The 56,167-nt window shown below is 73.0% G+C and carries 52 protein-coding genes (1 of these 52 cut by a window edge); 28 read left to right on the top strand and 24 right to left on the bottom strand.

Going from position 1 to position 56,167, the window contains the following annotated elements; all coding sequences use genetic code 11:
• Positions 1-831: 831 nt before the first annotated feature.
• From ACFV1W_RS22030 to ACFV1W_RS22050, 5 genes are all read left to right on the top strand, one after another.
• A complete protein-coding gene (locus ACFV1W_RS22030; protein ID WP_380418901.1) occupies positions 832-2,388 on the top strand; it encodes an MFS transporter in 1,557 nt (518 codons plus the stop codon).
• Between the two features lie 137 nt (positions 2,389-2,525).
• Complete coding sequence (locus tag ACFV1W_RS22035; RefSeq protein ID WP_380418902.1) at positions 2,526-3,158, top strand: methyltransferase domain-containing protein; 633 nt, start codon at positions 2,526-2,528, stop codon at positions 3,156-3,158.
• A gap of 130 nt (positions 3,159-3,288) precedes the next feature.
• Positions 3,289-3,858, top strand: coding sequence for a methyltransferase family protein (locus tag ACFV1W_RS22040; RefSeq protein ID WP_380418903.1), 570 nt, complete (start codon positions 3,289-3,291; stop codon positions 3,856-3,858).
• 196 nt (positions 3,859-4,054) lie between these two features.
• Positions 4,055-4,336 carry a Sec-independent protein translocase subunit TatA gene (tatA, locus tag ACFV1W_RS22045; protein WP_380418904.1) on the top strand — a complete coding sequence of 94 codons (282 nt, stop codon included), beginning with the start codon at positions 4,055-4,057 and terminating at the stop codon, positions 4,334-4,336.
• 159 nt (positions 4,337-4,495) lie between these two features.
• On the top strand, positions 4,496-5,020 hold the full coding sequence (locus tag ACFV1W_RS22050) for a potassium channel family protein (RefSeq protein WP_380418905.1): 525 nt from the start codon (positions 4,496-4,498) through the stop codon (positions 5,018-5,020).
• 207 nt (positions 5,021-5,227) lie between these two features.
• Here ACFV1W_RS22050 and ACFV1W_RS22055 read toward each other — a convergent pair whose 3' ends face one another.
• Complete coding sequence (locus tag ACFV1W_RS22055; protein WP_380418906.1) at positions 5,228-6,847, bottom strand: protein kinase; 1,620 nt, start codon at positions 6,845-6,847, stop codon at positions 5,228-5,230.
• A 408-nt stretch (positions 6,848-7,255) separates the two neighbouring features.
• Here ACFV1W_RS22055 and ACFV1W_RS22060 point away from each other — a divergent pair, with 408 nt between their 5' ends.
• Entirely contained in the window at positions 7,256-8,119 is an 864-nt protein-coding gene (locus ACFV1W_RS22060; RefSeq protein ID WP_380418907.1) for an Fpg/Nei family DNA glycosylase, read from the top strand.
• Between the two features lie 31 nt (positions 8,120-8,150).
• Here ACFV1W_RS22060 and ACFV1W_RS22065 read toward each other — a convergent pair whose 3' ends face one another.
• A complete protein-coding gene (locus ACFV1W_RS22065) occupies positions 8,151-9,008 on the bottom strand; it encodes an SAM-dependent methyltransferase (RefSeq protein WP_380418908.1) in 858 nt (285 codons plus the stop codon).
• 215 nt (positions 9,009-9,223) lie between these two features.
• On the opposite strand from ACFV1W_RS22065, the gene ACFV1W_RS22070 reads away from it, so the two are divergent.
• From ACFV1W_RS22070 to ACFV1W_RS22085, 4 genes are all read left to right on the top strand, one after another.
• Entirely contained in the window at positions 9,224-10,102 is an 879-nt protein-coding gene (locus ACFV1W_RS22070; RefSeq protein WP_380418909.1) for a polysaccharide deacetylase family protein, read from the top strand.
• A gap of 179 nt (positions 10,103-10,281) precedes the next feature.
• Positions 10,282-10,608: a hypothetical protein gene (locus ACFV1W_RS22075; protein ID WP_380418910.1), complete on the top strand. Its 327-nt coding sequence runs from the start codon at positions 10,282-10,284 to the stop codon at positions 10,606-10,608.
• A 149-nt stretch (positions 10,609-10,757) separates the two neighbouring features.
• Complete coding sequence (locus tag ACFV1W_RS22080; RefSeq protein ID WP_380418911.1) at positions 10,758-11,630, top strand: sulfurtransferase; 873 nt, start codon at positions 10,758-10,760, stop codon at positions 11,628-11,630.
• Between the two features lie 161 nt (positions 11,631-11,791).
• A complete protein-coding gene (locus ACFV1W_RS22085) occupies positions 11,792-13,330 on the top strand; it encodes a M1 family metallopeptidase (protein WP_380418912.1) in 1,539 nt (512 codons plus the stop codon).
• 90 nt (positions 13,331-13,420) lie between these two features.
• On the opposite strand, the gene ACFV1W_RS22090 is transcribed toward ACFV1W_RS22085, so the two are convergent.
• The 5 genes from ACFV1W_RS22090 to ACFV1W_RS22110 form a co-directional block, all read right to left on the bottom strand.
• Positions 13,421-14,230: an aminoglycoside N(3)-acetyltransferase gene (locus ACFV1W_RS22090; protein ID WP_380418913.1), complete on the bottom strand. Its 810-nt coding sequence runs from the start codon at positions 14,228-14,230 to the stop codon at positions 13,421-13,423.
• 176 nt (positions 14,231-14,406) lie between these two features.
• Entirely contained in the window at positions 14,407-14,943 is a 537-nt protein-coding gene (locus ACFV1W_RS22095; protein WP_380418914.1) for a GNAT family N-acetyltransferase, read from the bottom strand.
• On the bottom strand, positions 14,940-15,905 hold the full coding sequence (locus tag ACFV1W_RS22100; protein ID WP_380418915.1) for an NAD-dependent epimerase/dehydratase family protein: 966 nt from the start codon (positions 15,903-15,905) through the stop codon (positions 14,940-14,942). The genes ACFV1W_RS22095 and ACFV1W_RS22100 overlap by 4 nt, the downstream gene beginning before the upstream one ends.
• A 37-nt stretch (positions 15,906-15,942) precedes the next feature.
• The gene (locus tag ACFV1W_RS22105; RefSeq protein WP_380418916.1) at positions 15,943-17,055 is read right to left on the bottom strand and encodes an alkene reductase; all 1,113 of its coding nucleotides are present in this window, start codon (positions 17,053-17,055) and stop codon (positions 15,943-15,945) included.
• Between the two features lie 34 nt (positions 17,056-17,089).
• Entirely contained in the window at positions 17,090-17,419 is a 330-nt protein-coding gene (locus ACFV1W_RS22110; RefSeq protein ID WP_380418917.1) for a hypothetical protein, read from the bottom strand.
• Positions 17,420-17,470: 51 nt separating this feature from the next.
• On the opposite strand from ACFV1W_RS22110, the gene ACFV1W_RS22115 reads away from it, so the two are divergent.
• Positions 17,471-18,784, top strand: a complete 1,314-nt coding sequence (locus ACFV1W_RS22115) for an MFS transporter (protein ID WP_380418918.1) — start codon at positions 17,471-17,473, stop codon at positions 18,782-18,784.
• A 197-nt stretch (positions 18,785-18,981) separates the two neighbouring features.
• Here the strand turns inward: ACFV1W_RS22115 and ACFV1W_RS22120 are convergent, their stop codons facing one another.
• Positions 18,982-19,857: a hypothetical protein gene (locus tag ACFV1W_RS22120; protein WP_380418919.1), complete on the bottom strand. Its 876-nt coding sequence runs from the start codon at positions 19,855-19,857 to the stop codon at positions 18,982-18,984.
• A 10-nt stretch (positions 19,858-19,867) separates the two neighbouring features.
• Positions 19,868-20,431 (bottom strand): papain-like cysteine protease family protein, encoded by a 564-nt coding sequence (locus ACFV1W_RS22125; protein WP_380418920.1) that lies wholly within the window; start codon positions 20,429-20,431, stop codon positions 19,868-19,870.
• A 1,138-nt stretch (positions 20,432-21,569) separates the two neighbouring features.
• Between ACFV1W_RS22125 and ACFV1W_RS22130 the strand changes: the two genes are divergently transcribed.
• The gene (locus ACFV1W_RS22130; protein WP_380418921.1) at positions 21,570-21,965 is read left to right on the top strand and encodes a transglycosylase SLT domain-containing protein; all 396 of its coding nucleotides are present in this window, start codon (positions 21,570-21,572) and stop codon (positions 21,963-21,965) included.
• A gap of 223 nt (positions 21,966-22,188) precedes the next feature.
• On the opposite strand, the gene ACFV1W_RS22135 is transcribed toward ACFV1W_RS22130, so the two are convergent.
• Complete coding sequence (locus ACFV1W_RS22135; protein ID WP_380418922.1) at positions 22,189-22,995, bottom strand: C39 family peptidase; 807 nt, start codon at positions 22,993-22,995, stop codon at positions 22,189-22,191.
• Between the two features lie 417 nt (positions 22,996-23,412).
• On the opposite strand from ACFV1W_RS22135, the gene ACFV1W_RS22140 reads away from it, so the two are divergent.
• Both ACFV1W_RS22140 and ACFV1W_RS22145 read left to right on the top strand, forming a co-directional pair.
• Positions 23,413-23,739 (top strand): condensation domain-containing protein, encoded by a 327-nt coding sequence (locus tag ACFV1W_RS22140; protein ID WP_380418923.1) that lies wholly within the window; start codon positions 23,413-23,415, stop codon positions 23,737-23,739.
• An 82-nt stretch (positions 23,740-23,821) separates the two neighbouring features.
• Complete coding sequence (locus ACFV1W_RS22145) at positions 23,822-23,974, top strand: hypothetical protein (protein ID WP_380418924.1); 153 nt, start codon at positions 23,822-23,824, stop codon at positions 23,972-23,974.
• 90 nt (positions 23,975-24,064) lie between these two features.
• Here ACFV1W_RS22145 and ACFV1W_RS22150 read toward each other — a convergent pair whose 3' ends face one another.
• On the bottom strand, positions 24,065-24,322 hold the full coding sequence (locus tag ACFV1W_RS22150; RefSeq protein WP_380418925.1) for a hypothetical protein: 258 nt from the start codon (positions 24,320-24,322) through the stop codon (positions 24,065-24,067).
• Positions 24,323-24,575: 253 nt separating this feature from the next.
• Positions 24,576-25,391, bottom strand: a complete 816-nt coding sequence (locus tag ACFV1W_RS22155) for a class I SAM-dependent methyltransferase (protein WP_380418926.1) — start codon at positions 25,389-25,391, stop codon at positions 24,576-24,578.
• Between the two features lie 219 nt (positions 25,392-25,610).
• On the opposite strand from ACFV1W_RS22155, the gene ACFV1W_RS22160 reads away from it, so the two are divergent.
• Complete coding sequence (locus tag ACFV1W_RS22160; RefSeq protein WP_380418927.1) at positions 25,611-26,120, top strand: DinB family protein; 510 nt, start codon at positions 25,611-25,613, stop codon at positions 26,118-26,120.
• A gap of 31 nt (positions 26,121-26,151) precedes the next feature.
• Here the strand turns inward: ACFV1W_RS22160 and ACFV1W_RS22165 are convergent, their stop codons facing one another.
• Together ACFV1W_RS22165 and ACFV1W_RS22170 are read right to left on the bottom strand one after the other, a co-directional pair.
• Positions 26,152-26,640 (bottom strand): hypothetical protein, encoded by a 489-nt coding sequence (locus tag ACFV1W_RS22165; RefSeq protein WP_380418928.1) that lies wholly within the window; start codon positions 26,638-26,640, stop codon positions 26,152-26,154.
• A 217-nt stretch (positions 26,641-26,857) separates the two neighbouring features.
• The gene (locus ACFV1W_RS22170; protein WP_380418929.1) at positions 26,858-28,495 is read right to left on the bottom strand and encodes a CehA/McbA family metallohydrolase; all 1,638 of its coding nucleotides are present in this window, start codon (positions 28,493-28,495) and stop codon (positions 26,858-26,860) included.
• 402 nt (positions 28,496-28,897) lie between these two features.
• Here ACFV1W_RS22170 and ACFV1W_RS22175 point away from each other — a divergent pair, with 402 nt between their 5' ends.
• Entirely contained in the window at positions 28,898-29,674 is a 777-nt protein-coding gene (locus ACFV1W_RS22175; RefSeq protein WP_380418930.1) for a polysaccharide deacetylase family protein, read from the top strand.
• 37 nt (positions 29,675-29,711) lie between these two features.
• On the opposite strand, the gene ACFV1W_RS22180 is transcribed toward ACFV1W_RS22175, so the two are convergent.
• The 3 genes from ACFV1W_RS22180 to ACFV1W_RS22190 form a co-directional block, all read right to left on the bottom strand.
• Entirely contained in the window at positions 29,712-30,095 is a 384-nt protein-coding gene (locus ACFV1W_RS22180; protein ID WP_380418931.1) for a barstar family protein, read from the bottom strand.
• A 117-nt stretch (positions 30,096-30,212) separates the two neighbouring features.
• Complete coding sequence (locus ACFV1W_RS22185) at positions 30,213-30,866, bottom strand: 4'-phosphopantetheinyl transferase (RefSeq protein WP_380418932.1); 654 nt, start codon at positions 30,864-30,866, stop codon at positions 30,213-30,215.
• A gap of 171 nt (positions 30,867-31,037) precedes the next feature.
• Entirely contained in the window at positions 31,038-31,250 is a 213-nt protein-coding gene (locus ACFV1W_RS22190; RefSeq protein WP_380418933.1) for a hypothetical protein, read from the bottom strand.
• Between the two features lie 281 nt (positions 31,251-31,531).
• Here ACFV1W_RS22190 and ACFV1W_RS22195 point away from each other — a divergent pair, with 281 nt between their 5' ends.
• Complete coding sequence (locus ACFV1W_RS22195; protein WP_380418934.1) at positions 31,532-32,017, top strand: cysteine/serine endopeptidase inhibitor; 486 nt, start codon at positions 31,532-31,534, stop codon at positions 32,015-32,017.
• Positions 32,018-32,078: 61 nt separating this feature from the next.
• On the opposite strand, the gene ACFV1W_RS22200 is transcribed toward ACFV1W_RS22195, so the two are convergent.
• Positions 32,079-32,996, bottom strand: coding sequence for a LysR family transcriptional regulator (locus ACFV1W_RS22200; RefSeq protein WP_380418935.1), 918 nt, complete (start codon positions 32,994-32,996; stop codon positions 32,079-32,081).
• Between the two features lie 173 nt (positions 32,997-33,169).
• On the opposite strand from ACFV1W_RS22200, the gene ACFV1W_RS22205 reads away from it, so the two are divergent.
• From ACFV1W_RS22205 to ACFV1W_RS22230, 6 genes are all read left to right on the top strand, one after another.
• Complete coding sequence (locus tag ACFV1W_RS22205; protein WP_380418936.1) at positions 33,170-34,129, top strand: FAD-dependent oxidoreductase; 960 nt, start codon at positions 33,170-33,172, stop codon at positions 34,127-34,129.
• A 110-nt stretch (positions 34,130-34,239) separates the two neighbouring features.
• Entirely contained in the window at positions 34,240-34,737 is a 498-nt protein-coding gene (locus ACFV1W_RS22210; protein ID WP_380418937.1) for a flavoprotein, read from the top strand.
• An 88-nt stretch (positions 34,738-34,825) separates the two neighbouring features.
• Positions 34,826-36,235, top strand: coding sequence for an NAD(P)/FAD-dependent oxidoreductase (locus tag ACFV1W_RS22215; protein ID WP_380418938.1), 1,410 nt, complete (start codon positions 34,826-34,828; stop codon positions 36,233-36,235).
• 469 nt (positions 36,236-36,704) lie between these two features.
• Positions 36,705-37,016: a hypothetical protein gene (locus tag ACFV1W_RS22220; RefSeq protein ID WP_380418939.1), complete on the top strand. Its 312-nt coding sequence runs from the start codon at positions 36,705-36,707 to the stop codon at positions 37,014-37,016.
• Positions 37,013-37,588, top strand: a complete 576-nt coding sequence (locus ACFV1W_RS22225; protein ID WP_380418940.1) for an acyl-CoA thioesterase — start codon at positions 37,013-37,015, stop codon at positions 37,586-37,588. Before ACFV1W_RS22220 ends, ACFV1W_RS22225 begins: the two co-directional genes overlap by 4 nt.
• 335 nt (positions 37,589-37,923) lie before the next feature.
• Positions 37,924-38,319 carry a DUF2267 domain-containing protein gene (locus tag ACFV1W_RS22230; RefSeq protein WP_380418941.1) on the top strand — a complete coding sequence of 132 codons (396 nt, stop codon included), beginning with the start codon at positions 37,924-37,926 and terminating at the stop codon, positions 38,317-38,319.
• Positions 38,320-38,488: 169 nt separating this feature from the next.
• Here ACFV1W_RS22230 and ACFV1W_RS22235 read toward each other — a convergent pair whose 3' ends face one another.
• The 6 genes from ACFV1W_RS22235 to ACFV1W_RS22260 all read right to left on the bottom strand — a co-directional run bounded on the left by ACFV1W_RS22235 (position 38,489) and on the right by ACFV1W_RS22260 (position 47,145).
• The gene (locus tag ACFV1W_RS22235) at positions 38,489-39,421 is read right to left on the bottom strand and encodes an ROK family protein (protein WP_380418942.1); all 933 of its coding nucleotides are present in this window, start codon (positions 39,419-39,421) and stop codon (positions 38,489-38,491) included.
• Positions 39,422-39,494: 73 nt separating this feature from the next.
• Positions 39,495-42,536: an alpha-mannosidase gene (locus ACFV1W_RS22240; RefSeq protein ID WP_380418943.1), complete on the bottom strand. Its 3,042-nt coding sequence runs from the start codon at positions 42,534-42,536 to the stop codon at positions 39,495-39,497.
• Between the two features lie 38 nt (positions 42,537-42,574).
• Complete coding sequence (locus tag ACFV1W_RS22245; protein ID WP_380418944.1) at positions 42,575-43,885, bottom strand: glycosyl hydrolase; 1,311 nt, start codon at positions 43,883-43,885, stop codon at positions 42,575-42,577.
• On the bottom strand, positions 43,882-44,781 hold the full coding sequence (locus ACFV1W_RS22250; protein ID WP_380418945.1) for a carbohydrate ABC transporter permease: 900 nt from the start codon (positions 44,779-44,781) through the stop codon (positions 43,882-43,884). Before ACFV1W_RS22250 ends, ACFV1W_RS22245 begins: the two co-directional genes overlap by 4 nt.
• 3 nt (positions 44,782-44,784) lie before the next feature.
• Positions 44,785-45,657 (bottom strand): carbohydrate ABC transporter permease, encoded by an 873-nt coding sequence (locus ACFV1W_RS22255; RefSeq protein ID WP_380418946.1) that lies wholly within the window; start codon positions 45,655-45,657, stop codon positions 44,785-44,787.
• 198 nt (positions 45,658-45,855) lie between these two features.
• Positions 45,856-47,145: an ABC transporter substrate-binding protein gene (locus ACFV1W_RS22260; RefSeq protein ID WP_380418947.1), complete on the bottom strand. Its 1,290-nt coding sequence runs from the start codon at positions 47,143-47,145 to the stop codon at positions 45,856-45,858.
• Between the two features lie 166 nt (positions 47,146-47,311).
• On the opposite strand from ACFV1W_RS22260, the gene ACFV1W_RS22265 reads away from it, so the two are divergent.
• The 5 genes from ACFV1W_RS22265 to ACFV1W_RS22285 all read left to right on the top strand — a co-directional run.
• A complete protein-coding gene (locus tag ACFV1W_RS22265) occupies positions 47,312-48,379 on the top strand; it encodes a LacI family DNA-binding transcriptional regulator (RefSeq protein ID WP_380418948.1) in 1,068 nt (355 codons plus the stop codon).
• Positions 48,380-48,530: 151 nt separating this feature from the next.
• A complete protein-coding gene (locus tag ACFV1W_RS22270) occupies positions 48,531-51,011 on the top strand; it encodes a discoidin domain-containing protein (protein WP_380418949.1) in 2,481 nt (826 codons plus the stop codon).
• A 57-nt stretch (positions 51,012-51,068) separates the two neighbouring features.
• The gene (locus ACFV1W_RS22275) at positions 51,069-55,295 is read left to right on the top strand and encodes an NEW3 domain-containing protein (RefSeq protein WP_380418950.1); all 4,227 of its coding nucleotides are present in this window, start codon (positions 51,069-51,071) and stop codon (positions 55,293-55,295) included.
• 83 nt (positions 55,296-55,378) lie between these two features.
• Entirely contained in the window at positions 55,379-55,807 is a 429-nt protein-coding gene (locus ACFV1W_RS22280) for a VOC family protein (protein WP_380418951.1), read from the top strand.
• A gap of 255 nt (positions 55,808-56,062) precedes the next feature.
• Positions 56,063-56,167, top strand: the 5' end (the start) of a protein-coding gene (locus tag ACFV1W_RS22285) for a cysteine hydrolase family protein (RefSeq protein ID WP_380418952.1). Its footprint extends 480 nt past the window's final position; the window shows 105 of its 585 coding nt (coding positions 1-105); the start codon lies at positions 56,063-56,065; its stop codon lies beyond the right edge, outside the window.

Below are 56,167 nucleotides of genomic sequence, written 5' to 3' on the forward strand. Positions count from 1 at the left end.
CTCCCACCGGACGTCACCCCTGTGGATACGGTCGTACAGGGCATGGAAGCGCCACTCCGGAGACTGCTTGGCCGCAGCCCACAGCGCGCGTTGAACTTTTCGCACCTTCAAGACGGACGCACGTCCGTCCACTACGACGGGACTTCCCCCGCCGGGGTGGTCGACCGGACTCCCTCCGGCCGTGCCCTCGCGCTTACCTCCGCCACGAGCGTGATCAAAGTCGGGGCCCTTCCCTCCCGGCGCGTTGTGTTGCACGCCGATCAGCGGTACTACAACCCCATCGGACCCCCGCTGCCCTCCGGACGACTTCACCATCGGCCTATACGTCCGGTCCCTTGCCCGACGCCAGGCGTGGTCGTGGGCCCCTCCTGCCCGATGGCGGGCAAGGAGGAAGGGTCTCTCCTGTTCCGGCCCGGACTGTGCACACGTGCCGCCCTCCGTACCCCGGGAGAACCCCGAGGGCTGACCCCGGAACAGGGCCCCCAGGACATGGCCTTCGCCCCGACATGACGGGCTCGGCTTCTCCGCTATAGATCTGACGAGGCTGCAAGGTTCGCCTGATGCTACGGCCCGCGTGCTTGCTCCCCCCGAAGAGGCTCTTGACATCCCGCTCAGCCCGCCGCGTCTCCACGACGAACCGGGACCTGCTACCGGGCACTCCGGTGTCTACCCGGACGGGACTCCCACCCGTAAGCCTGGACCAGCTTTCAGGACGCAACATGCCCCCGATCCTACGGAAGGGCTGCACAGATGTCTTGCACGAATGTCTAGGACTTTCGTTTTACACGCATGTACTAGACATGTGTCTGACACACCCGTACCGTCTTCTCCATGACCGCAACCACCGGCCGCGCAGGCCGTCGCGAATGGATCGGCCTGGCCGTCCTCCTGCTCCCGACGCTCGTCCTGTCCATGGACATGGGCGTGCTGTTCTTCGCCGTCCCGTACATCTCCACCGAGCTGGCGCCCAGCGGCACCCAGCAGCTGTGGATCATGGACATGTACTCGTTCCTGCTGGCCGGGCTGCTCATCACGATGGGCGCGCTGGGCGACCGGATCGGCCGCCGCCGGCTGCTGATGATCGGCGCCGCGGGCTTCGCCGCAGCCTCCCTGCTGGCCGCCTGGTCCGGCAGCGCCGAACAGCTGATCGCCGCCCGTGCCCTGCTCGGCGCCGCCGGGGCCACCGTGATGCCCTCGACCCTCGCGCTGATCCGCAACACCTTCCACGACGCCAAGCAGCGGCAGATCGCGCTCGGCGCCTGGGGCGGCGTGCTCACCGCCGGGGCCACCCTCGGCCCGGTCGCCGGCGGACTGCTGCTCGACCACTACTGGTGGGGCTCGGCCTTCCTGGTGGCCGTCCCGGTGATGGTCCTGGTGCTGCTGACCGCACCCGTCCTGCTCCCCGAGTACCGCGCCACCGCCCCCACCGGACGCTTCGACCTGCCCGGCGCCGCGTTGTCGCTCGCAGCGGTCCTGCCGCTGGTCTACGGCGTCAAGACGCTCGCCGTGGACGGCTGGAGCCCGTTGCCCGCCCTCGCCGCCGCGGCCGGACTGCTGCTGGCCGGCGCCTTCGTACGGCGCCAGCGCACCGCGGCGAACCCGCTGATCGACCTGGGCCTGTTCCGGATCCGCACCTTCAGCGGGGCGATCAGCGTCAACACCCTCGCGATGTTCGCGATGATGGGCTTCGCCCTCTTCACCTCCCAGTACCTGCAGCTGGTCAAGGGCATGAGCCCGTTCACCGCCTCGCTCTGGTCGCTGGTGCCGAGCGTCGGCGTCGGCGCCGCGATCGGGATCAGCTCGGCGCTGGCCGGCAAGGTCCGCCCGGCGGCCCTGATGGGCGGCGGCTTCGTGGTCGGCGCGGCCGGCTTCGCGATGATGACCCAGGTCGGCCCCCACTCGCCACTGGCCCTCATCCTCACCGCGGCGGGCGTGCTGGCCGCGGGCACCGTCGGCACCATGACGATGACCGCCGAGATGGTCGTCACCGCCGCTCCGGCCGAGCAGGCCGGCGCCGCCTCCGCCACCTCCGAGACCGCCGTCGAACTCGGCAGCTCCCTCGGCATCGCCCTGCTGGGCGCGGCGGGCGCCGCGGTCTACCGCCACCAGCTGGACGGCGCCCTCCCGGCGGGCGTCGACGGCGCGGCCGCCGGCACCGCCCGGGACACCCTCGGCGGCGCGGTCTCCGTCGCCGCCCACCTGCCCGGACGGCTCGGCCCGGACCTGCTGGAGACCGCCCGCGGCGCCTTCACCGACGGCCTGCACGTCGCCGCCGCGGTGGGCCTGGTCTTCGCGCTCGGTGCTGCCCTGCTGACCCACCGCCTCCTGCGCCACCTCCCCGCCGCCGCCCCGGCCGCGACCCCGGAGCAGGAGCCCGTCGCCGCCTGATCCGCCCCGGCCCGATCCCCGCGAGTCATCGAGAGCCCCCGCCCACCGGGCGGGGGCTCTCCGCTGTCCGCCGCGAGCCCGGACCGGCCTTCGGAAGGGCCCGGCGCGCGGGCGGCGGGGCGTGCCAGGGTGGCGGCATGGTGAACGATCACGGGCGGGTGCGCGCGAGTTACGACACGGTGGCGGAGGAGTACCTGGGGCGAATCGGGGGTGAGCTGGCGCACAAGGTGGTGGACCGGGCGCTGCTGGGGGCCGTCGTGGAGGAGGCGGCCGGCGGGGTGGTGGCGGACCTGGGCTGCGGGCCGGGGCACGTGGCCGGGTGGATGGCCGGACTGGGCGCGCAGGTGGTCGGGATCGACCTCTCGTCACGGATGGTCGAACTGGCCGCCCGCGAGCACCCCGGGGCCGCGTTCCGCACCGGCGACCTGCTGGCGCTGCCCGCGGCCGACGGGGAGTTCGCGGCCGCCGTGGCGCTGTACTCGGTGATCCACCTGGCACCGGACGAGCTGCTGCCCGCGTTCACCGAGATGCGGCGGGTCCTGCGACCCGGCGGGGTGCTGCTGGTCTCCTTCCACCTGGGCGCGGAGGTGCGGCAGCTGGACGAGTGGTGGGGACACCGGGTCGACGTGGACTTCCACTTCCTGGAGACCGGCGCCGTCGCCGCCCGCCTCACCGAGGCCGGATTCGCCGTCGAGGTGCGGCTGGAGCGGGAGGGCCTGCCCGAGGAGGCCGACACCCGGCGCGGCTACCTGCTGGCGCGGCGGCCGTAGGGCGGGTCTGACGCGGCCCGGGCGCCGTCCACCCGGGGGTGGACGGCGGAGCGTCCACCCCCGGGTGCGTGTCGCGGCGGCCCGGGCGCAGGACTGTGGAGGGGCGACCACGACCGTCAGGAGCCAGTCGATGTCCCTGCCGTCCCTCCTCTCCCTGCTCGGGGTCCTCTGCTGGATCGCCTACGAGCTGCTGCTGCGCCGCCGTGAGGACAGCGCGGCCGGCACCTGGCACGCGGACGGCCGCGACCGCGGCTCGACCCGGCTGCTGCTCTCCTGCTACGTCGCGTCCGTGCTGGCCGTGGTGCTGTTCGACCGCGCCTCGATCGGCGAACCACCGGCCTGGGCCCGCTGGTTCGGGGTCGCGATGGTGGTCGCCGGGCTGGCCCTGCGGGCCTGGGGCATGCGGACCCTGGGCCGTTACTACACCCGTACCCTGCGCACCGTGGACACCCAGCAGGTGGTCCGCTCCGGCCCGTACCGGCTGATCCGCCACCCCGGCTACGCCGGCAGCCTGCTGGTCTGGATCGGCTACGCCCTCGGCTCCGGCGGCTGGGCCGCGGCCCTGGCGGTCGCCACGCTGCTGCTCGGCGCCTACGGCTGGCGGATCGCCGCCGAGGAGCGGCTGCTGCTGGCGTCCGTCGGCCCGGCGTACGCGGAGTACCGGAAGGAGTCCGAGCGCCTGGTGCCGTTCGTCTACTGATCGCGTCGGCGCACTGCGGGTGCTCCCGGGCGCCCCGGTGGGGCCGGCTCGCCCACGATCCGCTCGAACGGCACCTGCTTTTCGGCCAGCGTTTCCCGGCCGGTGTATCCGTTCGCCGTCAGGTCCAGGCATACTGGCGAGCATGGGCGCTCGCGCCCACCCGTGACTCTAGACAAGAAGGGACCGGTGGCCAGGGATGCTGCGGAACGGTCTTGAGCCCTGGCACATCTTGGTGGTGCTGGCGGTCGTAGTCCTGCTGTTCGGATCGAAGAAGCTGCCGGAGATGGCCCGCGGTCTGGGCAAGTCGATGCGCATCCTGAAGGCGGAGACCAAGGCGATGCGCGAGGAGGACACCCCGGCGGACGCCGGCACCGCGCAGAGCACGGCCGCCCCCCAGCAGGGCGCCGACCGCCCGGCCGTCACGCCGACCAACGTGACCAAGGCCGCCGAGACCAAGCACACCGAGACGAGCGCCTGAGTCGTCCGGACTCCCGTCGAGCCCCTGGTGGATCCTCCACCAGGGGCTCGACGCCGTTCCGGGGGCCCGGAGACACGGACGGGGGTGGCTCCGAGGGCGGATCGGCCGAACAGCCGATCAGGGCGGGCGGGAGCCGTGCCGGCGGGGAAGGCTGAGCGGATGTCCGAGAATCCTCCTTCCCCGCCCCTCGACTTCCGGTCCGGGGCGTGGCTGCTGAGCGCGTTCACGCTGCTGATGGTCGGGTACTTCACGCTGCCTCTGGAGTGGTTCGGCGACCGTCGGCCGGTGCTGAGCTGGCTGGTCTTCACAGCGGCTCTCGCCGGGATGACGTGCCTGATGGTGGCCAAGATCATCGGGGTGCTGCGGGGGACGGCGAAGCGGCCGGTGGTCTGGCTGGCCTTCCTGATCTTCCTGGCGATGACCGTCTTCTCGGCGGGGTACTACGCGATGGGTAGGCACAAGGCCGAGTTCGTGGGGCTGGAGACGCGACTGGACGCGCTGTACTTCACGGTCGTGACGATGGCGACGGTGGGGTACGGGGACATCACTCCGGCCGGCCAGACGGCGCGGCTCGTGGTGGTGCTGCAGATCGGGTACAACTTCGTGTTCCTCGCGACAGCCGCCGGGACGGCGTCCCGGACGGTCCGGAACGGTCTCGAACAGCGGGTGCGGCGCGAGGAGTGAATCCGGCCCGGCGACCCACGCACCCGAGCCGCCGCACGGCCTGTCGGCCTGTCAGCGGATCTTCCCGGGCGGACCCGCGCCACCGCACGGGGTTGTCCACAGGCTGTGGATCCCCTCATCGGGCGCGGGCGGGTACGACGCAGCGGCTTGTCGGGGCTCCCGGGGCGACGGTACCGATCGCCTGCCCGGGCACGTTCGGGCGCGGCGTCAGTCGTCCTGGTTGTCGGCCGTCGCGTGGAGCGTGGTGAAGAGCGCTCCGAGGCGGGCGTTCCAGTTGGCGTAGGTGAGGGGGTCGATGGCGTGCTTCTTGCCCAGGTCCTTGACCGTCTTCTGGGCGGCCTTGAGTTCCTGGGCGGCGTCACCGGGGTCGCCCTCGTTGAGCCGGGCGGCGGTGTCGTCGAGGATCCGCAGCAGCTCCGCCTGCTTGTCGCGTTCCTTGCCGATCGGGGCCTGGGCGACGGCCTGACGGAAGGACTGGAGCTGGAGGGCCGCGGGCTGGTTGCGCGGGACGGCCTGGGTGGGTGCGGGGAGCGCCGTCGGGGCGCTGGGGGCGGCGGAGGTGCCGGCCGGGGCGGGGGCGCCTGCCGTCGGGGTCGCGGCCGGGGCGGTGGGGGCCGCCGCGGAGGCGGCGGCCGCGGGTGCCTTGGGGGCGGCGGCGTTGCCGGCCGACTCGTCGAAGGCGGTCAGGAGCAGGGCGGTGACCCCGGCCAGGCCCGCTATGCCCAGGGCGCCGAGGACGAGGGGCTTGTTGCGGCGGCTCCGGGTGGGTGTGGGCCGTGCGAGGTGGGTGGGCTGCGCCGGGTGGGGCGCGGTGGGGTGGGACGGGGCGGGTGGCATGGCCTGGACCGGGGCCATCACGGAGGTCGCGGCGGGAACGGGGGGCTGCGGCGCCTGGGACGGGAGCAGGGTGGTGTGCTGCTGGTCCGGGTGGACCGGGGCCACCGGCGGCAGCAGCTGGGTGGCCGCCGAGGTGGTGGCGAGCAGTTCGGCGGTCGGGTCGCCGACGGCCAGGCCCGGGACGGTGGAGAGCAGCTCGGCCCGCGCCGCGGTGGCGTCGGCCGGGCGGTGGGCCGGGTCCTTGGCCAGCAGGCGCAGCACCACGGCGTCCAGGGCCGGTGGCAGGCCGGGACGCCGGGCGGACGGCGGCTGGGGCTGCTCGCTGACGTGCTTGAAGGCGATCGCCACCGGGGACTCGGCCGTGAACGGGGTCTCGCCGGTGAGCATCTCGGTCAGCACGCAGCCGACGGCGTAGAGGTCGGTGCGGCCGTCCAGGGCGGAGGCGGTGGCCTGCTCGGGCGAGAGGTAGGCGGCCGTACCGAGCACGCTCGCGGTCTGGGTCAGGTTGCTGGAGGAGCCCGCCCGGGCGATGCCGAAGTCCACCACCTTCACGCCGCCGTCGTCGGTGATCATGATGTTCCCGGGCTTGATGTCCCGGTGCACCAGCCCGGCTCCGTGAGCGACCGCCAGCGCCTCGCACACCGCCGCCGCGATGCCGACCGCGCGCTCCACCGGCAGGTTCGGCTGCTGGACCAGGACGGCGGCCAGCGAACGGCCCTGGACCAGCTCCATGACGATGAACGGGGTGTCCTGGTCCACGCCCGAGTCGAAGACCATGACGATCCTCGGGTGCACCAGCATGGCGGCGTGCTGCGCCTCGCGGCTGAAGCGCTCGGCGAAGCGGGGGTCGTCGGCGAGGCCCCCGTTGAGGACCTTGACGGCCACCTGACGGCCCAGCACTCGGTCGATGCCGCGCCAGACGGTGGCCATGCCGCCGACGCCGAGCATCTCGACGAGTTCGTAACGCCCGTTCAGCGCCCGTCCGATCACCTGGGACTCCCCTCACGTGCGGCGCCCGGGGTTCCGGGGATGCCTTGTGCACTCGTGCACGATAGCCGCCTTGGGTTGAGGGACGGCTGGGGGCTGTGGGGGGTTCTGTTGGGGGGCAAGCTCTCGGGAGGGTGGGTGCCGGGGCGGTTCCGGGAGTGGCCGCTCCGGGGGCTGGGTGATTTTCAGACTGCCGACCCTGTGGGTGGGGTGTGGGCGTCGTTGGCAGTCTGAAAATCACCCGTCACGCCCCCTTCCGCAGCCACCCCCTCCACCGCCCCTTCCGCAGCGCGTCCCTCTCGCCTGGGTTGAGTGGGGGGAGGTGGGTGGTGGGTTGAGTGGGGGGAGGTAGGTGGTGTCGTAGCGGCGCTTGGTCGCGCGTGCGGGGCGGGGGTGGGGGAGACTGGGCGCATGCCGGAGCTGCCTGAGGTTGAGGCGTTGAGTGTCTTCTTGGCGGAGCGGTTGACCGGGCGGGTGGTCGCTCGGGTGCAGCCGGTGGCGATCAGTGCGTTGAAGACGTATGACCCGCCGGTGACGGCGTTGGAGGGGCGGACGGTCGGAGCGGTGACGCGGCGGGGCAAGTTCCTGGACATCGAGGTGGGTGGGTTGCACCTGGTGGTTCATCTGGCCCGGGCGGGGTGGCTGCGGTGGAAGGACAGCCTGCCGGTCGAGCCGCCGCGGCCGGGGCCTAGGAATCCGCTGGCGTTGCGGCTTCGGTTGGAGGGTGGGGACGGATTCGATCTGACCGAGGCGGGGACGAAGAAGGGCCTGGCCGTCTATGTGGTGAGGGACCCGGTGGAGGTGCCCGGGGTGGCCGGGCTCGGGCCGGATCCGCTGGATCCGGGCTTCGGGGTGGAGGATTTCGCGGCGCTGTTGCGGGGCGACCGTCGGCGGATCAAGGGGGTGCTGCGGGATCAGAGCGTGTTGGCCGGGGTGGGCAACGCGTACTCGGACGAGGTGCTGCACGCGGCCCGGATGTCGCCGTACAAGCTGGCCTCCAGCCTGACGGAGGAGGAGACGGCGCGGCTGTACGAGGCGCTCGGCGGGACGCTCCGGGAGGCGGTGGAGCGTTCGCACGGGCTGGGGGCGGGGGAGCTGAAGGCGGAGAAGAAGCTCGGGTTGCGGGTGCACGGGCGGACGGGGCAGCCGTGTCCGGTGTGCGGGGACACGGTGCGGGAGGTGTCGTTCGCGGACTCCTCGTTGCAGTACTGCCCGACCTGCCAGACCGGCGGCAAGCCGTTGGCGGACCGGCGGCTGTCGCGGCTGTTGAAGTGAGGCCCGCTCCAACAGCCGCGTCGCGCGGGCGTCAGCGCTTGACGGCGACGCCGCCCCAGTAGTACGCCGCCTTGGGGTCGGCCGGGGGCTCGCCGTCCGGGCGCCAGGCCAGCACCGGGGCGACGCCGGGCTCGACCAGCTCCCAGCCGTCGAAGAAGCGGAGCACGTCGTCGTAGCCGCGGGGCACCAGGGTCATTCCGCCGGCCCGGGCGGCCTCGGCGACCTTGCCGACCGCCTCGGGGTCGAAGTCGGGCGTGGGGGTGGTGAGGGCGAGGCAACTGCCGGAGGGCAGGGCGTCGCGCAGCGCGGCGACCCGGCTCCAGGGGTCGTCCTCGTCGGCGATCAGCATCAGTACGGCGATCATCAGCAGGCCGACCGGCTGGGTGAGGTCCAGCGTGGAGGTGAGCGCCGGGTCGGCGAACAGTTCCTCGGGCTTGCGCAGGTCGGCGTGGATGTAGGTGGTGCGGCTGGCCGGGCTGGAGACCATCAGGGCGCGGGCGTGGGCGAGCACGATCGGGTCGTTGTCGACGTAGACGACCCGGGTGCCGGGGCTGACCGCCTCGGCGATCTCGTGGGTGTTCGGCGAGGTGGGGATGCCGGTGCCGAGGTCGAGGAACTGGCGGATGCCGTGCTCCTGGGCGAGGTGGCGGACGGCCCGGCCCTGGAAGGCGCGGTTGGCCTTGGCCATCTCCTTGACGCTGGGCACGGCCTCCTCGATGGCCTGGCCCATGGCGCGGTCCGGCGGGAAGTTGGTCTTGCCGCCCAGCCAGTAGTCGTAGACGCGCGCAGAGTGCGGGGTGGTGGTGTCGACGCCGAAACGTTCCCACTGGCTCGGCTCGGCGTCGTCGTCCTGCGGGCCCTGCTGGGGGAAGTCCTGACTTGTCGTCATGGCCACGTCCTCTGATGGCAGATCATCACACTGGGGAAGGCACAGCGTAGCGGTCCTGACGGGAGGCGGTGCGTCCGGTCGGGGAGGACGCGTTGACGGGGTGGGGTGGCGGCCCTTCGGCCGGCTTTGTGGGCCGTCGGAGTGGTGGTCGGGAGGGCCGGTGATCGGCGGGGCAAGCATTCAGAATGCTGTCTGATCGTCAGATTAAGTCTTCGATGAGCTCTCGGATCGCGTCGCGCAGGTTGCTGTTGGTCGCGGGCGGGATGTCGCTGCTCGGTGCGGCCTCCGGTTGCAAGAGCCCCTGGAGCGGGGACGGGGATTCTTCCTCGGCGCCGGAAGCGGCGGCGGGCGTGCGGGAGGTGCTGGTGCCCGCAGGGGAGTCGCCCTCGCCGTCCGCTCCGTCCGCGTCCGCCTCGTCCCCGGTGCCCTCGCCGGTGCCGCCGTCAGCCTCCGGCTCCGCGTCGGGCGTGCAGCCCGTCCGCAAGCCGTTCAGCGAGGCCGAGAACAAGCCCGTGTACGAGCTGGACCCGGCGCAGCGGGTGGTGGCGCTCACCATCGACGACGGTCCGGACCCCAAGTACACGCCCGCCGTGCTGGACCTGCTCCAGCAGCACGGGATCCGGGCGACCTTCTTCATGATCGGCGAGAACGCCGTGGAGCACACGGCGCTGGTGCGGGAGATCGCGGACCGCGGCCACCACATCGCCAACCACACCTGGACCCATCCCGACCTGCGGCACATGTCGGAGGGCGCGGTGCGGGACGAGCTGGAGCGCACCTCCGAACTGCTGCACCGGACCACCGGGCGGACGCCCACCTGGTTCCGGTCGCCGGGCGGTGACTGGTCGCCGGTGTCGCTCAAGGTGGCCGCCGACCTCGGGCTGCGGAACATGGGCTGGTCGGTGGACCCGAGGGACTGGTCCCGGCCGGGGACCCCGGCGATCGTCGACACGATCCTCAAGGAGGTCCGGCCCGGGGCGATCGTGCTCAACCACGACGGTGGCGGCGACCGCTCGCAGACGGTGGCGGCGCTGAAGACCTATCTGCCGGTGCTGATCGATTCCGGGTACCTCTTCACGGCGCCGCCGAACTGAAATGCGAATGTCGGACATTGGATGTCGTCGGCATATGCCAGTCGGACAGGTATTGGTTTTGCCGTTTAAACCACCTGATCAGGTGTATTAGGAGAAGCGTTTCTGCGGTTTTTGGGCTCTAGGGTGATCTCGCACCAATTCATCGGGTACTTCCGAGTACCGCCTGAAAGGCCTTACCCATGCGTCTCCGCAACGCCGCGCTCGCCGTCTTCAGCGCCGTCGCCCTCGTCCTCGCCGTTCCGATGTCCGCCAACGCCGCCGTCGGGGACTTCCTCTACAAGGTCGGCCCGGGCGTTCCGGCCGGGATCGCCGACCCGCGGAGCGGCAAGTGCATCAACCTCTTCGGGGCCACCGAGAAGGACCCGGCCTTTGCGCCGGAGAACCTCACCACCTCGACGGCGACGGTGTTCCTGGACTTCGACTGCAACGGTGACACCTTCTACGTGATGAACCCGGGGAAGATCCTCGGCGACCGGCTGAAGCTGCGCTCGGTGATCTTCTCCTGAGCGGCACGGACCGCGGGGTGGCCCGGGCCGGACGGTCGGCGTAGCTTCGAACTGTCCGGCCCGGTCGCCGGTGCCTCGTCGTGCCCTTGCGGTCTGCCTGTGCCCGTGGTCGGGCGGAGCAGTCTGGGCAGAGCGAAGGAGGGCCCGGGATGACCGGCAACGGCTACGCACACCCCGAGGCGTTGGTCCGCACCGAGTGGCTGGCCCACCACCTGGACGACGGGACGGTCCGGGTCGTCGAGGTCGACGAGGACACCACCGCCTACGACCGGGGCCACATCCCCGGCGCGGTCGGCTGGAACTGGGCCACCGACCTGCACAGCCAGGTCGGCCGCGACTACGCGGACCGCGAGGGCGTCCAGCACCTGCTGCGGGCGGCCGGGGTGGAGGACGACACCACCGTGGTGCTGTACGGCGGCAACAACAACTGGTTCGCCGCCTACGCCTACTGGCTGCTGCGGCTGCGCGGCTTCGGGCCGGTGAAGCTGCTGGACGGCGGGCGGAAGAAGTGGGAGCTGGAGGGGCGGGAGCTCACCCACGAGGTGATGGACTACCAGCACACCGCCTACCGGCTGACCGGGCCGGAGCGGCCGGAGCTGCGGGCGCTGCGGGACGAGGTGCTGGCCAAGGCGGAGGTGTTCGCCAAGCCCGGCGCGGACGCGGTGCTGGTGGACGTCCGCTCCCCGGCCGAGTTCCGGGGCGAGCTGATCGCACCGCCGAACCTGCCGCAGGAGCAGGCCCAGGTGCCCGGGCACATCCCCGGCGCGGTCAACGTGCCCTGGTCGCAGGCGGCCAACGACGACGGCTCGTTCCGGTCGGCGGAGGAGCTGCTGGCGCTGTACGGGGGCAAGGGCGTCGAGGCGGAGCGCGAGGTGATCGCCTACTGCCGGATCGGCGAGCGGTCCGCGCACACCTGGTTCGCGCTCACCGAGCTGCTGGGGTACCCGCACGTGAAGAACTACGACGGCTCCTGGACGGAGTACGGCTCGCTGGTGCGGGCACCGGTGGCGCTCGGGGGCTGAGCCGCCGGACGGGTGTGACGGCCGGGGTTCGTGACGGCGTTGCGGCGGCGCCATTTCGGCGCATTTCTTTTCATGAACATCTCACGATCGGGGAGTGGACCGCGGGCCACCGGGACAAGGATCGATCCGACCCATCGTTCCGGTGATCCTGGAGGACCACGTTGCGCAAGAGGCTGATCGTCTCTGCTGCCAGTGCCCTGAGCCTGTTCCTGGCCGTCCCCGCCTCGGCCGCCGACTTCCAACCCGGCGCGGCCGGGGCCGGCGACCCCTACTACCCGACCTACGGAAACGGCGGCTACCGCGTCTCCCACTACGACATCCGGCTGAAGTACCAGCCGGCCACCGACGAGCTGGAGGGCACCACCACCATCCTCGCCACGGCGACCCAGAACCTCTCCCGGTTCAACCTCGACTTCGCGCTGAACGTCTCCGAAGTGCGGGTCAACGGGCGGCCGGCGACCTTCGCCACCAGCGGAGAGCAGGAGCTGGAGGTCACCCCGGCCCGGCCGCTGGCCAAGGGCGACCAGGCCACCGTGGTGGTCCGCTACAAGGGCGTGCCGTCCACCGTGAAGAAGTACGGCTTCACGGCCTGGCTGCGCACCCCGGACGGCGCGGTGGCGGCGGGCGAGCCCGAGTCCGCCTGGTGGTGGTTCCCGAGCAACGACCACCCGAGCGACAAGGCCACCTTCGACGTCTCGGTGCAGGTGCCGGACGGCAACCAGGTGATCAGCAACGGCATCCTGACCGGCACGACCTCGCAGGCCGGCTGGACCCGCTACAGCTGGCGCGAGAACAAGCCCCAGGCGACCTACCTGGCCACGCTCGCCGTCGGCAAGTTCGACATCAGCACCGACACCACGGCCAACGGGCTGCCGGTCTACAACGCGTACAGCAAGGACCTCGGCGACAACGCGGACGCGGCCCGCTCCAGCGTCGAGCGCACCGGCGAGCTGGTGGACTGGCTGAGCGGCTACTTCGGCGACTACCCGTTCAGCTCGGTCGGCGGCTACGTGCCCAACGTCCCGACCGGCTTCGCCCTGGAGACCCAGACCCGGGTCTTCTACAGCCCCCGGCAGTTCTCGAAGGGCGCCAACACCTCGGTGGTCGTGCACGAGCTGGCCCACCAGTGGTACGGCGACAGCGTCTCGCTGTCGCGGTGGAGCGACATCTGGCTGAACGAGGGCTTCGCCCGGTACGCGCAGTTCCTCTGGTCCGAGCACGAGAACGAGGGCACCGCGCAGGAGCTGGCCGACTACGTCTACGCCTCGCACCCGGCCGACGACGCGTTCTGGACCGTCAAGCCGGGCGACCCGGGCCCGGACAACCAGTTCTCCGGCGCCGTCTACGACCGGGGCGCGGTGGCCATCCAGGCGCTGCGCAACGCCGTCGGGGACGAGAAGTTCTTCCGGATCCTCAAGGGCTGGCCCACCGAGCGCAAGTACGGCAACGCGACGATCCCGGACTTCCAGGCGTACGCGGAGAAGGTGTCCGGGCAGAAGCTCGGGGACGTCTTCAGGACCTGGCTGTTCACCGCCGCCAAGCCGGCCGTCGGTCCGGTGGCGCCGGCGGCCGCGCAGCCGGCCTCGCCGGCGCCGGGTGCGCGGGCGGACGCGGCGGACCGGGGCGACGGGCAGCTGCCGGTGGAGCTGAAGTCCTGGAAGAAGATCCAGGAGACCAACTCCGTGCACGAGGCGCACTGACGCCGCGGCCGCGCAGGTGAGCAGGTGACGGGCGTGGCCCGGTCGGCCGCCCGGGACGGAGTTTCCGTCCCGGGGCGGGGGTCGGCCGGGCTACGCCGCTCCGGAGCCGTCCGCGGCGAGCAGTTCGGTGAGGCGGCGGACGGCGAAGGGTATGAGCTCGCGGACCGGGATCAGACGGCAGGGCGCGTCGCCGACCAGCACCTCGCGGATGCCGGCCAGCTCCTCGAACTCCCGCCCCACGACCGGGAAGTGGGTGCCGTTGTCGTTGCCCACGTCGGGCGCTTCGAGCCAGACCCGCTCGCCCTGGATCGCCATCGGGAAGCGGCGCAGCTTGAGCCGGCGGTTGGGGGCGAAGGTCTCGGCGTAGTGCAGGAAGGTGTTGCGGTTGTGCCCGACGCCGACCAGCAGCACGTAACCGCCGAGGTCGTGCAGGGCGCCGAACGGGGACTCCCGGCCGACGGCGAAGCCGAAGGAGCGGCGGGCGGTCACCTCCCGGGCGTGGGCGCCGACGGCGGCGACCGAGGCCTGCGGGTGGGTGCTGCGCAGGCTCTCCGGAAGCCCGCGCAGTGCCTCGGCGACCGCTCCCATGCGGGAGGGCAGCTCGGGGTGGAACAGCGGTACGGCGTCGCGGAGTTCGGCGATCGCGGGGGTGGGCAGGCCGGCGTGGTCGGGCGCCGGGTCGCACACCGTGTCGGTGGTGAAGGTGGGCACCACGACAGTGCCGCCCGGCCCGACGGCCTCGCGCAGGCTGGCCACCACGGCCGCCGCCCCGCCCTCGACCCGGCCGAGGCTGGAGAGCGAGGAGTGCACGATCAGTGCCATGTCCGGGCGGACGCCGACCCGGCGCCAGCCGTCCACGAGGTCGGCGGTGGTGAGCGGGCTGGTGCCCGGAGTGGTCATGGTCCCCCCTGGTGGCGGTGCGGCGCACGCGGTGGCGTGCGGTGCTGGGTGGTCGGGTGCGGTCCGGTGTGCGGTCGGGCGTGCCGGTGCGGGTTCGTGCCGGTGTGGTCCGATTGTTCGGGCCCGACCATAGCGGGTGGCACTGACAATCGGTCAGGAGGAGGGGGTACCCTCCGTCAGTCCACCACGGGGCTGCGACGCTCGACCATGACCACGTCGCGCCAGCGGCCGTGCAGTCGGCCGATCCGCTGACGGGTGCCGACCACCCGGAAGCCCGCGCGCCGGTGGAGGGCGAGGCTGGCGGTGTTCTCCGGGAAGATGCCGGACTGCACGGTCCAGATCCCGGCGGCGTCGGTGGAGGCGAGCAGCGCGTCCAGCAGGGCCCGTCCGACACCCCGGCCCTGGGCGGCCGGGTCGACGTAGACGGAGTGCTCGACCACGCCGGCGTAGGCGTCGCGGGCGGAGACGCGCGCGACGGCGGCCCAGCCGAGGACGCGGTCGCCGCCGGGGGCGTCGGGGTCGAGGGCGACCAGGCGGTGTTCGGGGAGCTTGGCGGCGTCGAACGACTCCCAGGTGGGGGCGGTGGTCTCGAAGGTGGCGTCGCCGGCGTCGATGCCCGCCTGGAAGACCGCCAGGACGGCCTCGGCGTGCTCCGGGCGCATCGCGGCGATGCGCGGGCCGGTCGCCGGTGCGACGGACGGTCCGGTGGTCATCGGGCGTCCGCCGCGGCCAGGACGCGGGCCTCCTGCTCGGGGGTGAAGCCGTGGTCGAGCGGGGGTTCGCCGCGGCCGCGGTCCCAGGCGAGGACGTCGGCGGCGGTGACCGCGAGCGGGGTGGCGGGCAGCCCGGCCGCGCGGGCCCGGGCCGGGTCGCGCTGCTGGCCGGCCCAGAACCCTTCGGCCCGTACCAGGGGGAAGAACGGCGGCGCGGTCTCCGGGGGGACGGGCACGATCTCGATCTCGCTGCCCGCGACCTCGGCGCAGGTCGTGATCAGCCCGCCCAGGGTGGTCGGTTCGGCCGGGCCGACGGCGTGGAAGGCGCCCGGCCGCCCGTCCTGGAGCAGCCGGAGCACCAGCCGGGCCAGATCACGCGAGTCGACCACCTGGACGGGCTGTCCGGGGCGTGCGGGCAGCGCGATCCGGCCGCCGCGCGCCGCCCGGCGCACCCAGTACGTCAGCCCGCGGTCCTCGTCGTGCGGACCGGCCACCTTGCCGGGGCGCACGATCGTCGACCGGTCGCCGTAGCGGGCGGTGACGTCCTGCTCGCAGGCGACCTTGAGGCGGCCGTACGTCGCCTCGGTCAGGTCCTCGGCGTCTCGCAGCGGGGCGCGGAGCGGGGCGGACTCGTCCGAGAAGGGGGCGAGCCCGCCCTGCTGGTAGACCGCCTGGGTGGAGACGAAGAGGTAGCGGCCGACCCGGTCGCCGAGGACGGCCATCGCCTGGCCGACCTGGCGGGGCCAGAAGCCGCTGACGTCCACCACGGCGTCCCACTCGCCCCCGCGCAGGGCGGTGTAGTCGCCGGTGTCCCGGTCGCCGAGGAGGTGACGGGCCCCGGGGAAGAGGCCGGGGTTGGTCCTGCCGCGGTTGAAGAGGGTGACCTCGGCGCCGCCGCGCAGGGCGTCGGCGGTGATCGCGCGGCCGACGAAGGAGGTACCGCCGAGCACGAGGATCCGCATGGGCTCCAGGCTATGACCGGGTGTCAACCGGTTTCGGTCAGTCAGGGTGCCGGGCCGTCTCGTGGTCGGTGAGCTTCGGGTAGTCGGTGAAGCCGGTGGCCGTCTGGCCGTAGAGGTGGGTCTCGTCCACGGGGGTGAGCGGTGCGCCGGCGGCGAATCGTTCCGGCAGGTCCGGGTTGGAGATGAAGGCGCGGCCGTAGGAGACCAGGTCGGCGAGTCCGGCGGCGAGCACCGCCTCGCCGCGTGCGCGGTCGGTGGCGTCGCGGTTCTCGCCGACGTTGGCGATCAGCGGGCCGGACCAGCGGGGACGCAGGTCGGCCAGGGCCGGGTAGTCGTCGTTGTCGGTGAGGTGGAGGTAGGCCAGGCCGAGGCCGTCGAGTTCGGCCAGCAGCGCCCGGTAGACCGGTGCCGGGTCGGCCTCGAACATGCCGAACTGCGGGTTGCCGGGTGAGAGGCGCAGGCCGAGGCGGTGCGGGCCGACGGCCTCGGCGACGGCCTTGACCAGCTCGATCGGGAAGCGGAGCCGGTTCTCCAGGGTGCCGGGGCCGTACTCGTCGGTGCGCAGGTTGGTGTTGTCGGCGAGGAACTGGTGGATCAGGTAGGAGTTGGCGCCGTGCAGCTCCACGGCGTCGAAGCCGGCCGCCAGCGCGTTGTGGGCGGCGGTGACGTGGTCGGTGACGGTGCGCCGGATCTCGGCGCGGGTCATCTCGCGCGGGGTGACGGCCTGGGCCTTGCCGCCGTCCCGGACGTGCACCGGGCCGGGGGCCGGGACGGCGGAGGGGCCGGCCGGAACGTCGCCGAGCAGTCTGTTCAGCGGGTGGCCCTGGCGGCCGCCGTGCATCAGCTGGGCGACGATCCGCCCGCCCGCCGCGTGCACCGCCTCGGTGACGGAGCGCCAGCCGGCCACGTGGGCGGGCGTCTCCAGGCCGGGCAGGCGCCAGCCGGACTGCCCCTCCCGGCTGGGCCAGATGCCCTCGGTGACGATCAGACCGGCGCTCGCGCGCTGGGCGTAGTACTCGGCGACGACGGGCAGCGGCGTACCGTCCTCGGCGGCCCGGTAGCGCGTCATCGGGGCCATCACGACACGGTTGGGCAGGTCGAACTCGCCGAGGCGGTACGGGCTGAGCAGGGATTCGGTGGTGGTGGTCATGCCGGTACCGTAAAACCTGACACTAGTGTGAGGTTCAACCTCCGGGGCGGGCGCCCCGGCCGGGGGGCGAGGCTTCGGCGAGGATCAACTCCTCGATTCCGTGGAGGAATTCGGCCATCGCGCGGCGCGGGAGCACGGCCGGTTCGGCGGTCAGCGCGTGCCGGTGCGTGCCGATCGCGGCGGCATGGGTGCGCCGGACGAGCTCGCCGAACTCCGCGGTGGCGTCCGGGAGATGGAACGGGCTGCCACCGGCGACCAGGCTCACCGCGTTGGTCGGCTCGGGCGGGCAGCGGTTGCTGACCGCGACGTTGAGCACGGCCTCGGTGGTGCCGGCGAGACGGGGGTTCCCTGCTTCTCTCGACATGAAGTATCTTGATGTCGAGATTGACGGTGGACGTGAAACGAGGGCCTTGTCATGCGGGGGAAGGGGCTGTGGGCGCAGCTGCGGCGGCCGCCGGGTGGACGGGACGCCCGGATCATGCTGCTCGCGCAGGGCGTGGACCGGACCGGCAGCGGGGTGTGGGCGGCGGCCTCGGTGCTGTACTTCACCTACGTGTGCGGGATGGACGCCGGACGCCTCGGACTGTTGCTCGGAGTGGGCGCCGTAGCGGGGATCGTCGGCTCGCCGCTGGCCGGGCGGGCGGCCGAGCGGCTGCCGGTGCGCGGACTGCTGATCGGTTGCCACCTGCTGCGGGTGGCCACCATGGGCCTGCTGCTGGTGGTCGACCACTTCGCCGCGCTGCTGCTGTCCGTCGCCCTGACCTGCCTGGCCGAGCGCGGGGCCAAGACCCTGGAGATGCTGTTCGCCACCCGGGTCGCGGGCGAGCGGCGCGCCACGTACCAGGCACTGTTCCGCAGCGTGGCCAACGGCGGGTACGCGGTCGGTACGGGCTTCGCGGCGATCGGCCTGGCGGTGGGGAGCGCGACCGCCTACCGGGCGCTGATCGTGGCCAACGCGCTCTCCTACCTGCTGGCCGCCGCGCTGATCCGGCGCACGGCGGAGCCGGCGGGACGCGGGCTGGTGGCGGAGGTGCCGCCGCCCTCCGCGCCCGCTCAGGAGGTGGCCGGCGGCGAGCCGGCGGCCGTACCGAGCCCCTGGCGCGACCGCGGCTACCTGCTGTTCGTGCTGCTGGACCTGCCGATGTGCCTGGACGACTCGGTCCTCAACGTCGGTCTGCCGCTGTGGCTGATCCACCACACCGATGCGCCGCACGCCGTCGTCCCGGCCTTCCTGACCCTCAACACCGTGATGGTGGTGGTGCTGCAACTGCGCGTCTCCGCCTGGGCCGAGAACCCGCGCGGGGCGACCACGGCGGTCGGCTGGTACGGGGTGCTTCTGCTCGCGAGCTGCGGGCTGATCGCGCTCTCGACCGGCGGCGGGCCGGTGGCCGCCTCGCTCACCCTGCTGGCCGCGGCGGCGCTGGTCACCCTCGCGGAGCTGATGCGCTCGGTGAGCTCCTGGGAGCTGGCGGTCAGCCTGGCTCCGCCGCGCGCCAAGGCCTCCTACCTGGGGGTGGCGGGGATGTCCCAGTCGGTGCAGAAGTCGGTGGGGCCGATGCTGCTGACCGGGGCGGTGATGGCGGCCGGTCCGGTGGGCTGGCTGGCGCTCGGCGCGGCGTCCACCGGTCTGGCCGCGGTGCAGCGCCGGGCGAGCCTGCGGCGGCTCGCGGCGCTGGAGGCAACGGCGGGGGCCGTGGCGGGGGCGCCGTCGTCGTCGGCGGTCGGCTGAGAGATCCTGGTGCCCGGAACGGGGCGGGACGACCTGACGGGCGGTGAGCGGCGCCGGCCCGCACCGCATCTGCCGGCAGTCGGACGAGTTGTGGGCCCACGGGCCAGGGGCCCACTGGGCGTGGGCTCACGGGTCGTGGGACACGGCTTCGCCCCGCCCCCGGCTGGAGGACGGGGGCGGGGCGAAGGGGGCCGAGTTCAGGCGATGGTGCCGCGAGGGCGCCGGCGGCGGAGGGCGAAGGCGCAGCCCGCGAGTGCCAGGGCTGTGCCCGAAGCGCCGATGAGCAAGGGGGCGGGGGAGGAGGCGTCTTCCGTCCTCTTCGCGACGCCGTAGCCGCTGGACATGCCCGTGGTGTCGTACCCCGAGCCGGGCAGCTTGTCGGCGTAGCGGGCCTTCACCAGCTTCTGGTAGTCGCTCAGCGAGACCGACGAACGGCCCTCCAGGCCCTGCCGCGCCTGGTCGTTGAGCGGTTCGACCGTGGTGAGCCTCAGCCGGTACCAGCCGCGGATCTGCGGCTCGGTGAACACCAGGGTCCCCACCGTGGCCTTGCCCGCGTACGCGGCGTCACTGTCGCCGTCGCGCACGGCCGCCAGGTGCCACCCGCCGCCCTGGGTGGGGGCGAGCATGACCGTGGCGTTCCGTCCGTTGACCGGGGCGTTCAGCGCGGAGACCAGATGACTCAGCCGGACCGCCTCGGTGGCGATCGGCAGGGACGTCCCCGCGACGAAGCCCGGGGTGATCTCGTTCAGCGCCAACGGGTCCTTGATGGTGAACGCCGGCAGGCCCTCGCACGGGTCGGCCTTGTCGGGGATCGGCTGCGGCGCCCCGGCCCCGTCGCCCTGGGGCACCGGAACGCTGAGGAAGCGGCAGACGGTGTTGTGGACGTCGGCCGACTTCACCAGGTCGAGGGCGGCCTGGTAGTCCGGGATGTCCGCCGGGAGCGGGTCCATGGGTGCGACCGCGCGGGCGGGGCCGGCGACGGACAGCAGCGCGGATGCGCTCAGTACCAGGACGGTGGTCAGGCGGGAGAGGCGGGAGGCCGCCCGCTTGCTGGACGTTCTTGTCTCGTGCATGCCGCCTGCCTTAACGGGAGATGCCGATCCGGGAGTGGGTCCACTTGAACGAGCTGTTGCTGACGTAGTCGTTGTAGTTCCACCACGTGTAGGTGGCGGTGTCCGGCCACGGGTCGGCGACGGCGATGGTGTTGTCCGACGTGTTGAATCCGTAGACCACGTTCATGTGGCCCCCGCCGGACGTCCACCCGATGCGGGCGGCGACCGGCCGGGCCGCCTTGACGTCGGTGTAGACCTGGTTGAACGTCGCCGCGCTGCTCAGGCCCGAGCCGGGGTGGGTCATGCCGAGGCTGCTCCAGCCCCTGGCCATGTCGTCGAGCGTGGCGGGCTGGTTGTTGCAGCCGTAGTAGGGCTGGGCCCGGGTGCAGAAGTCCGTCTGGGTGCTTCCGTAGCCCTGGAACTTGGCGATCGTCAGTCCGGAGGCGACCCAGCACCACTGGGTCTTCTCCTGCTTGTACATGCCGATGTTGTCCTGCCCCGCCTCGGCGTGGGCCGGGCTCCCTGCGGCGGCGAGCAAGCCCGAAGCCGTCAGTGCGACGGCCACCGTCGTGGCCGCGAACGTGGATCTGCCCATCGTCCTGCCTTCCCGCGAAAGTGCGATGAGTGCCGGGGGATCTGGCAGGGTTATGACAGCACGAATTGTCGGCGTCACACATGGTGTGTACAGAAACTGCACTCGCACAGGTGAGTTGCCATATGGGCACACAGGATTCCCGATGATGCCGGGGAGCCTGTCCCCTACCCGCTCTGGATGAGCGGCGGGATCGTGCCCGAACTGCCGCACGGCAATCGCGCAGTGTGGCGGGCACGAAGATCGGCTGCACCCACCAGGAGACTCCTGATCAGCGACGCTCACCAGCAGGTCGTCGGTGCTGATGCGGGAGTCCATCCGCGATGCGTGGGTGCGGGCGAGGGGGCGAGTTCTTCGGTGCCTCCCGCTCGATCGGCAGGCCGCGGCCGGCCTCCTCGTGTGTGGAACCAGGCCAGAAAGCTCCTCGGGTGCAGGAGCCGGTCCGGATGGGTGGCCAGGGCGCGGGCATTGACGGCGCGGGCACGCTCGACCCGGCCCGGGTGGATGTCCACGCCGGTCACCGAGGCGAAGCGGAACTCCGTAGCGCCAGGGCTGCGCCCAGCCCGCGCCCGCAGCCGGCCTCGGCCATCGCGACCACCTGCCTTGATCGCTTTGACCGGTTCCGCCGGTGCCTGACGACGTCGCGGGCTCTGATCGCGTCGACTGCGTGTGCGGGGCAGGTGCCCGAGTGCGATGCCGATCTCGACCCGGACAGATCATCTGCGCCCGAAGTGTCGACGGCAGTCCGGTTGGGATGGCCAATTCGGCCCAAACCCGACCTTAAACCGTGAGCCTGCTCACGCTGGAGCAAGGTCCACGACGGGCAATAGTAGCCATGCTCCGGCCCCGTCCGCGAACCCTGATCGCGACATTCGCGCAGCTAGGGGGCCCTGGACGGCAGTGCGGGCCACCCTTTGAACCGACGCGGACCGCCCCTGTCATACGACGGCCGGTCGTAACAAGGGGGTCTTGGCAGCGGCCGATCCCGCCTGGCAACAATTGCTCGACCCAGTCACACCGGCTCCTGTCCCGCCGGATGTGGCTCACTGCCGAAACGCGCCCCGCGACCACTCTGCCCCTGTCCGGCCATGATCCGGGCGGGGCGTGACACCGGCCCAACCCGATTGAGGTCCTGCTCGCTATGCCCAGCTTTAAGCTTCGTACGCGCACTTCTGCTGCTGTTCTCGCCGGCGCCGCAGCTCTGACCGGCCTGGGTGCGGCTCTGGTGCCCGCCACCGCCTCCGCTGCGACCCTGTCCCCCAAGGCCATCGCCGCGCAGATGGTGCCGGCCAACCAGCTGGCCTCGTTCAGCCAGATCATCTTCCACGAGTCCAGCTGGAACGTGCACGCGACCAACGCGAGCTCGGGCGCCTATGGCCTGGGCCAGGCGCTGCCGGCCTCCAAGATGGCCTCCGCGGGTGCGGACTGGCGGACCAACCCGCGCACCCAGATCAAGTGGGCGCTGAACTACATGAACACCCGCTACGGCAGCCCGAACGCCGCCTGGGCCTTCTGGCAGACCCACCACTGGTACTGAGCCGACCGATCGGCTCACCTGACCCCCACCCGCGACCTTGATTCACCCTCCCCCTCACCTCGGGGGCGGACAGGGACCACCGGGATGGCCCGGCAGGGCCCGTGCCTGCGGGATGCGTGGCACGGGCCCTGTCGCGGTTGTGCGCCCGTCGGCGACGGCGGCACCCAGTTGCACGTGCCAGACCGGCTGCCGCCCCGACGCGGGGCCGGCCGGGGCGGAGCAGTCACTCGACGATGACCGCCATGTCGCCGTAACTGGCGTACCCGGCTGCGAAGGTCGCCGCGCTGATCTGCAGCTGCCCACGGGCCGGGTCGTTGACCAGATACTGCCCGTTGCTGACCGCGGTCACGACGACGGTGTGCTCGGACGGGCCGGCGTAGGGCACCACGCGGCCGTCGTACGCGGTGTACGAGCCCGCCGCGACGTCACGCCAGTTGTAGTCCACCCAGACGATCGCCAGATGTCCCGCGGCAACCGCGCTGCCCAGCTGGGCGGGGGAGATCCCCTGTCCGGCCGCCGCCACGGACAGGCCGTAGGACTGCGCGGCCCGGGCGATCGGCGGATAGTACACGCCGAAGCCGGTACCGGCCGCTTCCGAGCCGTTGGGGTTTCCCACGAATGCCCGGAACGGGTCCCCGGACAGCGACCCGGAGACCCCTGCCTGGGGATGCGCCAAGTCGACGCCGATGCGTCCGAGCACGTCCTGGTCCGACACCTGCACCCCCCGTGCGGCCAGCACCATGCGCAGGGAGGCCGCCTCGCAGTCGTTGCCCAGTTGCTGCTGGTAGGCCGGGACAGCGACGGGGGCGGCGCTCGACGGGGACGTGCCGACCACCGTGACAGCGCTGGTCAGGACGGCGGTGAGGGCCGCTACCAGCCTGCCGTGCCGCTTCCTCGGCAGCCGGCCCGGCACTGGGCACATCCCGGCGCTCGGTGCGGTTGCGGGTGCCGGGGCCGCGGGTGGGACCGCCCGTCGCGGGCTCGGGTGCGGGCACCGCCCGCCGTTCAGGAACTCCTCGTGGTTCTCCACGGCTCATCTCCTTCCCATGGCAGCCCATGCCCTGAGGGCCGGACATCCGCCGCCGACAGTCGACCTGCACAGGCCGACGCCAGCCCCGGGTGTCCCCTCCATCGAACCTCGGCTTCGCCCGCTTCGCCTCGCGGCGACCAGCGCTGGCGGAACCGGCCACCGTGGTGTAGGCGGCAGGAGCTGCCCGGCCAACTGCGGTCCGTCAACCCCCGCCGAACCGGTGCCGGGTACGAAGGAGTCCCGCCGACGACACTGCCTCCGCACCGCGCTGGACGTCTTCGCCGACCAGCTGGAAGCCGAGTGCATCGCGGCCGCCGACCTGCCCCCACACGGAACGTCGGGCGGACCGGCCCCGTCGGACGGGTGACCGCCCCACGGCTGGACCGAGTCGGCGTAGAGGCCGTCCAGCGAGGCGTCGTGGAAGGGGAGTTCGTCCGCCGAGCCGATGGTGTAGTCGCGCGGAGGCCGCTGTCGTTCGCGCAGCGGCGCCTGTGGTTCCTGGCGCAACTGGACGGGCCGAGCACCACGTACAACATCCCCGTGGTGCTGCGGTTGACCGGCGGGGTCGACCGGGATGCGCTCGGTCTGGCACTGCGGGACGTGATCGGCCGGCATGAGGTGCTGCGGACCGTGTTCCGCGAGGTCGGCGGCGAGCCAGCACATCCACGAACTGGACGGACTGGCCTGGGAGTTGGTCGCCCGCGACGTCACTGCGGCAGCTGCCCGAGGCGGTCGGTGCCATGACCGGCCATGTCTTGGACCTGACGGCCGAAGTGCCGATGCGGGCCTGGCTGTTCTCCACTGCCCCCGACGACCACACCTTTTGGTGACGGTCCATCATATCGCGAGTGACGGCTGGTCGATGGGCCCGCTGGCCCGGGACCTCTCCGACGCCTACGCGGCTCGCCGTACGGGCAAGGGGCCCGGACCGGGCCCCGCTGGCGGTCCAGTACGCCGACTACGCGCTCTGGCAGCGTGAGGTCCTCGGGGAACGACACCGCGGCCGACCTTCCGGCCGTCTAGTGTTCAACAGGCGGATGCGTACAGTTGAACGCCGCGGACGCGCGCCCTACGGCAGCAGCGCCCAGCAGTCGGTGCCGACGAAGACGCATCCGGTGACCGCGAGCAGCGCGCCGAACAGGCGCTGGACGCGCGGTGGCGCGGGCCGGGGCCAGGCGGGCCGCAGGTGCGGCGGAAGCCGGGCGCGGTCGGCGGCCTGACGCGCGATGGCGCGGGTCGTGATCCCGCGGAAGTCGGCGGTCCACAGAACTCCGAGGACCAGCGCGGGACTTCCGAGCAGAACGAGGGTGGTCGCGGCGTGTGTCATGGTCTCGGCCCCGGGTGGAGTGGTGGTCCCTGGCGGATGCGGCAGGGCGCCCCGCCCCGGCCCGAGCGGCCGGAGCGGGGCGCCGCGCAGGCGGTGGTCAGATCCGAGGCTGCCAGATGCCGGCACCCGTGGGCTGGCTCGGGAGGCTCACCGTGCGGTCGAAGTAGTCGGTCGTCACGGGCACGTTGCAGTGCGACTCGTGGGCCTGTCCCAGGTGATTGCGGACAGGCCCGGTGGCGGAATACGGCCGGGGTCAGGCGGCGCGGGCGGCGGTGACGAGGTGGTAGTCGAGGAGGCCGTGGCGCCAGGCGGGGAGGAAGTTTCGGGTCCAGTGGTCGGTGGGGACGGTGTCGGCGAGGTAGCGGTCGAGGCCTGGCCAGACGTCGGGGCCGATGGATTCGGTGGTGACATCGGTGAAGCCGGTGTCGGCGAGGCTGGCGGTGAAGCCGTCGAGGGTGTGGGGGACGTCGAGGCCGTCGGCGAAGCTGGCGAGGAGGATCTTGAGGCGTTCGGCGATCTCGGGGCCGGGGGCGGCGAAGAAGGTGGTGACGACCAGGCGGCCGCCGGGGCGCAGGACGCGGGCCGACTCGCGGGCGAAGCCGGTGAGTTCGCGGAAGTGCTGGGCGGCCTCGACCGAGTAGAGGCCGTCCAGCGAGGCGTCGTGGAAGGGGAGCTCGTCCGCCGAGCCGATGGTGTAGCCGAGCCGGTCCGGATAGGTGGCCATCGCGCGGGCGTTGACGGCGCGGGCGCGCTCGACCTGGTCCGGGTGGATGTCCACGCCCGTCACCGAGGCGAAGCGGAACTCCCGCAGCGCCAGGGCCGCACCCAGCCCGCGCCCGCAGCCGACCTCGGCCAGCCGCAGCCGCTCGCGCGGCTCCGGAAAGGCGCGCAGCACCCGCCGGTACAACTGCTCCTGGCTGCGCACCCGGTCCTCGGCGGTGGGGGCCGCGAGGTCGATCCCCTGCCAGTCACCGAAGTTGATGAACCCGCCCGCGAACGAGGGGGCGGTACTGAGATCGTCGGCGCCGTACGTCCGGCGTACCGTCGGGGGGATGTGGTTGTGGTCCATGGGCCGTCGGGTCTCCTGCTCGGTGGGCGCCCGGCGGTCGGGCGCGCCGAGGTACGTACCCAAACCGGTGGTGGTCCGAACACGGTACGTGACGGGGGGTGTTCGGGGTTGACGCCGGTGCGGGTCAGTCCGCGCCGGGGCCCGGAAAGCCGGTGTCGGGCCGGGGCCGCCTTCGCTACAGTCCGCCGGGAACTACCGATCACGAGGAGGACCGACCCGATGAGCACCGACAACCGACCCGTCCCGTCGCTGACCGGCGGCGAGCGCGAGATGCTGCGCGAATTCCTGGACTTCCACCGGGCGACCCTCGCCATGAAGTGCGAGGGCCTGACCGACGAACAGCTGCGGGAACGTTCCAGCCCGCCGTCCACGCTCAGCCTGCTCGGGCTCGTCCGGCACATGGCCGAGGTCGAGCGCACCTGGTTCCGCCGGGTGATCGACGGGCAGGACATCCCGCTGGTCTGGTCCGAGGACGGCGACTACCAGGTGGCCTACGACCCGACCGGGGCCACCCGCGCCGAGGCCTTCGCCGCCTGGCGGACCGAGGTCGAGCACTCCCGCCGCATCGAACTCGCCGCCCCCTCGCTCGACGTCACCGGCTACCAGCCCCGCTGGGAGGCGGAGGTGTCGCTGCGCCTGGTGATGCTCCATCTGATCCACGAGTACGCCCGGCACAACGGACACGCCGACTTCCTGCGCGAGGCCATCGACGGCGTGGTCGGGGTGTAGGGGCCCGGCAGGTCCCGGGCACCCGCGGGGGTCACCAGCCGAGGAGGTGGGTGCGGGTGGTGAGGGCGGTGAGGATGGACTTGGTGGCGGTGTCGGGCGTGAGGGGGGTGGTGTCGAGCTCGTGGGGGGCGGTGGGGGCCGTGGTGGTGAGGACGACGTAGTGGAGGGCGGCGCCGGTGGCGCGGCTCTCGCGGCGGAAGGTGTCGAGGGAGGCCGGGGCCTCGGGGCACTCGACGACGACCTGGTAGCCGCCGGTGGCGTAGGCGAAGGCGGCCTGGGCGGTGGCGGCCAGGGCGGTGGCGTTCTGGCGGGCGGCCTCGGGGAGGTGCGGCGGCAGCTGGCCGTTGCGGATGACCTGGAGGAAGTCGTCCGTCCGCAGGTGGACGCTCGGCTGCAGCTCCTGGGCGAGCAGCTCCGCGACCGGGCTGTTCCCGGCCCCGGAGGGGTCGACGAGGACCAGGACACCCCCGGCGCCCCGGCCGCCCCCGAGCTCCGGCCCACCTACGGTCGTACGGTTCACAGCTGCTGATCCCTTCGCGGGCCGGGGACGGACGGGGTCGGTCGGTTCGGTCGGGTAGCCGGGGCGAGGCGGTGGGAGTGCGAAGGAGCCGGTCGGCCCGGATGCGGACAGCCGACCGCCTCGTCCCTACGACTGATGCGTTTCGAGGATCAACCTAGTCCAAACGGGTGCCCCGAGTCGTCCCCCCTCCCCGTCCGCGGACGGGGAGGGGGTGGCCTCAGCGGTCCTCGGCGCGCAGCACGATCGGGTTGGTGAGGGCCGCCATCGGGCCCCAGGGCAGGTCCCCGCCCATCGAGTTGCCCCTGCCCGGCGTCCCGTCGGCCTTCGGGTGGCGCACCTCGGCGCGGACGTACCCGGCCAGCGAGGCGGTGGTGCGCCACACCACGGTGCCGGAGCCGCCGGCGGGCAGCGACTCCTGGTGCATCTGCCCCTCGTCGGTGATCAGGCGGACGGTGCCGCCGGGCACGCCGGATACGGTGAGCCGGACGTCCACCGGGGCGTCGGCCGGGACGGTCAGCTCCTCGCCGATGCCGGCCTGACGGCCGTGCCCGGTGGCGGTGAGGTCGAGCTCGACGGCGGCGGACTCGGCCAGCCAGCTGCGCCCGGCGCGCAGCCCGTCGAGGACCGCGTCCCGGCTGAGGTCCTCGGCCAGGACGACGTTGTGCGGAAGGCCGATGACGTGCGGGTCGCTGTGGGCGTCGCTGTTGCCCATGGCGGGCAGCCAGGAACGGCCGCGGCTCCCGTCGCCGCCGCGCAGGGCGACGGCGAGTCCGGCGTCCCACGTGTCGACGGCCGACTCGTCGTCGTACGTCCAGGGCCCGTTCCACACCTCGACGGCGTCGGCCTGCTCGTAGCCGAACTTCCACTGGCAGGCGACGAACGGGCAGTACGGGTGCGCCGGCACCACCAGGCCGCCGTCGCGGCGGACCCGGCGGACGAAGCGCGGGTGCTCCTCGTCGCGGGAGCGGTAGCGCCAGTCGACGAACCGGCCGGGCTCCAGGCCCAGGGCCAGCCAGTGGCCGTTGCGGGTGGTGACCTCCTCGCCGGTGACGATCAGCAGGTCCGGGCCGGCCAGCGGGCCCCAGACGGCGTGCGAGGAGCTGGTGTTGTGGTCGGTCGAGACGATGAAGTCCAGACCGGCCGCGCGGGCCCCGGCGGCCACCTCCTCGGGCAGGCGGTGCCCGTCGGAGTGCACGGTGTGCAGGTGGCAGTCGCCCCGGTACCAGGCCCGCCCGCGGCCGCGGGCCCGTTCCGGCGGGTAGTGCGGAGTGAACTCCGGCCCCGGCTCGCCGAACCGGAGGGTGACCTGGACGTGGTAGTCCAGGCCCTGTGGAGCGACCTGGTACGGGCCGAGGACGATGTGCCAGGTGCCGGCATTGACCGGGCCGGGGAGGTAGCCGGGCGTGGCGGTGCCCCGGGAGAGGGCGAACTCGGTGCGGAAGCCGCCGGACCAGCCGCGGAAGCCGTCCCCGCCGAGGTCGGTGCCGCGCTCGTCGAAGATGCCGATGTCGCAGGAGTTGCCTGGGGTGCCGGTGGGGACCTGGGGCTTGTCGTAGCCGTAGGAGACGGCGATCTCGCGGACGCCGTCGGGGACCTCGACCGGGAGGAGGACGAAGTCGGGGGCGCCGGTGGGGAGGTGGCCGGTGAGGGTGAGGGTGCGGTCGCCGTTGGCCGGGCCGGGGGCGGGGGCCGCCGAGGCGGGACCGGCGGTGGAGGCGAGGCCGAGGGCGGTGGCGGCGCCGGTGGCGAGGCCGGTGCGGAGCAGGTCGCGACGGGCGGGGTGCGCCGGGTCCGTGGAGCGGGCCGGCTCCGTGGGGTGCGTCGGGGCGACCGGGGCGACTGGATCGGTGGGCATCGGGGGCCTCCGGGCTGGGGCGGGCGGGTCCGTCGGTCTGCCTACCCCGGGGGGTGAACCGGAGGTGAGGCGGCACCCACCGGGGTGGGGCGGCTCGGTGAAGGGGGACCGGACGTGGGCGGGGCGGCTTGCTTGAAGTGACGAATGGTCGGTTCATGGTCCTGTGGTCGGGCGCAGGGCACATGGCGATGGGTCGGTCGGGAGGCGGGTGTGGCGCTGAGTCGGCGAACGCTGCTGGCGGCGGTGGTGGCCGGGGGCACGCTGACGGGGTGCCGGGCGGGGCGGGGCGCGGCCGGCGGCGGGGCGGCCTCGGCGACGGTGTCGGCCGCTGGAGCGGTGCCCGCCCCGGGGGCGGGCACGCCTTCGGACGGCGTTTCCGCCGGTCCGTCCGTGAGTGCGTCCGTGAGTGCGTCCGCGAGTGCGTCGGCCGGTCCGTCGACGACGGCCGCCGCTGCCGCGCCCTCGGCGGTCCGGGAGCCGAGCCGGGCCGAGATGGTCCAGCGCTACCGGGCCCTGGCACCGAGCGAGTGGGGGCTGCGGGTCTCCGGGGTGATCACCGAGCTGCCGGAGGGCGAGACCGCGACGGCGTTGACCTTCGACGCCTGCGGCGGCCCCGGCGGGAACGGCTACGACGCCGACCTGATCGACTTCCTGCGGGAGAGGAAGGTCCCCGCCACGCTGTTCCTGAACACCCGTTGGATCGACGCCAACCCGGACGTCTTCGAGCGGCTCGCCGCAGACGGGCTGTTCGAGATCGGCAACCACGGCACCGTCCACCGTCCGCTCTCGGTGACCGGCCGTTCGGCGTACGGGATCGCCGGCACCGGCGGCGTCGGCGAGGTGTACGACGAGGTCGTGGGCAACGCCCACAAGCTGACCGGACTGCTCGGGCACCCGCCGAGGTTCTTCCGCTCCGGCACCGCGCACTACGACGACGTCGCCGCCCGGGTGGTCACCGACCTGGGGGAACGCGTGGTGGGGTTCGCCGTCAACGGGGACGGCGGGGCGACGCTGCCCGCCTCGGAGGTCCGACGGGAGGTGGCGTCGGCACCACCCGGGGCGGTCGTGATCGGGCACATGAACCGGCCGGGCGGCGGCACCGCCCCCGGTGTGGCGGCGGCGGTGCCGAGGCTGCTGGCGGAGGGGCGGCGGTTCGTCCGGCTGTCGGACGTGATGTGAGCCGCCGGGGTGTCAGACCCGGGGAGGCGCCGGGGCGTCAGGCCAGGCGGAGGCCGCCCGGGTGGCGCTCCTCGATGACGTCGACCAGCCGGTCGAAGACCGTCGGCCCCTTGCCGGCCCGGGCGTCGGCCAGCTCGGCCGCGACCTGCTCGCGGTTGGTGGGGTGGGCCCTGGCGAGCCGCCGCTCCAGCTGCCGGACCGTCTCCGGGTAGCCGAGCTCGCGGCGGGACACCTCGTGGTTGCGCCACTCGATGAGGAAGTCGCCGTCGTCGGGCGTGCCGAATCCGCCGCTCAGGCAGTCGGCGAAGGCGTCGAGGTTGCGGCCGAAGTAGCCGTCGACGCCGATCGTCCGCCCGACCACGTCCCAGAAGTCCTCCAGGGTGCCGATCTCGTTGCCGTCGATCACATAGGTCACCGTCACGCGGTCGAGGATATGCCGGGGCGGCGAACGGCCGGGTGATGGAGGGTTACGGTTACGCGCCCCCGATGAGCGGTTGGGGCCCTCCGAGCAACGGCTGCGGCTGCGGCTGCGCTGCGGCTACGGCTCGACGGCGATCGCGGTGGCGAGCAGCCCGTCGCGCACCGCCCAGCGGCCGTCGAAGCCGTCGAGGCGGCGGCCGCCGACCACCGGGCCGGGGACCAGCAGACGGGCGGAGAAGGTGCCGTCGGGGGAGAGGTCGAGTTCGGCCTCGTGGAAGTCCAGCCACAGCTCGGTCAACGGGAACCAGGCCTTGTAGACCGACTCCTTGGCACTGAACAGGATGCGGTCCCACGGCGTGCCGGGGCGCTCGGTGGTGAGCTCGGCCAGCCGCTGCTGTTCGACCGGCAGGGCGACGGCCTCCAGGACCCCGTCCGGGAGCGGCAGCGCGGGCTCCGCGTCGATGCCGACCGAGGCCAGGGTGCCGGCGCGGGCGACGGCGGCCGCGCGGAAGCCGTCGCAGTGGGTGAGGCTGCCGATCACGCCGTCCGGCCAGCTCGGCGCGCCGCGCAGACCGGGGACGAGCGGGCGGTACGGGACGCCGAGACGGCCGAGGGCGGTGCGGGCGCAGTGGCGGACGGTGGTGAACTCGCGGCGGCGCTTGTCCACGGCGCGGGCGATCACCGCCTCCTCGGCGGGCTCCAGCCGCGCCTCGGGCGGGTCGGCGTAGGCCACCTCGGTCACCACGACGTCCGGCAGCAGGTCCCCGATCACGCGTTCCCCCCTCGGTCGGCAGCGCGGGCGGTGCGCCGCGCGGGTCGAGCGTAACCCGGGCGGGTGGTGGCGGTCCGCGATCTTCGGGAATCGGGGGACCGGCCGGTGTGCGGCCCGGGGCCGGGGCCGGGGTGGCGGGATCGGCCGGTGGTCGGTCGGGCCGACAGGTCGCTACTGGCCGAGCGGGCGGGCGAAGTCCAGGCCGAGGCTGCCGAGAACGGGGAGTGCGCCGAGGTCGGTGACACCGGCGACCGGGATGCTGTAGCCCTGGTTCACCGTGCGCGGGGCCGCCGCAGCCGCCGGGTGCGCGGCGGCCGCGGAGGCGGTGAGGGCCGGGGTCAGGGTGACGCCGAGGAGCAGGGCCGCGGCGAGTGCGGTGCGCATGGGACGGCCTCCGGAGCGGGCTTCGGGTGACGACCCGTCAACCCCCACCATGGCGCCGCGGTCACGCATCTTCGCCCTTTCGGCCGCATTGGTAAAGATCCTTGCCTTGTGTCCATGGCAACACCGCGAAGGTCTGGACCATGCCGAGGTGGAGCGCATACGTTCCCGTCACCGGGCGGGCAGCGGGAGCCCGATCGCCGAACTGCGGCGCAGCTTCGGCGAGTTGCGTCTGTCATGCTCATGATCTCCGCCCGGGACCGTCGAACCGGAGGGAACGAACCATGCGCGCCATCGGCAAGAACCTCAGGATCCTCGCAGGCGCCCCGCTCGCGGCCGCCGCCCTCGTCGCGCTGACGGCCGGCTCCGCCGGCGCCGCGATACCGGTCAACAAGCCCATGACCGGGAAGGCCACCTACTACAACGACGCCGGGTACGGCGCTTGCGGCACCCGGATCAACGCCTCCAGCCAGATGCTGGTCGCCGTCTCCCACACCTGGTGGACCTCCGCCAATCCCAACAACGACCCGCTCTGCAAGGGCATCTCGGTCAAGGTCACGTACCAGGGCAAGACCGTCACCGTCCCGGTGAAGGACCAGTGCCCGTCCTGCGACTCCACCCACATCGACCTCAGCCAGCCCGCCTTCGCCAAGCTGGCCCCGCTGGGCAAGGGCGTGATCGACGGCCTCACCTGGCAGTTCGTCAAGTCCGGGGCGAACGGCAAGGCCGTCGCGCTGTCCGAGCCGGTCACCGGCTCGACCATCGGCTGACGTTCCCGGCAGCCGCCGCCGTGCCCCGCCCCCGGACGCGCCCGGGGGCGGGCCGACGTGTTCACCGGCGGTCCGTCGATGCGGCCGCGGCCGCCGAGGCGGGCAGTTGCGGGGCCATGGCCAGCAGGAGTTGGACCGCGGGCGAGGCCGTGCGGGGGGCGTGAGCGAGGCCCAGCGTGACCGTGGGCACCGGGCGGGTCAGCCGGCGCAGGCTCACTCCCGGAATCCGGAAGACCCGGGCCCGGCCCTCCGGAATGGGCGCGATGCCGTGACCGGCCGCCACCGCCAGCAGCAACTGTTCGTCGTCCGGCTCCTCGCGGACTATCCTCGGCGGCCGGTCGGGCCACAGCTGTCCGGTGATCGACGCGTGCATCCCGGGGCCGTTGTCGCGCGGCCACAGCACCACCGGTTCGTCGCCGATGCGGCTGCGGTCGACCCGGCCGCGACCGTGGGCCAGCGGGTGGCCGGACGGGACCGCCAGCAGCAGCTCCTCCTCGGCGAGGATCCGGCAGGCCAGTCCGGGGACGTCCAGCGGCGGACGGACGAAGGCCGCGTCCAGCCGCCCGGCGAGGAGCTCCCTGACGTTGTGGGCCGTCCAGCCGGTCTGCAGGGCGACGCCCACCCGGGGATAGCGTTCGCGGAACTCGCTCATCAGGGCGTCGCAGACGCCCCCGCGGGCGGATCGGGTGTACGCCACCCGCAGGCGCCCCTGCTGCCCCCGCGCGACGGCCGTGATCCGCCGGTCGGCCTCGGCCACCTGGCGCAGCAACTGCCGGGCCTCCTCGGCGACCGCGCCGCCGATCGGGGTCAACGTGCACCCCCTGCTGGTGCGTTCGACCAGCCGCACGCCGAGCTGCCGCTCCAGCGCCTGGATCTGCTGGCTCAGCGCCGGCTGCGCCACCCGCAGTCGGCGGGCGGCCCGGGTGAAGTTCAACTCCTCGGCCAGTACGGAGAAGTAGCGCATTCGGCGAAGGTCCACCGGTTGATGGTAGGGCCGCACCGCCGTCCGCGTCCCGGACCGGCGGCCGGGCTGACCGCGCGTGATAAGGGCGCCTTATCGCCGGGGGACCGAACCGGTCTTGGACGCCGCACGGGTCGTCCCGCTTCCCTGGGACCGAGGGCTCGTCGTCAGGTGAGGTGGAGGGGATCGGCGTGGACGTCGTCGTCATCGGCAGTGGGGTCATCGGGCTCACCACGGCCCTGCGGCTCCAGGAACTGGGACTGCGTGTCGTGGTGGTGACGGCGGACGGACTGCTGTCGACCGTCTCGGCCGTCGCGGCGGCCGTCTGGTACCCGGTGGGGGTGGAGGCCGGCGACCGGGTGGCGAACTGGTCCGCCGCCACCTTCGCCGAATTCACCCGGCAGGCGCGGGCCGGCGTGCCCGGCGTCGTCATGCGCGACACCCGGATGCCCGCGCACCGGCGGCAGGGCGACGCCGTGCCCTGGTGGGGCGCCGGAGTGCCGGACCTGCGACGCATGGAGCCGTCCGAGCTCGCCCCGGCGTACGCGGACGGCTGGCGGTTCACCGCCCCGACGGTCGAGATGCCGCTCTACCTTCCGTGGCTGCTCGGCCGCTTCCTCGACGGCGGCGGCGAGGTCGTCCACCGGCGGCTCGACACCCTCCGCCAGGCCCGCGTCTGGGCGCCCGTCGCCGTCAACGCCGGCGGGCTCGGCGCACGGCAGCTGTGCGGGGACGACGCGGTGCGGCCGGTGCGCGGCCAGCTCGTCCTGGTGCGCAACCCCGGTCTGCGGACCTCGCTGCGGATCCAGGACGACCCGGCCGGATACACCTACGTCCACCCCCGGAGCCGGGACGTCGTGCTGGGCGGCACCTTCGAGGAGGGGGCGTGGGACCTCGCGCCCGACCACGAGGCGGCCGAGGCTGTCCTCGCCCGGTGCGCGGCACACGTCCCCGAACTGCGCGGGGCCGAGATCGTCGGCCGTCCGGTGGGGCTGCGTCCGGACCGCCGGGGCGGGGTGCGGCTGGAGGCCGGGAACGGCGGGGGCGGGCTCCGGACCGTGCACAACTACGGGCACGGCGGGGCGGGGGTGACGTTGAGCTGGGGGTGTGCGGACGCGGCGGCGGAGCTGGTGGCGGCGGCGCTCCGCTGACGGCTCGACACGCTCCGAGCGGGCGCCGCCCCGGGCCGCGGCCCAGCGGGCACGGGCACACTGGGGTGACGGGTGGGCGTTCCGCCGGTGGTGAGAGGGGAGTTCGGGAGATGGCCGAGGCCGGGAAGCCGGTGCTGTACGTCGTGGTGTGTGCGGCGGGGGTCGCCGGCGGGGTGGGGGAGCTGATCGCGGCGGCGCAGGGGCGGGGCTGGCAGGTGGGGGTGGTGGCGACGCCACTCGCCACCGGGTTCGTGGACGTCGCGGCCATCGAGGAGCGGACGGGGTATCCGATCCGTTCGGCCTGGCGGAAGCCCGGGGAGCCTCGGCCGTTGCCGGACCCGGACGCGCTCGTGGTGGCCCCGGCGACGTTCAACACGATCAACAAGTGGGCCGCCGGGATCTCGGACACCCTCGCGCTCGGGATCCTCTGCGAGTCGTACGGGTGGGGGATTCCGGTGGCGGTCCAGCCGTGCCTCTCCGCGGCTCAGGCCGCGCATCCGGCGTACGAGGAGAGCCTGACCAGGTTGCGGGGGATGGGCGTGCGGATCGCCGAGTCCGTGCCGGGGGCGTTCAGCTGGACGCGGGTGCTGGAACTCATCGAGGTCTGACAGGGTGCCTGGTCCCGGGGCCGGATCCTGGCAGGGTGGGGGGTGGTTCGCCGTGACCGGCCCGGGATAGCGTCCGGGCAGGTCGGCGATGGCGTGGGAGGTTCCGGTGGCGGCGGTCAACGGTGGGGTGTCGTTCTGGTACGCGGCGGGCGGGGTGCCGCGGCCGGGGCCCGCGCTGCCGGGGGACGCCGATGTGGACGTCTGCGTCGTCGGGGGCGGGTACACCGGGCTCTGGACCGCCTACTACCTGAAGAAGGCCGAACCCTCCCTGCGGATAGCCCTGTTGGAGCGCCGCTTCTGCGGGTACGGCGCTTCGGGGCGCAACGGCGGGTGGCTGTACAACGGCTTCGCGGGGCGGGGAGCCTTCGCGCGGAAGTACGGGCGCGGCCGCGCCGCCGCGATGCAGCGGGTGATGGACGAGGCCGTCGGGGAGGTGGCCTGCACGGCGGCCGCCGAGGGGATCGAGGCGGACGTCGTCCGCGGCGGTGTGCTCGAAGTCGCCCGCAGTGGACCTCAGTTGGAACGGCTGAAAGCGTACGTCGCGGCCGAGCGAGGCTACGGCGACGGGCGGGTGGAGGAGCTCGGCGCGAAGGAGACCGCGGAGCGGATCGCGGTCGCCGGGGCGGTCGGCGGGGCCTGGTCCCCGTACGGTGCCCGGATCCAGCCGGCGAAGCTCGTCCGGGGTCTGGCGCGGGTGGTGCGGGGCCTCGGAGTCGAGGTGCACGAGGGCACGCCCGTCAGCGCGATCCTCCCCGGTGACGCCCACCGCCGCCCCCGGGCCGTCACCCCGCACGGGACCGTCACCGCCGACCACGTCCTGCGCGCCACCGAGGGGTTCACCGCCGGGCTGCCCGGCGAGCGGCGCACCTGGCTGCCGATGAACTCCGCGATGGTCGCCACCGAGCCGCTGCCCGCCGACTTCTGGGCGCGGGCCGGCTGGCAGGGCCGGGAGGTGCTGGGGGACTTCGCGCACGCCTACATGTACGCCCAGCGCACGGCGGACGACCGGATCGCGCTCGGCGGGCGGGGCGTGCCGTACCGGTTCGGCTCGCGCACGGACTCGGACGGGAGCACCCAGGTGGAGACCGTGCTCCAGCTGCGGCGGATCCTCGACCGGTTCTTCCCCGCTGCCGCGCACGCCCGGATCGACCACGCGTGGGCGGGCGTGCTGGGTGTGCCCCGGGACTGGTGCGCGACGGTCGAACTGGACCGGGTGAGCGGGCTCGGCCGGGCGGGCGGGTACGTCGGCAGCGGGGTGACCACCACGAACCTGGCCGGCCGCACCCTGCGCGACCTGGTGCTCGGGCGGGACACCGAGCTGACCGCCCTGCCATGGGTGGGGCACACGGTGCGGCGCTGGGAGCCGGAGCCGCTGCGCTGGTTGGGGGTGCGGGCGATGTACGCCGCGTACCACGCCGCCGACCGGCAGGAGGCGGCCGGGCGGACCGGGACCTCGCCGATCGCCCGGGCGGCGGACCTGGTGTCCGGGCGGCACTGAATCGGCAGTACTGACTCGTCGGCGCTGACCCGGCGGCGCCGGCTCCGCCGCCCTCGGGCGCCGTTCGGCCGAGTCGTGCTGCGGGGCGGCCGGGAAGCGGACGCCACGACCTCGCGCCGGTGCGGGCCGCGCCCGGCCGGTTCTGGCCGAGCGCCCTGCGCGGCATCCGCCTCCGCAAGGCGCGGTGGCGGGGAGCCTGGTAGCAGATTTGTGCCGGACGGTAGTCGATCTTGCTCGGCGGGTCGGCGATACCACCCGTTCTGCTTACCGCGTTCGGCTGACGGGGCATATTGTGTACTCCCGCAAACTACTCCGATGGAAGTCAGTTTCCCGTCACCGTCCGAAAACCTTCTGCGGACCCGCGTCGACTGGGATAGCGTCGATGGCGTCGGGGGGCCGACACCGATGACGGTGTATTCGAACGTCAGTTACCGGGCCGTAGCGGCCCGAATTGGTCCTGGAGAAAAGAATGCGGAATTCACCGGAGGAGAGCCGGTCGGACGCCATCGACGATCTGCAGCTCGCAGTCGAATCGCTGGCGGCCTTCCCGGCCCGTAACGCGGCCGGAGCGGCCGATATCACCGAACGCCTCGCCGCGGTCGCCCAACTCTGCCGGTCGGTCGACGTGGTGCTGGACAGCCTGGTCGTCCAGGCGGCCGCGGAGGCCGCCGAGGAGGGCTGGACGGCCGCCCGGATGGCGGCCGAACACTCCGGCTACTACGCCAGGTTGCAGCGGGCTCTGCTCCCCACCGGCGCCGGCGCCGGGCTGACGAAGCAGTGAGCGCGCTGCACCCGGGCGTGCACGTGCTGTCCTGCCCCACCCGGTGGAGCGACGTCGACGAGAACGGACACATCAACAACGCCCGGCTGGTCGGCTACATCCAGGAGGGGATTTACGACCTGTTCTGCCACCACGCGACCGCCGTGCGGGAATCGCTGTTCCCGTCCGGATTCATTATCGCCCGGCACGAGATCGATTATCTGGAGCAGTTGCACCACCGCCCCGAGCCGTTGTCGGTGCGGTTGACCGTGGAACACCTCGGGCGGAGTTCCGCCCATGTCGAGGTGAATGTCTGCCGCGAGCCGCGCACCTTTATGCGGGCGCGGACCGTGGTCGTGGCGCGGGACCGGGAATCCGGCCGCTCGCGCAAACTCAGCCCGAACGAGCGGCGCTTTCTGTCGGCGTTTATGTCGGACTCGGTCGTCGACCGGGTGCCGGACACGGTCCGTGGCGACACCGTGGTCGCCGTCGCGCAGCCGATGGCGCCGGCCCAGCGGGCGGCGGCGCGCTCCGGTGCGGGGGTGGGTTCACCGCGCGGCTCGCGCAGAAGGGTACGTACCTCGGCGGGCTGACCAGCGCGCTTCCGTGCCGGTGACGGCACGGGCCGGCGGCGTGATCGACAACGGCGTCGATCCGCCAGGCCGGTCCCGGCTCCGGTTCCAGCTCCGCTCCTGGTCCCGGCCCGGCCCGGTCGTGCTCACGGCCCTGCCCGGGCTCCGGCGGCAGGGTTCCGTTCGGCCTCCGGACTTCCGCCGGACCGGCGGGTCCGGCCCCGGCCGGACCGCAGTACGCTGAGCAGCACGGGAACCGGTACGTCTCCCGGCGGTCACGGGCCGCGATGAGGCAGGCCCCCGGCCCCTCGGCCGCCGCTCGCCCGGCCGGTCCCGCCGACCGGAAGGAGGATGCGATGACCATCTCCTGGGAGGACTTCCTCGCCCGCGTCGTGGAGCGCGGTGAGTACCGCGGCGAGGCCGAGGCGGACCACGCCGTGCGGGTCGTTCTCGCCCTGCTGGGCGAGCACCTGGTGGGCGCGGACCGGTTGGACCTCGCCGACGCGCTGCCGGGGACGTACGCCTCGCTGCTCCGGGACGCCCAACCGGCCGCCGAGCCGCTGACCGCCGAGCGCTTCGTGGAGGCCGTGGTCGGCTGGATCGACGGGGCCACGCCGGCGACGGCACAGTGGGACATCGGGGCGGTGCTCAGCACCGTGGCCGACCTCGTCCCGGGGGAACTGATCGACCGCGTGGTCGAGCAACTGCCGGACGGCTACGACCTGTTGTTCGGGCATCCGCTGCCGGCCTGAGCCCGGCGGACGCCGACGTCGGACCGGCCCGTCGCCGCGGGCGAGGCCAAGTCACCGCAGGGGCCTGCCGGTCGGCCCGCCTCCGGAACGGCTCCCGGGAGCTGCCGGTCAGCACCCCGGCCGGCAGGCCCGCCGGACCGAGGACCGGACGGCAAGGCACCAGGACGGCTCAGCGGCAGAGCGCGGCCGCGCCGATCAACCCGGCGTCGGTGCCGAGTTCGGCGCGGCGCACGTCCAGCCCGCGGACGTACGGGAGGGCGGCGTAGCGGTCCAGGTGGCGGGCGAGCGGGGCGAACAGTACGTCGCCGGCGGTGGCGACGCCGCCGCCGATGACCACCCGGTGCAGGTCGACCAGGGCGGCCGTCGCGGCGATCCCGGCGGCCAGTGCCCGGGCGGCCCGGTCGAAGGAGGCCAGCGCGACCGGGTCGCCCGCGGCGGCCGCCACGGCCACGGCGCGGGCGGTGCGGTCCTCGCCCGGCGGCCGCCAGCCGTCGGCGACGGCCCGCCGGGCGATCGCGGTGCCGCTGGCCAGGCCCTCCAGGCAGCCGCGGGAGCCGCACGGGCAGGGGTCGCCGTCCAGCTCGACGGTGATGTGGCCGAGGTGTCCGGCGTTGCCGCTGGGCCCGGGCCGCACGGCGCCGTCCAGCACCAGGCCGGCGCCGACGCCGGTGGACACCACCAGGCAGAGCGCGTTGTCCGCGCCCCGGGCCGCGCCCCGCCAGTGCTCGGCGGCGGCCATCGCCACGCCGTCCCCGGCGAGGCGGACGGGCAGCCCGCAGGTGGCCACCGCCGGGTGCGCGGCGACCTCGGCGACCAGCGGGAAGCCGCGCCAGCCGGGGATGTTGACCGGGCTGACGGTGCCGCGGGCGAGGTCGACCGGGCCGGCGCTGCCGATGCCGACGGCCGTCACGGCGGCCCAGTCGGCCGTACCGGCGAGCCGGTCCAGCACCTCGTGCACGACGGCGAACACGGCCGGGCCGGGTTCGGCGGCCGGGGTGGGCAGTTGGAGCCGGTGCCGCAGCCGTCCGTCGCCGTCGACCAGCGCCCCGGCGATCTTGGTCCCGCCGATGTCGACGGCGGCGAACAGGGGGGTGGGCGGCATGGCGGGCTCCAGGAGGGTCGCAGGGGGCGGCGCCCCGGCCGCGCGGGGCCGGGACGCCTTTACGGTACGTCGGTCAGCCGGCCGCGCTGAGCCGCAGGGTGACCAGTTCGAACGGCCGCAGCGCCAGCCGCACCGCGCCGTCCTCCACCGTCACCTCGCCGCGGGTGCCGTCCCAGGGCCGTTCCAGCAGGTCGCAGGGCACCGCGCCGGCCAGCGGGAAGGAGGTGGTGAGCCGGCCGCGGGCGCGCCCGCCGCCCGCCTCGTAGACCCGGACGACCAGGTCGCCGCTGCGGTCGTCGGCGAGCTTGACCGCGCTGACCACCAGGGCGTCGTCGTCCAGCTCGACCAGCGGCGCGACCCGCTCGGCGGTGCCGGTGACCCGCCGCTCGGGCAGGCCGATCCGGTAGCCCTCGCGGACGGCGTCGGCGATCGCCGCGCCCGGGACGAGCGCGTGCCGGAAGCGGTGCACTCCCTGGTCGGTCTTCGGGTCGGGGAAGCGCGGGGCGCGCAGCAGGGAGAAGCGGACCGTGGTGGTGGTCCCGCCGTCGGCCGGGCGCACGGTGCGGGTGACGTCGTGGCCGTAGGTGGAGGCGGTCACCAGGGCCACGCCCCAGCCGGGCTCCTCCAGGTGGACGAAGCGGTGGTTGCAGGCCTCGAACTTGGCCGCGTCCCAGCTGGTGTTGGTGTGGGTGGGCCGGTAGAGGTGGCCGAACTGGGTCTCGGCGGCGTAGCGCTCGGTGTGGACGTCCAGCGGGAAGGCGGCCTTGAGGAACTTCTCGGTCTCGTGCCAGTCGACCTCGGTGTCGATGTCCAGGCGCTGTTCGCCGGCCCTCAGGGTGAGGACCTGGACGACGGTGGAGGAGCCGAAGGAGCGGGCGATGCGGACGGCGGCCACGTCGTCGGATGCGGAGGCGGTGAGCGAGTCCACGCCGGTCAGGTCGGTGACGGTGTTGCGGTAGAACTGGTCGACGTCCCAGGCGTCCCACATGTTGGGGAAGTCGGGGTGCAGTTGCAGCAGGTTGGCCCGGCTGCCGGGGGCGACGGTCTCGCGGCCGCTGGACAGCTCGACGACCGAGCCGATCAGGCCGTCCGCCTCGACGGTCACCTCCAGCAGGCCGTTGCGCAGGGTGAAGCCGCCCTCGGGCCGCTCGACGACCGTGCAGCCGTCCTCCGCGGGGGCCACCACGGCCGCCCCGCCCGCCGGGACGGCCGAGCGGGCGTGCGGCGCCGCGTTGAACACCAGCTCGCGCCCGCCCGCGGCCTCCCCTGCCAGGGCCTGCTGAGCGCCGCCGATCAGCTCCTCCAGCTCCTGCGCCAGGGCCGCGTACGTCCCCTCCGCCTCGCGGTGCACCCAGGCGATCGAGGAGCCGGGGAGGATGTCGTGGAACTGGTGCAGCAGCACGGTCTTCCAGATCCGGTCCAGCTGCTCGTACGGGTACGCCGCGCCGGTGCGCAACGCGGCGGTGGAGCACCAGAGTTCGGCCTCGCGCAGCAGGTTCTCGCTGCGCCGGTTGCCCTGCTTGGTCCTCGCCTGGCTGGTCAGGGTGGCCCGGTGGAGTTCGAGGTACAGTTCGCCGACCCAGACCGGCGGGTTCGGGTACTCGGCCTCGGCCTTGGCGAAGAACTCGGCGGGCTTCTCCCAGCGGACGGTGGCCGAGCCCTCCAGATTGCGCAGCCGGGCGGCCTTGGCGACCATCTCGCGGGTCGTCCCGCCGCCGCCGTCGCCCCAGCCGGTCGGCGCGATCGAGTGCCGGGCCACCCCCTTGTCCTTGAAGTTCCGTGCCGCGTGGGCGATTTCGCTGCCCTTCATGGAGCAGTTGTAGGTGTCCACGGGCGGGAAGTGGGTGAAGACGCGGGTCCCGTCGATGCCCTCCCAGAGGAAGGTGTGGTGCGGGAACCTGTTGACCTGGCTCCACGAGATCTTCTGGGTCAGCAGCCACTTGGAGCCCGCGTTGCGGATGATCTGGGGCAGGCCGCCGGTGAAGCCGAAGGTGTCCGGCAGCCAGGCCTCGTGGCTCTCGACCCCGAACTCCTCCAGGAAGAACCGCTTGCCGTGCACGAACTGCCGGGCCATCGCCTCCGAGCTCGGCATGTTGGTGTCGGACTCGACCCACATGCCGCCGGCCGGCACAAACCGGCCCTCGGCCACCGCCTTGCGGACCCGCGCGTACACCTCGGGGCGGTGCTCCTTGATCCAGGCGTACTGCTGCGCCTGGGACATGGTGTAGAGGAAGTCCGGCTCGTCCTCCAGCAGGGCGGTCATGTTGGCGGTGGTGCGGGCCACCTTGCGCACCGTCTCGCGCAGCGGCCACAGCCAGGCGGTGTCGATGTGGGCGTGGCCGATCGCACTGATCCGGTGCGCGGACGGCGCGGCGGGCGCGGCCAGTACGGCCGTGAGCTCCGAACGGGCCGCCTCCGCCGTGCCGTTGACGTCCTGGAGGTCGATCGCGTCCAGGGCCCGTTCCACCGCGCGCAGGACCTCCCAGCGGCGGGCGCCGTCCACCGGCAGCTCGGCCATCAGCTCGCCGAGCACCTCCAGGTCCATGGAGAGCTGCCAGACCGTGTCGTCGAAGACCGCGAGGTCCATCCGGGCGAGCCGGTACTGCGGCTGGTCGCCGGCCGTCTCCCTGTCGCCCAACACGGTCGGCAGGAAGGGGTGGTAGTCCAGGATGACCGGGTTGGCGGCGGCTTCGACGTGCAGCAGCACCGGCTCGCCGCCTGTCGCCGGGGCGGCGATCCGCACCCACTGGTTGCGCGGGTTGAGGCCCTTCACCGGGCTGCCGTCCGGGCGGTAGACCAGGCCCTCGCACTGGAAGCCGGGCATGTTGGCGTCGAAGCCGAGGTCGATCAGCGCCTCGACCGTCCGGCCGGCCCAGGCCTCGGGCACGGTGCCGGAGACGGTCAGCCAGCTGGTGCTCCAAGGCGCGCCCCAGGCGTCGCCGACCGCGATGGGGGTGCGCGGCGCGGCCAGGCCCTCGGCGACCGGGACGGGGTCGCCGGGGGCGGTCCAGATGCCGACCTCCAGCGGGACGGACTCGGGGTGGACCGCCGCGAGGATGCGCTCCTCCAGGACGCGCTTGAGGCGGGACTCGACGAGGGTGCGGTCATCGTGCATGTCGGCAGGCTCCGTTGCGTGGCGAGGGACAGCGCTGTCTAGAGAGAACGTACGTCGGAGGGGTGGACCACCTCGGTGATGCCGCGCGCGGCCAGGTGTGCCCGGTCCCCGGCGCGTTCGGCGAGCACGGTGGTCGGGCGGGCCCCGGCCTCGGCGAGGCGCATGAAGGCCTCGTACACCGCCCCGCCGGGGCCGCAGACCGACCGGCGCGGCGAGGTGACCTCGTCCCCGGTGGCGACCACCACGGCGGTGCTGCGCGGCTCGGGCGGCTGCCAGCCTCGGCGGGCCTCGGCGGCGGCCTCGGCGAGCCGGGCACCGGCCGGTTTGACGGCCCGCCCGGTGGTCAACAGGCCGAGGTCGTACTCCAGTTCGGGGAAGTCGGCGAGCGAGCGGTCCACGTCGTGGGAGCACCACCAGGTGACGCCCCAGAGGTCCGGGCAGTCCAGCACGGCCTCGACGGTGGCACCGGTGAAGCGGGCCGCGTCCTCGGCGGTGATGTGCGGGGCGGGTGCGCCGACCTCCTGGAGCCAGACCGGACGGGCCGGGTCGTCGGCCCAGGCCTTGGAGAGCTCGACCAGGTAGGCGGCGTGCTGGGCGGTGGCCGTGGAGCGGGCGCCGTAGCGCTGGGCGGTGCCGTTGAACACCCAGGAGTGCACGGCGGTGGCGGTGCCCAGGCGGGCCGAGTGCCAGGGCGTGAACGGGTGCCCGTCCAGGTACCAGGCCGCGTCGTACGAGGCGTGCAGGTGCAGCCGTCCGGGCGCGCCGCGCTCGCAGGCGGCGAGCATCCGGCGCAGCCAGGCCTCGGCCTCGGCAGGGGTGGCCTCGTCCGGGTCGGGGTGCGGACCGCCGGAGAACTGGTTGACCTCGTTGCCGAGCGTCATGCCGAGGAAGTTCGGGCGCTCGCGCAGTGCTCCGGCGAGGGTGCGCAGGTAGGCGGCCTGGCCGTCGAGGACCGCGGGGTCGGTGAAGATGTTGCGGCGGTGCCAGGTCCGGGTCCAGGACGGCAGGAAGTCGAAGCTGGACAGGTGGCCCTGGAGACCGTCCACCGCGACGTCGAGGCCGCGTTCGCCGGCCGCGTCCACCAGGGCCGTCAGCTGTTCGACGGCGCGCGGGCGGATCAGGGTGCGGTTGGGCTGGAACAGCGGCCAGAGCGGGAAGACCCGGACGTGGTCCAGGCCGAGGGCGGCGATGGAGTCGAGGTCGGCGCGCACGGCGTCGAGGTCGAAGTCGAGCCAGTGGTGGAACCAGCCGGCGCTGGGGGTGTAGTTGACGCCGAAACGCGGAGCTCGGGGAACGGTGGTCACGGGGGCATCCTCGACTGAGCTGGGGCCTGCGGGAGACGGGCTCATCCCTTGACGGCTCCCTCCTCGACGCCCTTGAAGAAGAATCGCTGGCAGACGGCGAACACCACGACGATCGGCAGGAAGGCGATCACGGTGCCGGCCGCGATCAGCCGGGGGTTGGCGGAGAAGGTGCCGTTGAGGTACTGGAGTCCGACGGTGAGGGTGTACTTCTGCGGGTCGTTGAGCACGATCAGCGGCCAGAGGAAGTCGTCCCAGGCGCCGATGAAGGTGAAGATGACGATCACACTGAGCATGCCGCGCACGTTCGGCAGGCCGATGTGCCACAGTCGCTGCCAGACGTTGGCGCCGTCGACCAGCGCGGCCTGGTCCAGTTCGGTGGGCACGGCGGCGAAGGCGGTGCGCATCAGCAGCACGTTGAGCATGGCGATCGCCCCGGGCAGGGCGACGCCGAGCAGACTGTCGGCCAGGCCGAGTGCGCGCACCAGCACGTACTGGGAGACGATGGTGACCTCGCCGGGCAGTACGAGGGTGGCCAGGAACAGTCCAAGGAGCAGCCTGGCGCCGCGGAAGCGCAGCCGGGCCAGGGCGAACCCGGCCAGGGTGCAGCCGACCACGTTGCCGGTGATGCAGACGGCGGCGACGATCACCGAGTTGAGGGCGTAGGTCCACACCGGGATGGTGTCGGCGACCTGGCCGTAGTTGCCGGTGGTGGGCTGGTCGGGCAGGAAGCTCGGGGTGCGGGAGTAGACGTCCTCCCCCGCGCCCTTGAGGGAGGTGGACAGCTGCCACAGGAAGGGGCCGATCACCAGGAGCAGGACGAGCAGGAGCAGCAGGTAGCGGGCCGCGGTCCGGGCGGGGGAGGGGGTGTCGAAGCCGCGCGCCGGCTTCGTGCGGACGGGCGCGGTGCGGACGGTGGTTCCGGGTTCGCGGACGGTGGTCACGGGTCAGGCCGCCTTCCGGTTCAGCCGCAGCAGTAACAGCATCGGGCCGAGGGTGATGACGAACAGCATCAGGCTGAGCGCGGAGGCGTAACCCAGGTGGCCGTTGAAGCCGCGGCTGTACATCTGGATCAGCATCACCACCGACATGTCGCGGCCGCCGGGGCCGCCCAGGCCGTTGGAGAGCACGTACAGCTCGGAGAAGACGCGCAGCGAGCTCACCGAGACGAGGGCGGAGATCAGCACCATGGTCGGGCGCACCCCCGGCAGGGTGACGTGCCAGAAGCGGCCCAGCGGGCTCGCGCCGTCCACGGCCGCCGCCTCGTGCAGTTCGCGCGGGACGTTGGCGAGGGCGGAGAGGTAGATGACCATGTAGTAGCCCAGGCCCTTCCAGACGGTCAGGGCGATCGCGCTGAACAGCAGCAGCCAGCGGTCGGTGAGGAAGGGGACCGGGGAGTGGGCGAGGCCGCTCTGCCGGAGCAGGCCGTTGACCAGGCCCCGGTCGTCCAGCACCCAGCCCCAGATCAGCGCCACCACGACGGCGGAGGCGATCACCGGGGTGTAGAAGGCGGTGCGGAAGAAGGTGATGCCGGGGATGGGGCGCTGGACGAGCAGGGCGAGCAGCAGGGGGAGGACCGTGAGGAGGGGGAGGCAGACCAGCATGAAGACGATGCTGTTGAGCAGGGCGTCGGCGAGCTGGGCGTCGTCGAACAGCCGGCCGTAGTTCTCCAGGCCGGTGAACCGGCCGCCGCCGATCGGCTTGGCGTTGGTGAAGGAGAGGATCACCGTGTTGACGGCCGGCCAGAGGTTGAGGACGGCCAGCCAGACCATTGCGGGGCCGGCGAGCAGCCACGGGGTGAACCAGCGCCGGTGGGTCATGCTGTCGCCTTCCTGGGGCGGGGCCTTCCGGGGGCCGGGAGTGCGGGGCGTTCCGGGGCCCGTGGTACGGGGCCGCCCGGGGTTGCGGGCCGTAGTACGGGGCCGCCCCGGATCACGGGGGTGCGGGGCGTTCCCGGGGGCGGCGGGCGTGGGGGAGGCCCGCCGCGTCGCCGGTCGGGGCTCCGGGCGTGGTGGGGGTCAGCCCTTGAGCAGCTTGTCGCACTGCTCGACGGCGGTGTCCAGGGCCTGCTTGGAGCTGGTCCGGCCGCTGATGGCGAGGGCGAACTGCTGTTTGACGACGGTGCCCATCGCGTCGTCCACCTCGACCGGCTGGATCAGCCTGGCCTTGGCCAGCGAGGCGAAGGCGATCACCTTGGCGTCGCCCGCGTTGGTGCCGTCGCTCCTGCTGAAGAACGGGTCGTCGGCGGAGGCCTTGGTGGACGGGAAGACGCTGGTCAGGTGGGCGAAGGCGGCCTGGTTCTCGGGGCTGGTGACCCAGCGGGCGAGGGCGACCGCGGCGGCCGGGTTCTTGGTGTTCCTGGGGATGGACAGTCCCTGGACGTACAGCGGCGGGGTGCCCATCGCGGGGGAGGCGACGACCTTCGGCGCGAGGGTCGGGTTGTCGGTGGCGAGGCTGGTGATGTAGTTGCCGCCGCCGGTGGTCCAGGCCACGGTGCCGGAGCTGAAGAGCTTGGAGTTGCCGGCGTAGGTGTCGGTGAGGACCCCGTTCGGCATCAGGCCCTCCTTGAAGGCGTCGCGGTACTTGTCGAGCAGCGCGGCGGCCTCGGGGGTGTTGAAGGTGAAGGACTTGCCGTCGTCGGCCATGATCTTCACGCCGATGTCGTAGAGGTCGCCGAGGCCCGGCTTGCGGCTCATCAGGTAGTCCTGGCCGCCGGACTTCTCCTTCATCACCCGGGCCTGGGCGATGAGTTCGTCCAGGGTGGTCGGGGGCTTCTTCGGGTCCAGGCCGTCCTTCGTGAGGAGCTCCGAACTCCAGTAGTCGACGTCGGTGTTGAGATACCAGGGGTAGCCGAAGGTGCCCTGGTAGCCGTTGTAGCGGTAGGCCTCCACGCCGCCGGCCACGTACTCGTCGGCGAGCTTGGGGTCGGCCTTGGCGACGTCCAGCAGGACGTCCTTCCTGGCGAGCGGGAAGGCGAAGTCCGGCGGGAGGTTGACCACGTCGGGCAGGGTGCCGGAGGCGGCCTGGCTGAGCACCTTGTCGGAGTAGCCCTCGCCGGGCTGGTCCAGCCAGTCGACCTCGAGGCCGGGGTACCTCTTCTTGAAACCGTCGATCACGCCCTGCATGTAGTCGGTGAACTTCGGCTTGAGCGCCCAGGTCTGGATCGAGACCTTGCCCTTGACCTCGCCGGCGGCGGCCGCACTCGCCACGCCGTCGCTGCTCTTGCTGTCTCCGGAGCCGAGTCCGCAGCCGGTGAGGGCCGCGGCGGTGAGGGCCGTCGTCGTCAGTGCCGCCCAGATTCTTCGCATGAGTGTCTCCCGGTCCTGGGGGTGGGTGGGGGATCGCGCCGAGCTCGGGGGTGGGTGGGTTCTTCGGTCGGGTCGTGTTTCGGAAACGACGTACTAAACCGGTCTAGCTCTGGCAGGGACTATGCTCCGGCCTAAACTTGGCTGTCAAGAGAAGGAGTCGGGTCCCGTGGGCAGACCGACGATCGCCGACATCGCGCGCCGGGCCGGCGTCTCCAAGGGCGCGGTCTCCTTCGCGCTCAACGGCCGACCGGGCGTCAGCGAGGCGACCAGGGACCGGATCCTGCGGGTCGCCGAGGAGATGAACTGGCGGCCCCACCATGCCGCGCGCGCCCTCGGCGGGGCCCGGTCCGACGCCGTCGGCCTGGTGATCGCCCGCCCCGCCCGCACCATCGGCGTCGAACCCTTCTTCAGCCACCTCCTCTCCGGGCTGCAGGCGGTGCTCTCGGCCAGCTCGGTCGCGCTGCACCTGATGGTCGTCGAGGACACCGCCGCCGAGATCGAGGTCTACCGGCGCTGGGCCTCCGAGCACCGGGTCGACGGCTTCGTGGTGGTGGACCTCCAGGTCAGGGACCCGCGGCTGCCGGTGCTGGACGAACTCGGGCTGCCCGCCGTCGTCCTCGGCGGGCCCGGCAAGGGCGGCAACCAGCTGCGGATCTGGGCCGACGACCGGGAGGCGATGCTCTCCATCGTCGACTACCTGGCCGCCATCGGGCACCGCCGGATCGCCCACCTCGCCGGGCTGCCGCACTTCCAGCACACCCAGCGGCGGATCCGCGCGCTGCGCGACGCCTCGCGCCGGCTCGGGCTGGAGGAGGCGGTGTCGGTGCCCACCGACTTCAGCGACGCCGAGGGTGCGGCGGCCACCCGTGCGCTGCTCTCCCGGTCCGGGCGGCCCACCGCGATCGTCTACGACAGCGACGTGATGGCTGTCGCCGGACTCGGCGTCGCGGGGGAGATGGGCGTCGCCGTGCCCGGGGAGCTGTCCATCGTCTCCTTCGACGACTCGGTGCTCGCCCGGATCGTCCACCCACCGCTGACCGCGCTCAGCCGGGACACCTTCGCGCTCGGCGAGCAGGTCGCGCGCAGCCTGCTGGAGGTGGTGGACGGCACCGGGCCCGGGCGGGACCTGCAGATGCCCACACCCCGGCTGACCGTACGGGAGTCCACCTCGCCGCCGTCACCGGTGGGTGTGGTCGCTGCGCGATTCGTTGACACGGGTTCTGAACCGGTTTAGCCTCGCTGCGCCGAGGAGGTCCGGCCTGCGCACCGCTGGCTGTCATGTCCGCCGCACTCCCCTCGATGAGCACCGCCGCGCCCGCATGCACCCGGGCCTGCCGCTGCCGGTGGGCCCGGCCCCACCCACTCCGCTCGATCGGAGCCACCGCATGTCCAGACGTCTCCCCCTGCTGCTCAGTGCCGCGCTCGCGACTGCCGCCCTGGGCGTCGTACCGGCTGCCCAGGCCGACCCCGCCACCGCCCTCGCCGACCCCGCCCCCGCCGTTCCGGCCCGGCCGGTCGCGGCCGCCTCCGGGAACCAGCCCTACGCCTCGTACTGGTACCCCAGCACCATCCTCAACTGGGACCCGGCCACCGATCGGGACGCCCGGTTCAACCGCTCCCGCGTCCCGCTCCAGCCGCGCACCAGCGACCCGGCCCTGGCCGCGAACCCCAACGCCCGTGCGGGCGAGGGGAAGATCGCCTCGCTGGTGTCCTTCGCCCCCACCTCCAACAACCCCTCCCAGGGCTCCGCCGACCCCGACTACTACGCCTTCGGCTACTGGCAGTACGTCGACAAGCTGGTGTTCTGGGGCGGCTCCGCCGGTGAGGGCCTGATCCTCGCGCCGAACCCGACCGTGACCGACGCCGCCCACCGCAACGGCGTCAAGGTCTACGGCACCGTCTTCTTCCCGCCCGCGGCCTACGGTGGCCGGCTCCAGTGGGTGCGCGACTTCGTCCGGAAGTCCGGTGACCACTACCCCGTCGCGGACAAGCTGGTGCAGGCGGCCCGGTACTACGGCTTCGACGGCTGGTTCGTCAACCAGGAGACGGGCGGCGGCGATTCGGGCCTCGCGACCGAGGTGCGCAACCTGGTGCAGTACACCGAGGCGAAGAGCGGCACCGAGTTCATGTGGTACGACGCGATGACCACCTCGGGCGCCGTCGACTGGCAGGACGCCCTCACCTCCGCCAACTCGCCCTTCCTCCAGGACGGTCCGAAGCGCACCTCGGACTCGATGTTCCTCAACTTCGGCTGGACGTCCGACGGCCTGGACTCCTCCCGCACCCTGGCCCGTCAACTGGGCCGCAGCGAGTACGACCTGTACTCCGGCATCGACACCGAGGCGAACGGCTACAACACCTCCGTCGACTGGAACACCCTCTTCCCGGCCGGGCAGCCGCACACCACCTCGCTCGGCCTCTACCGCCCCGAGTGGACCTGGAAGTCCGCCACCGACCGTGCCGACTTCTACGCCAAGGACGCCCGCTACTGGGTCGGCGCCTCCGGCGATCCGTCGAACACCGTCCTCTCCAGCGGCTGGCCGGGTCTGGCGGGCTACGTCGCCGAGTCCTCGCCGATCACCACCAAGCCCTTCGTCACCAACTTCGACACCGGCCAGGGCGACTTCTACAACGCGGCCGGGAACCGGGTCGCCACCGGCGGTTGGAACAACCTCTCGCTGCAGGACGTCCCGCCGACCTACCGCTGGGTGGTCAGCTCCGGCGGCAGCAGGCTCCGTCCGTCGATCGACTTCACCGACTCCTACCAGGGCGGTTCCTCACTGCGGCTGAGCGGCACCCTGGACTCGACCAACACCGTGCGGCTCTACCAGACCAGCCTGCCGGTCGCCGCCGACACCGGACTCGACCTCGTGGTGAAGAGCCCGGCCGCCGGCCCGACCAGGCTCAAGGCGGCGGTCTCCTTCACCGACACCCCGGGCAGCTTCACCACCGTGGACGTCGGGAGCAACACCGGGACGGGCTGGGAGCGGCACACGCTGGACCTCTCCCGCTACGCGGGCCGGACCATCTCCCAGCTGGCGCTGCAGGTGGACGGCTCCTCCGGACCGGACGCGGCGTACGATCTGCGCGTCGGCCAGGTCGCCCTCCACGACGGCTCGGTGGAGAAGCCGGCGGCACCGAGCGGCGTGACCGTCCTCGGCGCGAGCGACGTGACCGCGGGTGCCAGCCAGTCGCTGCGGCTCTCCTGGACGGCCGCGCCCGGCGGAAACGTCCACCACTACGAGGTGTACCGGCGCAACGCGGACGGCAGCCGCACCTTCCTGGGGGCCACCCCCAACGACGCCTACTTCCTCGGGCGGCTCGACCGGGCCGGCGGGGAGGCCGGTACGACGCTGGACGTCGAGGCGGTGTCCACCACCTACGGGCACTCCGACGTCGCCTCCACGGTGGTGGGCTGGAACGGGACGCCGCCCTCGACCTCGACCGACCTGGCCCTGAACCGCCCGGCCACCGCCTCCGGCCGGTGCAACGCCGACGAGGGCCCGGCCAAGGCCGTCAACGGCAGCGTCGGCGGCGGGACCGGTGACAAGTGGTGCACGCTCACCTCCGCCAAGTGGCTGGAGGTGGACCTCGGTTCGGGGAAGAAGCTGGACAGGTTCGTGGTCAAGCACGCCCAGGCGGGCGGCGAGAGCGCCTCCTACAACACCCGGGACTTCTCCATCCAGGTCCGCTCGAAGACCACCGACCCGTGGACGACGGTCGCCACCGTGACCGGCAACACCGCGGGCACCACCACCCATCCGGTGAACACCACCGCCCGCTACGTCCGGCTGGTGGTCACCAGACCCACCCAGAGCACCGACCCGGCCGCCCGCATCTACGAGTTCGAGGCCTGGGGCCAGTAGGGCCTCGAACGCCTTCGAACGCCCTCGCAGGGTTCCGTCAGGAAAGGACCAACCGCCGTGCCGGTCACCATCACCGCCGTCGAGAGCACCGACCTGTTCACCGGCCCCGAGGACGCCCCGCGCCAGCTGCTGCGGGTGACGATCGAGGGACCGGACGCCCGGATCACCGTCAGCGGTCCGGGCGTTCGCGGCGAGGCGACCGGCACGGGGCTGGTCGAAGTGCCCCTGGAGATCACCGGGGCCTCCCCGGGCGACCGGCTCCCCGTGACGGTACGGACGTCGTCCAGCGAGCTGCCGGGCGTCGTGGAGGTCGCCGAGCCGGGCTGGACGATGTTCCTGGTCTCCCACTTCCACTACGACCCGGTGTGGTGGAACACCCAGGCCGCCTACACCTCCTCCTGGGAACTGCTCTCCGCCGACGCCACCACCCGGCCGCCCTGGGAACGCAACGGCTTCGCCCTGGTGGACGCGCACCTCGACCTCGCCCTGCGGGACCCGGTGTACAGGTTCGTGCTCGCCGAGGTCGACTACCTGAAGCCGTACTTCGACCAGCACCCGGAACGCCGCGAGACCCTGCGCCTGCTGCTGGAGCGCGGACAGGTCGAACTCGTCGGCGGCACCTACAACGAGCCCAACACCAACCTCACCGGCGCCGAGACGACCATCCGCAACATCGTCTACGGCATCGGCTACCAGCGTGACATCCTCGGCGGCGATCCCCGGACCGCCTGGCAGCTGGACGTGTTCGGGCACGACCCGCAGTTCCCCGGCCACCTCGCCGCGGCCGGCCTCACCGGCAGCGCCTGGGCCCGCGGGCCGTTCCACCAGTGGGGGCCGGTCCAGAAGAACTTCCGCGAGGGCAAGGACGACGCCCGGGTGATGCAGTTCCCGAGCGAGTTCGAGTGGATCGCGCCCGGAGGGGAGGGCGTACTCACCCACTACATGCCCCACCACTACTCGGCCGGCTGGTGGATGGACTCCTCCCCGGACCTCGCCGGCGCCGAGCGGGCCGTGTACGAGCTGTACCGCAAGCTCAAGCCGGTCGGGGCGACGAAGAACCTGCTGCTGCCGGTGGGGACGGACTGCACCCCGCCGAACAGGTGGGTCACCGAGATCCATCGTTCCTGGGGCGCCAAGTACCTGTGGCCGCGCTTCGTCTGCGCCACCCCGCGCGACTTCCTGGACGCCGTACGCGCCGAACTCGACGCCACCGGGCGCCGGCCCAGTCCGCAGACCCGCGACATGAACCCGGTGTACACCGGCAAGGACGTCTCGTACATCGACACCAAGCAGGCCCAACGGGCGGCCGAGACTGCGGCGGTGGACGCGGAGAAGCTCGCCACGCTCGCCGTCGTGAACGGACTCGGGCGGTACCCGGCGGGGGCGCTGGACAAGGTGTGGCGCCAACTCGCCTACGGCGCCCACCACGACGCGATCACCGGCTCGGAGTCGGACCAGGTGTACCTGGACCTGCTCGGCGGCTGGCGGGAGGCGTACGACCTCGCCTCGGCCGTCCGCGACACGGCGCTGGACGCGCTGACGGCGCGGATCTCGACGCTGGGGCTCGGGTCGGCGGTGGGCCAGGGGTCCACGGTGGGTCTCGGGGCAGCGGTGGTGGTGACCAACACGCTGTCCTTCGAGCGGACGGACCTGGTGGCCGTCGAACTCCCCGACGGGGCGCGGTCGGTGCGGGTGCTGGACGAGGCGGGAGCGCCCGTGCCGAGCGTGGTCGACCGGGGCACGCTGCGCTTCCTCGCCGAGGACGTCCCCGCGCTCGGCTGGCGCACCTGGCGGCTGGCGGAAGGCGACGCCGATCCGGCGTGGACGGCCGCCGAAGGGGCCGTGATCGCCGGCGAACGGTACCGGGTGACCGCCGACCCGGCCCGCGGTGGCGGGCTCGGTTCGGTGTACGACCTGCTGCACGAACGGGAGTTGATCCAGGAGGGGCGTCTCGGCAACGAGCTGCGGGTGTACGAGGAGTACCCGCAGCACCCCGACTTCGGCGAGGGCCCCTGGCACCTGGTGCCGAGCGGCCCGGTGCTCGGCTCGGGCTCCACACCTGCGGACGTACGTCGGGAGACCGGACCGCTCGGCGAGCGGCTGGTGATCGAGGGCACGGTCGACGGCATCCGCTACGAGCAGACGGTCACGCTGTGGCGCGGCCTGGACCGGGTGGACTGCCGGACCCGGGTCGTCGACCACTCCGGCGCCGACCGGCTGCTGCGGCTGCGCTTCCCGGTCGACGTGCCCGGCGGACTGCCGGTCAGCGAGGTCGGCGGAGCCGTCATCGGGCGCGGCTTCGCGATGCCGGACGTCGACTCGGCGGAGGCGCCCTGGACGCTGGACAACCCGGCCAACACCTGGTTCGGCCTGGGCGCCACCGCCCGGGCCGTGCTCACCGACGCGGCGGGCGGGGTGACCGGCTCCCGGGCGCTGGGCGTGGCCGAGGTCGTCGTGCCCTCCCTGGACGATTCGGCCGGCGCCCGCCCGCTGGTGGTCGCCCTCGCGCGCGTCGGGGTGACCGCCACCACCTCGGGGGCGGACTGGGCGCGGTACGGCTGGCTCGACGTGGACTCCAACCTGCCGGACTTCCGGATCGTCGTCGGCGGACCGGAAGTCAACGAGGCGGCGAGGGAGTTGATCGATGGGTCGGGGGAGGAGTACGCGGCCGCCCTGAAGGCGCACGGAGCGGTGTGGGTGCCGGCCCTGACGCCGCTCGCCGAGGTGTGGCGGCCGGGCGCCGATCTGCGCGACCTGCGCGCCCTGCCCGCGCTGGTCGTCACCGATCTTCCGGCCCTGGTGGACGACCTCGCGGACGCCCGCCTCACCGCCGTCTGCCCTGCCCCGGTCCAGGACCGACTCGCCGACCACACCGTGGCGTTGCTCGGCTTCGGCCTGCCCGGCTTCGCGGTGGACGCCACCGGCGCGCTGCACCTGTCACTGATGCGCTCCTGCACCGGCTGGCCGTCCGGAGTCTGGATCGACCCGCCCCGGCGCACCCTGCCGGACGGGGCTTCCTTCCAACTCCAGCGCTGGACACACGAGTTCAGCTACGCACTGGTCGGCGGCGACGGCGACTGGCGGGCGCAGGCCCTGCCCGCCCGGGGCCAGGAGTTCAACCACCCGCTGTACGCGCGGGTGGTGGAGGCCCAGGACGGGCCGCTGCCGCCCGCGCTGTCCTGGCTGCGGGTCGAACCGCAGCGCGAGGTGCTGCTGGGCGCGCTGAAACCGGCCGGGAACCCGATCGCCCACGGCTCGGCGGCGGGCGGGGGCGGCGACCTCACCGTCCGACTGGTCGAGTCCACGGGTCTCGGGCGGACGGCCGAGCTCGGCGGCGCGCTCGGGCTGGACCGGGTACGGCCCGCCGACCTGCTGGAACGCCCGCTCGGGGAGCCGGCCGAGCGCCTGGAGCTGGCAGGTTCGCAGATCGCCACCCTGCTCGCGACTCCCGCGGTTCCCGGGCCGGCCGTTCCCGTCGACGGCCCCGTGCTCGGCCCGGTCGCCGAACCCGCCCAGCCCGTCCACGCCCGCTACTGGCTGCACAACCGGGGCCCGGCCCCGCTCGGCTACCTGCCCGTGTCGGTCGGCGCCTCGCCGGGCCTGCTGCGGACGGCGGGGGAGGCGGTGACCTTCTCGGTCGCCCTCTCCTCGCAGCTCCGCGATGCCGCCGTCGAGGGCACGGCCGTCGTCCTGCCGCCCGAGGGCTGGACGACCGGCCTCGGCAGCCGGCCGTACCGCCTGGAACCCGGTGGCCACCTGCGCTTCCCGGTCACGCTCACTCCGCCCAAGGACGCCGAAGGCGGGCTGCACTTCGCCGCCGTCCGGATCGAGCACGGCGGCCAGCAGATCGAGGACGTGGTCACGATCGCGGTCGGCGACCTGCCCGAGCTGATGCCCGCCCCCGGGGACGCCCCGGAGGACTGGACGGCGGCCCAGGGCACCAAGGCCGTGACCGCCCGGGACACCGGCCTCTCCGTGGACGTCTCCGCCGAGTCCCTGCACCTGGCCCCCGGCGGCCGCACCACCTTCGGCCTCACCCTCACCAACCGGACGCGTGGCGAGATCCGGGGCGAGCTCCAGGTGGTCTCCCCGTGGGGCACCTGGGAGGCGATCGCCGACCCGGTGCGCGGTTTCACCGTCCCGGCCGGCTCCTCCGTGACCGTCGACTTCGCGGTCGCCGCCCCCGAGTCCACCGACCCGGGCACCTACTGGGCGCTGGCCAAGGTGATGTGGTTCGGTCGCTGCCAGTACGCCCCGACCGTCGCCCTGGTGGTGGAGGCATGACTCCCGGTCCGCTCGACGGGCGTCCCCCTCCTGACGCCGGAATCGGTTGTCCGGCGGCCAGCGCGCGCCACTATGGTGGGCCGATGGCAACGATCAGGCAGTTCCAGGTCACCTTCGACTGTGCGGAGCCCGAGCGCGTCGGCCGCTTCTGGTGCGAGGTGCTGGGCTATGTCCCCCCGGAGCCACCGAACGGGTTCGCCACCTGGGAGGACTACGAGAATTCCCGCTCTCCCGAGGAGCGGGGCTCGTGGTTCGCCTGCAGCGATCCCACGGGGGTCGGTCCGCGACTGTACTTCCAGCGCGTTCCCGAGGGGAAGGCCGTCAAGAACCGGGTGCACCTCGACGTGCGGGTCGGTACGGGGCTCGTGGGCGAGGAGCGCCTGGCCGTCCTTGAGGCCGAGTGCGAGCGAGTGCTCGCGCTGGGCGCGGTACGGGTGCAGGTGCTGTACGACGGCCACGACTCCTGCATCTCGATGCAGGACATCGAGGGCAACGAGTTCTGCCTGGACTGAGGTCGTGACCGGCGGCCGCCCCGCTCCCCGGAGCGAGGCGGCGGCGGTGAATCTTCCGCCCTCGCGGCGGAACCGCGAGGTGCGGGTCTGCACCTGGTGCCACGCGATGACCCGGACCGTGCCCAACTGGCGGAAGAGCATCGACAACACCTGGTTCGCCGGGGCCCCAACGCCGTCCTCGGCTGACCGGATCGTTCCGGATCCGGCCCCGATGGTGTCTTCAGCGAAGGGCACCGGGGCCGCCAGGATCGGGGCATGAACAGAGCACTCCTCGTCATCGACGTCCAGGAATCCTTCCGCCGGCTGGAGAACTGGGCGGCCGTCTCCAACCCCGATATCGTCGCCCGGGTGAACAAGCTG

Source organism: Kitasatospora sp. NPDC059648 (assembly GCF_042734825.1).
Classification (GTDB): Bacteria; Actinomycetota; Actinomycetes; order Streptomycetales; family Streptomycetaceae; genus Kitasatospora.

Coding starts and splice junctions, on each gene's coding strand:
- ACFV1W_RS22260 (WP_380418947.1), bottom strand. CDS start 47,145: ATGCGAAGAATCTGGGCGGCACTGACGACGACGGCCCTCACCGCCGCG.
- ACFV1W_RS22075 (WP_380418910.1), top strand. CDS start 10,282: ATGCGTCTCCGCAACGCCGCGCTCGCCGTCTTCAGCGCCGTCGCCCTC.
- ACFV1W_RS22030 (WP_380418901.1), top strand. CDS start 832: ATGACCGCAACCACCGGCCGCGCAGGCCGTCGCGAATGGATCGGCCTG.
- ACFV1W_RS22125 (WP_380418920.1), bottom strand. CDS start 20,431: ATGGGCAGATCCACGTTCGCGGCCACGACGGTGGCCGTCGCACTGACG.
- ACFV1W_RS22090 (WP_380418913.1), bottom strand. CDS start 14,230: ATGACCACTCCGGGCACCAGCCCGCTCACCACCGCCGACCTCGTGGAC.
- ACFV1W_RS22210 (WP_380418937.1), top strand. CDS start 34,240: ATGGCCGAGGCCGGGAAGCCGGTGCTGTACGTCGTGGTGTGTGCGGCG.
- ACFV1W_RS22245 (WP_380418944.1), bottom strand. CDS start 43,885: ATGAGCCCGTCTCCCGCAGGCCCCAGCTCAGTCGAGGATGCCCCCGTG.
- ACFV1W_RS22060 (WP_380418907.1), top strand. CDS start 7,256: ATGCCGGAGCTGCCTGAGGTTGAGGCGTTGAGTGTCTTCTTGGCGGAG.
- ACFV1W_RS22155 (WP_380418926.1), bottom strand. CDS start 25,391: ATGGACCACAACCACATCCCCCCGACGGTACGCCGGACGTACGGCGCC.
- ACFV1W_RS22195 (WP_380418934.1), top strand. CDS start 31,532: ATGCGCGCCATCGGCAAGAACCTCAGGATCCTCGCAGGCGCCCCGCTC.
- ACFV1W_RS22080 (WP_380418911.1), top strand. CDS start 10,758: ATGACCGGCAACGGCTACGCACACCCCGAGGCGTTGGTCCGCACCGAG.
- ACFV1W_RS22100 (WP_380418915.1), bottom strand. CDS start 15,905: ATGCGGATCCTCGTGCTCGGCGGTACCTCCTTCGTCGGCCGCGCGATC.
- ACFV1W_RS22105 (WP_380418916.1), bottom strand. CDS start 17,055: ATGACCACCACCACCGAATCCCTGCTCAGCCCGTACCGCCTCGGCGAG.
- ACFV1W_RS22255 (WP_380418946.1), bottom strand. CDS start 45,657: ATGACCCACCGGCGCTGGTTCACCCCGTGGCTGCTCGCCGGCCCCGCA.
- ACFV1W_RS22115 (WP_380418918.1), top strand. CDS start 17,471: ATGCGGGGGAAGGGGCTGTGGGCGCAGCTGCGGCGGCCGCCGGGTGGA.
- ACFV1W_RS22160 (WP_380418927.1), top strand. CDS start 25,611: ATGAGCACCGACAACCGACCCGTCCCGTCGCTGACCGGCGGCGAGCGC.
- ACFV1W_RS22150 (WP_380418925.1), bottom strand. CDS start 24,322: ATGACACACGCCGCGACCACCCTCGTTCTGCTCGGAAGTCCCGCGCTG.
- ACFV1W_RS22190 (WP_380418933.1), bottom strand. CDS start 31,250: ATGCGCACCGCACTCGCCGCGGCCCTGCTCCTCGGCGTCACCCTGACC.
- ACFV1W_RS22120 (WP_380418919.1), bottom strand. CDS start 19,857: ATGCACGAGACAAGAACGTCCAGCAAGCGGGCGGCCTCCCGCCTCTCC.
- ACFV1W_RS22130 (WP_380418921.1), top strand. CDS start 21,570: ATGCCCAGCTTTAAGCTTCGTACGCGCACTTCTGCTGCTGTTCTCGCC.
- tatA (WP_380418904.1), top strand. CDS start 4,055: ATGCTGCGGAACGGTCTTGAGCCCTGGCACATCTTGGTGGTGCTGGCG.
- ACFV1W_RS22235 (WP_380418942.1), bottom strand. CDS start 39,421: ATGCCGCCCACCCCCCTGTTCGCCGCCGTCGACATCGGCGGGACCAAG.
- ACFV1W_RS22215 (WP_380418938.1), top strand. CDS start 34,826: ATGGCGTGGGAGGTTCCGGTGGCGGCGGTCAACGGTGGGGTGTCGTTC.
- ACFV1W_RS22280 (WP_380418951.1), top strand. CDS start 55,379: ATGGCAACGATCAGGCAGTTCCAGGTCACCTTCGACTGTGCGGAGCCC.
- ACFV1W_RS22095 (WP_380418914.1), bottom strand. CDS start 14,943: ATGACCACCGGACCGTCCGTCGCACCGGCGACCGGCCCGCGCATCGCC.
- ACFV1W_RS22240 (WP_380418943.1), bottom strand. CDS start 42,536: ATGCACGATGACCGCACCCTCGTCGAGTCCCGCCTCAAGCGCGTCCTG.
- ACFV1W_RS22050 (WP_380418905.1), top strand. CDS start 4,496: ATGTCCGAGAATCCTCCTTCCCCGCCCCTCGACTTCCGGTCCGGGGCG.
- ACFV1W_RS22170 (WP_380418929.1), bottom strand. CDS start 28,495: ATGCCCACCGATCCAGTCGCCCCGGTCGCCCCGACGCACCCCACGGAG.
- ACFV1W_RS22040 (WP_380418903.1), top strand. CDS start 3,289: ATGTCCCTGCCGTCCCTCCTCTCCCTGCTCGGGGTCCTCTGCTGGATC.
- ACFV1W_RS22035 (WP_380418902.1), top strand. CDS start 2,526: ATGGTGAACGATCACGGGCGGGTGCGCGCGAGTTACGACACGGTGGCG.
- ACFV1W_RS22065 (WP_380418908.1), bottom strand. CDS start 9,008: ATGACGACAAGTCAGGACTTCCCCCAGCAGGGCCCGCAGGACGACGAC.
- ACFV1W_RS22230 (WP_380418941.1), top strand. CDS start 37,924: ATGACCATCTCCTGGGAGGACTTCCTCGCCCGCGTCGTGGAGCGCGGT.
- ACFV1W_RS22070 (WP_380418909.1), top strand. CDS start 9,224: ATGAGCTCTCGGATCGCGTCGCGCAGGTTGCTGTTGGTCGCGGGCGGG.
- ACFV1W_RS22220 (WP_380418939.1), top strand. CDS start 36,705: ATGCGGAATTCACCGGAGGAGAGCCGGTCGGACGCCATCGACGATCTG.
- ACFV1W_RS22110 (WP_380418917.1), bottom strand. CDS start 17,419: ATGTCGAGAGAAGCAGGGAACCCCCGTCTCGCCGGCACCACCGAGGCC.
- ACFV1W_RS22270 (WP_380418949.1), top strand. CDS start 48,531: ATGTCCAGACGTCTCCCCCTGCTGCTCAGTGCCGCGCTCGCGACTGCC.